This is a genomic window from Massilia niastensis DSM 21313 (assembly GCF_000382345.1).
Lineage (GTDB): Bacteria > Pseudomonadota > Gammaproteobacteria > Burkholderiales > Burkholderiaceae_D > Telluria > Telluria niastensis.
Window position 1 is genome coordinate 1 of sequence record NZ_KB908120.1, and the last position, 53,512, is coordinate 53,512.

General features: G+C 65.1%; 51 protein-coding genes, 3 tRNA genes and 2 pseudogenes. 25 read left to right on the forward strand and 31 right to left on the reverse strand.

Features of this window, described 5'->3' with window-relative positions:
* Positions 1-200, reverse strand: a 200-nt coding sequence (locus H162_RS31550; RefSeq protein ID WP_169444429.1) for a helix-turn-helix domain-containing protein, incomplete at its 3' end; no start/stop codon positions are given.
* 626 nt (positions 201-826) lie between these two features.
* Between H162_RS31550 and H162_RS31555 the strand changes: the two are divergent.
* A pseudogene (locus H162_RS31555) lies at positions 827-1,036 on the forward strand (transposase); the annotation flags it as partial.
* A 288-nt stretch (positions 1,037-1,324) separates the two neighbouring features.
* Here the strand turns inward: H162_RS31555 and H162_RS0121770 are convergent.
* From H162_RS0121770 to ybiB, 7 genes are all read right to left on the reverse strand, one after another.
* Positions 1,325-1,403 (reverse strand) — tRNA-Ile (locus tag H162_RS0121770).
* 103 nt (positions 1,404-1,506) lie between these two features.
* Complete coding sequence (gene rpoD, locus H162_RS0121775) at positions 1,507-3,762, reverse strand: RNA polymerase sigma factor RpoD (protein WP_026354928.1); 2,256 nt, start codon at positions 3,760-3,762, stop codon at positions 1,507-1,509.
* A gap of 228 nt (positions 3,763-3,990) precedes the next feature.
* Positions 3,991-5,787, reverse strand: a complete 1,797-nt coding sequence (gene dnaG, locus H162_RS0121780) for a DNA primase (protein WP_020655615.1) — start codon at positions 5,785-5,787, stop codon at positions 3,991-3,993.
* Between the two features lie 100 nt (positions 5,788-5,887).
* Positions 5,888-6,337 (reverse strand): GatB/YqeY domain-containing protein, encoded by a 450-nt coding sequence (locus H162_RS0121785; RefSeq protein WP_026354929.1) that lies wholly within the window; start codon positions 6,335-6,337, stop codon positions 5,888-5,890.
* A 129-nt stretch (positions 6,338-6,466) separates the two neighbouring features.
* Entirely contained in the window at positions 6,467-6,679 is a 213-nt protein-coding gene (gene rpsU / locus H162_RS0121790; protein WP_005665410.1) for a 30S ribosomal protein S21, read from the reverse strand.
* Positions 6,680-6,775: 96 nt separating this feature from the next.
* The gene (locus H162_RS0121795) at positions 6,776-7,993 is read right to left on the reverse strand and encodes a BaiN/RdsA family NAD(P)/FAD-dependent oxidoreductase (RefSeq protein WP_026354930.1); all 1,218 of its coding nucleotides are present in this window, start codon (positions 7,991-7,993) and stop codon (positions 6,776-6,778) included.
* Between the two features lie 77 nt (positions 7,994-8,070).
* Positions 8,071-9,048, reverse strand: coding sequence for a DNA-binding protein YbiB (ybiB, locus tag H162_RS0121800; RefSeq protein ID WP_020655619.1), 978 nt, complete (start codon positions 9,046-9,048; stop codon positions 8,071-8,073).
* Between the two features lie 150 nt (positions 9,049-9,198).
* Between ybiB and H162_RS0121805 the strand changes: the two genes are divergently transcribed.
* From H162_RS0121805 to H162_RS0121815, 3 genes are all read left to right on the forward strand, one after another.
* Entirely contained in the window at positions 9,199-10,260 is a 1,062-nt protein-coding gene (locus H162_RS0121805; protein ID WP_020655620.1) for a 3-deoxy-7-phosphoheptulonate synthase, read from the forward strand.
* Between the two features lie 91 nt (positions 10,261-10,351).
* On the forward strand, positions 10,352-11,392 hold the full coding sequence (gene tsaD / locus H162_RS0121810; protein ID WP_020655621.1) for a tRNA (adenosine(37)-N6)-threonylcarbamoyltransferase complex transferase subunit TsaD: 1,041 nt from the start codon (positions 10,352-10,354) through the stop codon (positions 11,390-11,392).
* Between the two features lie 107 nt (positions 11,393-11,499).
* Positions 11,500-12,345 carry an endonuclease/exonuclease/phosphatase family protein gene (locus H162_RS0121815; protein WP_026354932.1) on the forward strand — a complete coding sequence of 282 codons (846 nt, stop codon included), beginning with the start codon at positions 11,500-11,502 and terminating at the stop codon, positions 12,343-12,345.
* 10 nt (positions 12,346-12,355) lie between these two features.
* On the opposite strand, the gene H162_RS0121820 is transcribed toward H162_RS0121815, so the two are convergent.
* From H162_RS0121820 to H162_RS0121830, 3 genes are all read right to left on the reverse strand, one after another.
* Positions 12,356-13,003, reverse strand: coding sequence for a DsbA family oxidoreductase (locus tag H162_RS0121820; protein ID WP_020655623.1), 648 nt, complete (start codon positions 13,001-13,003; stop codon positions 12,356-12,358).
* Positions 13,004-13,106: 103 nt separating this feature from the next.
* Complete coding sequence (gene plsY / locus H162_RS0121825) at positions 13,107-13,730, reverse strand: glycerol-3-phosphate 1-O-acyltransferase PlsY (RefSeq protein ID WP_020655624.1); 624 nt, start codon at positions 13,728-13,730, stop codon at positions 13,107-13,109.
* A 72-nt stretch (positions 13,731-13,802) separates the two neighbouring features.
* Positions 13,803-14,294 (reverse strand): aminoacyl-tRNA deacylase, encoded by a 492-nt coding sequence (locus H162_RS0121830; protein WP_020655625.1) that lies wholly within the window; start codon positions 14,292-14,294, stop codon positions 13,803-13,805.
* Between the two features lie 38 nt (positions 14,295-14,332).
* On the opposite strand from H162_RS0121830, the gene H162_RS31560 reads away from it, so the two are divergent.
* The gene (locus H162_RS31560) at positions 14,333-15,322 is read left to right on the forward strand and encodes an endonuclease/exonuclease/phosphatase family protein (RefSeq protein ID WP_020655626.1); all 990 of its coding nucleotides are present in this window, start codon (positions 14,333-14,335) and stop codon (positions 15,320-15,322) included.
* 319 nt (positions 15,323-15,641) lie between these two features.
* Here H162_RS31560 and H162_RS0121845 read toward each other — a convergent pair whose 3' ends face one another.
* The 4 genes from H162_RS0121845 to H162_RS0121860 form a co-directional block, all read right to left on the reverse strand.
* Positions 15,642-15,893 (reverse strand): hypothetical protein, encoded by a 252-nt coding sequence (locus tag H162_RS0121845; protein WP_020655627.1) that lies wholly within the window; start codon positions 15,891-15,893, stop codon positions 15,642-15,644.
* A gap of 86 nt (positions 15,894-15,979) precedes the next feature.
* Positions 15,980-16,885: a site-specific tyrosine recombinase XerD gene (xerD, locus tag H162_RS0121850; RefSeq protein WP_020655628.1), complete on the reverse strand. Its 906-nt coding sequence runs from the start codon at positions 16,883-16,885 to the stop codon at positions 15,980-15,982.
* Positions 16,858-17,382, reverse strand: coding sequence for a methylated-DNA--[protein]-cysteine S-methyltransferase (locus tag H162_RS0121855; protein ID WP_026354933.1), 525 nt, complete (start codon positions 17,380-17,382; stop codon positions 16,858-16,860). The genes xerD and H162_RS0121855 overlap by 28 nt, the downstream gene beginning before the upstream one ends.
* Before the next feature lie 397 nt (positions 17,383-17,779).
* The gene (locus H162_RS0121860) at positions 17,780-18,781 is read right to left on the reverse strand and encodes a TRAP transporter substrate-binding protein (RefSeq protein WP_020655630.1); all 1,002 of its coding nucleotides are present in this window, start codon (positions 18,779-18,781) and stop codon (positions 17,780-17,782) included.
* A gap of 186 nt (positions 18,782-18,967) precedes the next feature.
* On the opposite strand from H162_RS0121860, the gene H162_RS0121865 reads away from it, so the two are divergent.
* From H162_RS0121865 to H162_RS0121875, 3 genes are all read left to right on the forward strand, one after another.
* On the forward strand, positions 18,968-20,962 hold the full coding sequence (locus H162_RS0121865) for a sensor histidine kinase (protein ID WP_020655631.1): 1,995 nt from the start codon (positions 18,968-18,970) through the stop codon (positions 20,960-20,962).
* Positions 20,963-21,045: 83 nt separating this feature from the next.
* Positions 21,046-21,627 (forward strand): response regulator transcription factor, encoded by a 582-nt coding sequence (locus tag H162_RS0121870; RefSeq protein ID WP_020655632.1) that lies wholly within the window; start codon positions 21,046-21,048, stop codon positions 21,625-21,627.
* A gap of 239 nt (positions 21,628-21,866) precedes the next feature.
* Positions 21,867-22,196 carry a DUF3052 family protein gene (locus tag H162_RS0121875; RefSeq protein ID WP_229452184.1) on the forward strand — a complete coding sequence of 110 codons (330 nt, stop codon included), beginning with the start codon at positions 21,867-21,869 and terminating at the stop codon, positions 22,194-22,196.
* Here H162_RS0121875 and queG read toward each other — a convergent pair whose 3' ends face one another.
* Positions 22,197-23,294, reverse strand: a complete 1,098-nt coding sequence (gene queG / locus H162_RS0121880) for a tRNA epoxyqueuosine(34) reductase QueG (protein WP_020655634.1) — start codon at positions 23,292-23,294, stop codon at positions 22,197-22,199. It lies immediately after the preceding gene.
* A 62-nt stretch (positions 23,295-23,356) separates the two neighbouring features.
* On the opposite strand from queG, the gene tsaE reads away from it, so the two are divergent.
* From tsaE to H162_RS0121895, 3 genes are read left to right on the forward strand one after another with little or no spacing between them, the layout of a single operon-like run.
* Entirely contained in the window at positions 23,357-23,842 is a 486-nt protein-coding gene (gene tsaE, locus H162_RS0121885; protein ID WP_020655635.1) for a tRNA (adenosine(37)-N6)-threonylcarbamoyltransferase complex ATPase subunit type 1 TsaE, read from the forward strand.
* A complete protein-coding gene (locus H162_RS0121890; protein ID WP_020655636.1) occupies positions 23,806-25,260 on the forward strand; it encodes an N-acetylmuramoyl-L-alanine amidase in 1,455 nt (484 codons plus the stop codon). Before tsaE ends, H162_RS0121890 begins: the two co-directional genes overlap by 37 nt.
* A gap of 2 nt (positions 25,261-25,262) precedes the next feature.
* On the forward strand, positions 25,263-26,048 hold the full coding sequence (locus H162_RS0121895; RefSeq protein WP_020655637.1) for a D-hexose-6-phosphate mutarotase: 786 nt from the start codon (positions 25,263-25,265) through the stop codon (positions 26,046-26,048).
* A gap of 57 nt (positions 26,049-26,105) precedes the next feature.
* Here H162_RS0121895 and H162_RS0121900 read toward each other — a convergent pair whose 3' ends face one another.
* Positions 26,106-27,131 carry a carbonic anhydrase gene (locus H162_RS0121900; RefSeq protein WP_020655638.1) on the reverse strand — a complete coding sequence of 342 codons (1,026 nt, stop codon included), beginning with the start codon at positions 27,129-27,131 and terminating at the stop codon, positions 26,106-26,108.
* Between the two features lie 111 nt (positions 27,132-27,242).
* A complete protein-coding gene (locus tag H162_RS0121905) occupies positions 27,243-27,887 on the reverse strand; it encodes a VTT domain-containing protein (protein ID WP_020655639.1) in 645 nt (214 codons plus the stop codon).
* A 182-nt stretch (positions 27,888-28,069) separates the two neighbouring features.
* Here H162_RS0121905 and H162_RS0121910 point away from each other — a divergent pair, with 182 nt between their 5' ends.
* The 6 genes from H162_RS0121910 (at position 28,070) to H162_RS0121935 (ending at position 32,895) form a co-directional block, all read left to right on the forward strand.
* Entirely contained in the window at positions 28,070-28,999 is a 930-nt protein-coding gene (locus H162_RS0121910) for a peptidylprolyl isomerase (protein WP_020655640.1), read from the forward strand.
* Positions 29,000-29,041: 42 nt separating this feature from the next.
* Entirely contained in the window at positions 29,042-30,949 is a 1,908-nt protein-coding gene (mutL, locus tag H162_RS0121915) for a DNA mismatch repair endonuclease MutL (RefSeq protein WP_020655641.1), read from the forward strand.
* Complete coding sequence (gene miaA, locus H162_RS0121920) at positions 30,946-31,908, forward strand: tRNA (adenosine(37)-N6)-dimethylallyltransferase MiaA (protein WP_020655642.1); 963 nt, start codon at positions 30,946-30,948, stop codon at positions 31,906-31,908. Before mutL ends, miaA begins: the two co-directional genes overlap by 4 nt.
* Positions 31,909-32,033: 125 nt before the next feature.
* Entirely contained in the window at positions 32,034-32,576 is a 543-nt protein-coding gene (locus tag H162_RS0121925; protein WP_229452185.1) for a septal ring lytic transglycosylase RlpA family protein, read from the forward strand.
* A gap of 106 nt (positions 32,577-32,682) precedes the next feature.
* Positions 32,683-32,759, forward strand: a tRNA-Met gene (locus tag H162_RS0121930).
* 59 nt (positions 32,760-32,818) lie between these two features.
* Positions 32,819-32,895: transfer RNA gene (locus H162_RS0121935), tRNA-Met, on the forward strand.
* A gap of 82 nt (positions 32,896-32,977) precedes the next feature.
* On the opposite strand, the gene H162_RS32845 is transcribed toward H162_RS0121935, so the two are convergent.
* The 7 genes from H162_RS32845 to H162_RS0121970 all read right to left on the reverse strand — a co-directional run bounded on the left by H162_RS32845 (position 32,978) and on the right by H162_RS0121970 (position 41,072).
* Complete coding sequence (locus H162_RS32845) at positions 32,978-35,467, reverse strand: sensor domain-containing protein (RefSeq protein WP_084677093.1); 2,490 nt, start codon at positions 35,465-35,467, stop codon at positions 32,978-32,980.
* 133 nt (positions 35,468-35,600) lie between these two features.
* Complete coding sequence (locus tag H162_RS34800) at positions 35,601-35,759, reverse strand: hypothetical protein (RefSeq protein WP_020655645.1); 159 nt, start codon at positions 35,757-35,759, stop codon at positions 35,601-35,603.
* Positions 35,760-35,880: 121 nt separating this feature from the next.
* Positions 35,881-36,204 carry a putative signal transducing protein gene (locus tag H162_RS0121950; RefSeq protein WP_040787905.1) on the reverse strand — a complete coding sequence of 108 codons (324 nt, stop codon included), beginning with the start codon at positions 36,202-36,204 and terminating at the stop codon, positions 35,881-35,883.
* A 43-nt stretch (positions 36,205-36,247) separates the two neighbouring features.
* Positions 36,248-37,528, reverse strand: coding sequence for a DUF445 domain-containing protein (locus tag H162_RS0121955; RefSeq protein WP_020655647.1), 1,281 nt, complete (start codon positions 37,526-37,528; stop codon positions 36,248-36,250).
* 39 nt (positions 37,529-37,567) lie between these two features.
* Positions 37,568-38,713 (reverse strand): CaiB/BaiF CoA transferase family protein, encoded by a 1,146-nt coding sequence (locus H162_RS0121960; RefSeq protein ID WP_020655648.1) that lies wholly within the window; start codon positions 38,711-38,713, stop codon positions 37,568-37,570.
* A gap of 24 nt (positions 38,714-38,737) precedes the next feature.
* Positions 38,738-39,880: an acyl-CoA dehydrogenase family protein gene (locus H162_RS0121965; protein ID WP_169444550.1), complete on the reverse strand. Its 1,143-nt coding sequence runs from the start codon at positions 39,878-39,880 to the stop codon at positions 38,738-38,740.
* Positions 39,881-39,890: 10 nt separating this feature from the next.
* Positions 39,891-41,072 (reverse strand): lipid-transfer protein, encoded by a 1,182-nt coding sequence (locus H162_RS0121970; RefSeq protein WP_020655650.1) that lies wholly within the window; start codon positions 41,070-41,072, stop codon positions 39,891-39,893.
* A 99-nt stretch (positions 41,073-41,171) separates the two neighbouring features.
* On the opposite strand from H162_RS0121970, the gene H162_RS0121975 reads away from it, so the two are divergent.
* Positions 41,172-41,807: a TetR/AcrR family transcriptional regulator gene (locus H162_RS0121975; RefSeq protein WP_020655651.1), complete on the forward strand. Its 636-nt coding sequence runs from the start codon at positions 41,172-41,174 to the stop codon at positions 41,805-41,807.
* Positions 41,808-41,878: 71 nt separating this feature from the next.
* Positions 41,879-43,573 (forward strand): cation:proton antiporter domain-containing protein, encoded by a 1,695-nt coding sequence (locus H162_RS0121980; protein WP_020655652.1) that lies wholly within the window; start codon positions 41,879-41,881, stop codon positions 43,571-43,573.
* 60 nt (positions 43,574-43,633) lie between these two features.
* Here H162_RS0121980 and H162_RS0121985 read toward each other — a convergent pair whose 3' ends face one another.
* Positions 43,634-45,592, reverse strand: a complete 1,959-nt coding sequence (locus H162_RS0121985) for an AAA family ATPase (protein WP_026354937.1) — start codon at positions 45,590-45,592, stop codon at positions 43,634-43,636.
* Between the two features lie 614 nt (positions 45,593-46,206).
* Between H162_RS0121985 and H162_RS0121990 the strand changes: the two genes are divergently transcribed.
* On the forward strand, positions 46,207-46,494 hold the full coding sequence (locus H162_RS0121990; RefSeq protein ID WP_020655654.1) for a hypothetical protein: 288 nt from the start codon (positions 46,207-46,209) through the stop codon (positions 46,492-46,494).
* A 205-nt stretch (positions 46,495-46,699) separates the two neighbouring features.
* On the opposite strand, the gene H162_RS0121995 is transcribed toward H162_RS0121990, so the two are convergent.
* The 3 genes and pseudogenes from H162_RS0121995 to H162_RS35360 all read right to left on the reverse strand — a co-directional run.
* The gene (locus H162_RS0121995) at positions 46,700-47,257 is read right to left on the reverse strand and encodes a DUF1697 domain-containing protein (RefSeq protein ID WP_020655655.1); all 558 of its coding nucleotides are present in this window, start codon (positions 47,255-47,257) and stop codon (positions 46,700-46,702) included.
* A gap of 40 nt (positions 47,258-47,297) precedes the next feature.
* A complete protein-coding gene (locus H162_RS31570) occupies positions 47,298-47,723 on the reverse strand; it encodes a glutathione S-transferase C-terminal domain-containing protein (protein WP_229452187.1) in 426 nt (141 codons plus the stop codon).
* A pseudogene (locus tag H162_RS35360) lies at positions 47,724-47,876 on the reverse strand (thioredoxin domain-containing protein); the annotation flags it as partial.
* Between the two features lie 192 nt (positions 47,877-48,068).
* Between H162_RS35360 and H162_RS0122005 the strand changes: the two are divergent.
* Positions 48,069-48,413 (forward strand): hypothetical protein, encoded by a 345-nt coding sequence (locus tag H162_RS0122005; protein ID WP_026354938.1) that lies wholly within the window; start codon positions 48,069-48,071, stop codon positions 48,411-48,413.
* Positions 48,410-49,249: an HDOD domain-containing protein gene (locus tag H162_RS0122010; RefSeq protein WP_020655659.1), complete on the forward strand. Its 840-nt coding sequence runs from the start codon at positions 48,410-48,412 to the stop codon at positions 49,247-49,249. The genes H162_RS0122005 and H162_RS0122010 overlap by 4 nt, the downstream gene beginning before the upstream one ends.
* Positions 49,250-49,344: 95 nt before the next feature.
* Here H162_RS0122010 and H162_RS0122015 read toward each other — a convergent pair whose 3' ends face one another.
* A complete protein-coding gene (locus tag H162_RS0122015) occupies positions 49,345-49,758 on the reverse strand; it encodes a hypothetical protein (RefSeq protein ID WP_026354939.1) in 414 nt (137 codons plus the stop codon).
* Positions 49,759-50,374: 616 nt separating this feature from the next.
* Here H162_RS0122015 and miaB point away from each other — a divergent pair.
* Genes miaB through ybeY form a run of 3 tightly spaced genes read left to right on the forward strand, consistent with a single transcriptional unit; the run spans position 50,375 to position 53,257 of the window.
* The gene (gene miaB, locus H162_RS0122020; protein WP_026354940.1) at positions 50,375-51,736 is read left to right on the forward strand and encodes a tRNA (N6-isopentenyl adenosine(37)-C2)-methylthiotransferase MiaB; all 1,362 of its coding nucleotides are present in this window, start codon (positions 50,375-50,377) and stop codon (positions 51,734-51,736) included.
* Positions 51,733-52,809, forward strand: a complete 1,077-nt coding sequence (locus H162_RS0122025) for a PhoH family protein (protein ID WP_020655662.1) — start codon at positions 51,733-51,735, stop codon at positions 52,807-52,809. Before miaB ends, H162_RS0122025 begins: the two co-directional genes overlap by 4 nt.
* Positions 52,790-53,257 carry an rRNA maturation RNase YbeY gene (ybeY, locus tag H162_RS0122030; protein WP_020655663.1) on the forward strand — a complete coding sequence of 156 codons (468 nt, stop codon included), beginning with the start codon at positions 52,790-52,792 and terminating at the stop codon, positions 53,255-53,257. Before H162_RS0122025 ends, ybeY begins: the two co-directional genes overlap by 20 nt.
* Positions 53,258-53,285: 28 nt before the next feature.
* Here ybeY and H162_RS0122035 read toward each other — a convergent pair.
* A partial coding sequence (locus tag H162_RS0122035; protein WP_040787835.1) for a transposase occupies positions 53,286-53,512 on the reverse strand: 227 nt, incomplete at its 5' end.

Below are 53,512 nucleotides of genomic sequence, written 5' to 3' on the forward strand. Positions count from 1 at the left end.
CCAAGCTTGTTCCAACGCTGGCGCCATTGCTCGACACTGTTCAAATGCACCGAGAACTCGTCAGCAGTCTCTTGCAGGGTCAGTCCCTGACTCAACCGCAAGATGCCTTGGGCGCGCATACGAGCCCGTGGATGAGGATGGAAAATCCCCATGTCCCGCAGCGTCCGACGCTCGGCATCGGACAACATTAACAGTTTCATCGCAGTGACTCCTGCAGCAGTCTCCGATCTGAGTTTAACTCAAAATTTTCGGAGACTACTTAGGACTGAATCGCCGCTCTTAATAGGCATTCTTGCGCGCCCGGCCCGAATCGCGGCCGGTCCTCGCCACTTGGAGTTTGGTGATTTACTTACACTCGTACGTCCGCCGTCATCGCCAATGAGCAGGAATCGTCAGCCCGAGCACTCGCGAAATGTTCTCGAGTGCGGCCACAATTTCACGATGTCGGTTCTTATCATAGGCTCCTCCAGAATCCCGCTGCGATAGAATATTTTTCAACTCAGGAAGATTATGCATTCCCAAAACGTAGAGATTTCTCCACGTCAACTCACCAAATAATTTGTATATGACTTCGGTACCGTCTCGATCGCTAGCTAATCGCTTCGGCCCTAATAACTTTACTAAAGCCTCTTCGGCCTCGTCTTTCGTTTCAAAGGTGTATAAATGTTGCAAGAGAGCACCAACTGCGAGAGGTTAATTCGATGACCCGGCACGAAGAATCCCCTTCCCGCCGAGCAGATTGTCTAGAATATTGTACGTCCGACCGGCTTTTTTGCACAAATTAGCCCGTACAGCGGCTAGGCTAGGGCTCGGGTAAACTGACAGCATGAGTGCCCCAGCAAACCAAAAATACTTAACGACCAACTGGAAAGATTACAACGTTGCGCTGAAAGCGCGTGGCTCGCTGCTGATCTGGCTGGACAAGGAGATTTGCTGGCACGGCAGTGCCAGCGGCAAGCGGGGTCGCAGCCCGAAATACAGCGAGTCGGCGATCCAGCTCTGCCTGACCATCAAGGGCCAGTTCAATCTGGCGCTGGGCTTGATCGACTTGGCGAACTTGCGCCGTGCCCCGTGGCCGACAAAACGTGGGTTCACGGACACCTTCCGCTAGGTGTTTAAAGATTGTGGTAAATGCCGGCCAACGCCAGTAGGCACCAGCTGATGGCCCTTCGGAGCATCGTCGCAAGACGAATCGTCGCGTCGCGAGACACGTAGTTGAAGGGATTTACTTACACAGCCGTTACATAGCTCAGCACGTTACCCAGAAAGGGAATCAAGGGTCGCAAGCAGCATCACGCAAGCCACTGATCCTTCAAGGAAATTTTGGTAGGCCTCCCCGGAGTCGAACCGGGCACCAACGGATTATGAGTCCGCTGCTCTAACCAGGCATGAGCTAGAGGCCCAAAAACTGTCACAGTGGAGAGAAAAACTCGCCACCCCGTCCACGGTCAAACCGTAGAGCGAAGTGGCGAGAGGATATTGCTTTTACAGCAGGCTCGTCAAGCTTTAGCTGCTGCCTTCGAGGAAACTCTTCAACTTGTCCGAGCGCGACGGGTGACGCAGCTTGCGCAGCGCCTTCGCTTCGATCTGGCGGATGCGCTCGCGGGTCACGTCGAACTGCTTGCCCACTTCTTCCAGGGTGTGGTCGGTCGACATCTCGATCCCGAAGCGCATGCGCAGCACCTTGGCTTCGCGCGGGGTCAGCGAATCCAGCACATCCTTCACCACACCGCGCATCGAGGCGTGCAGCGCCGCATCCGACGGCGCCAGCGTGTTGTTGTCCTCGATGAAGTCGCCCAGATGCGAATCGTCGTCGTCGCCGATCGGCGTTTCCATCGAAATCGGCTCTTTCGCGATCTTCATGATCTTCCGGATTTTGTCTTCCGGCATTTCCATCTTGATCGCAAGCGTCGCCGGATCGGGCTCGGCGCCGGTCTCCTGCAGGATCTGGCGCGAGATCCGGTTCATCTTGTTGATCGTTTCGATCATGTGCACCGGAATACGGATCGTGCGCGCCTGGTCCGCGATCGAACGGGTGATGGCCTGGCGGATCCACCACGTCGCATAGGTCGAGAACTTGTAGCCGCGGCGGTATTCGAACTTGTCCACCGCCTTCATCAGGCCGATGTTGCCTTCCTGGATCAGGTCGAGGAATTGCAGGCCGCGGTTGGTGTACTTCTTGGCGATCGAAATCACCAGGCGCAGGTTGGCCTCGGTCATTTCGCGCTTGGCCTTGCGCGCCTTCATTTCACCCGCCGCCATCTGGCGGTTGATGTTGCGCAGGTCCGGCAGCGGCAGCACGACGCGCGCCTGCAGGTCGATCAGGCGCTGTTGCAGTTCCTTGATCGTCGGAATGTTGCGGCCCAGGATGGCGCTGTAGGCGTGGCCGGCGTTCACTTCGCCGTCCACCCATTCCAGGTTGGTTTCGTTGCCCGGGAAGACCTTGATGAAGTGGGCGCGCGGCATGCCGCAGCGGTTCACCGCCACATCCAGGATCTGCTTCTCGATATGGCGCACTTCGTCGACCTGGCCGCGCAGCGTGTCGCACAGCTTCTCGACGACCTTGGCGGTGAAGCGGATGCCCAGCAGCTCGTCGGAGATCGCTTCCTGCGCCTTGACGTAGGATTTCGAGTTGTAGCCTTCCTTCTCGAACGCCTTGCGCATCTTGTCGAATTGCTGGGCGATCACCTCGAACTTCCCGAGGGCGGACACCTTCAGCGCTTCCAGCTGTTCGGCCGAGTAACCCGCCGCGCCAGGGGTGGCGGCCGCTTCCTCTTCCTCTTCTTCCTCTTCTTCCTCTTCCTCTTCTTCCTCATCCTCGTCGGAATCGGAGCTCGACGCGACCGCGGTCGTCGAGGCCTGTTCGTCGCCGTCCGGGTCGACCAGGCCGTCGACGATCTCGTCGATCTTGATCTCGTCGCGGTCGATCTTGCTGGCGGCGTCGATGATCTCGGCAATGGTCACCGGGCAGGCGGAGATCGCCTGGATCATGTCGCGCAGGCCATCCTCGATGCGCTTGGCGATCTCGATCTCGCCTTCGCGGGTCAGCAGTTCGACCGAGCCCATCTCGCGCATGTACATGCGCACAGGATCGGTGGTGCGGCCGAAGTCGGAGTCGACGGTCGACAGCGCCGCCTCGGCGGCGGCTTCCGCTTCGTCGTCGCTCGTGACGGTAGCGACATTGTCGGACAGCAGCAGGGTTTCGGCATCGGGCGCGTGCTCGTAGACGGCGATGCCCATGTCGTTGAAGGTGCCGATGATGCCTTCAATCGCTTCCGGATCAACAATGTTGTCCGGCAAGTGGTCGTTGATCTCGGAGTACGTAAGGAAGCCGCGCTCCTTGCCCGACTTGATCAGGGCCTTGAGCTTCTGGCGGCGAATCTCGAGCTCTTCCTCGCTCGCTTCGGTGTCGGACGAGAATGCGTCTTTCAGCAGCGCCTTTTCCTTGGCCTTGCGGTCCTTGGCCTTGGCCTTGTCCGCAGCCTTCAGTTCGGCGCGCTCGACCGCGTTCAACGCGGCGATTTCGTCATTCTCGGGCGTGAATTCCTTAGGCTTGCGACCACGGCGTCCCGGCACCTTGACGGACGGCAGGACATAGCCGGACGTGTCGATCGCGGCCAGTGCTGCCGCATCGGTTGTCTGGCTGACAGGCGCCGGGTTCGCGGTACGAACCTCTGCCTTGTCTTGCGATTTGTCTGCCTTGGCGGCAGACGCTCTGGTGGTTTTCGCAGCCACTTTGGTTTCGGGTTTCTTGGTTGGCACAGGCGCTTTCGATGTCACAACGACTAACTTTACGATGGTTAAAGATAAAGTTTTGTTACCTTACATCACCCTGCAGGCAACGATCAGTTGCCTCGCTAACTGAAACTCTACGCCGCGATTGAGACGAAAAATCGTTTCAACAGTTGCAATAGTTAGCGTTTTATTATAGCACGCACCCCCACTTTTTCCAGTCGCGAACACCGCCCTTCCCAAGGCAAGTTCCAGTGTTCATCGGGGCGCCATGTCGGCGGCAGCTTCGCGGGCCAAGAGGTCCTGCTGGGCAGTAATTTCGCGATAGCGAGTACTGACCTGATCTGGGGTCAGTCCTGAAGAAAACAACTGGTTAAGTTCTTGTTTTAACGAGTCCATCTTGATCTGGCGGATAGCACTGAGCAACCAGATGCGGTCCGCGTCGACCTCCGATTCGGGTTCCGAAGCGATCTCGGCAATCAGCCGGTCGTATCCGGAGGTCACTTCCTTGAGCTGCTGGGACAGCGCGGCGAAGGTGCCGCCCTCGCCCAGGGCCCGGGCGGTGTCGACCAGGTAGCGCAGGCCCTCGGCCGCTTCCTGGCCGAAATGGTCGAACGACATCAATGCCGTGTCATCGAGCAATAGCGCCAGGTTTGGATGGGCCACCAGGATGCGCAGCATCTGGCGTTCCAGCCCGACCGGTTCCGGCCGGCCCTGGCGCGGCGGCGCGCGGCGCGCCACCGATACCGGCTTGGACAGCTCGAACAGGCCCTCGATCTCGGCCGGCGTCGATGCGGTCAGGTTGGCCAGGCCGCGCACGATCTGCAGGCGCAGCGCCGACGGCGTCATGGCCTGCAGCAAGGGCTTGGCCTCGAACTGGGCGTGCGCACGGCCTTCCGGCGTGTCGAGATCGTGCTCGGCGGTCACTTCGCGCAGCAGGAACTGCGACAGCGGCATGGCGTCGTTGATTTCCTGCTCGAAAGCCTCGGCGCCGCGCTCGCGCACGAAGCTGTCCGGATCGTGTTCCTGCGGCAAGAACAGGAACTTGATGGTCTTGTCGTCGCTCACCTGCGGCAGGCAGGCTTCCAGCGCGCGGCGGGCGGCGCGGCGGCCGGCCTTGTCGCCGTCGAAGCTGAAGATCACGTTGTCGGTCTGGCGCAGCAGCTTTTGCACGTGGGTGCTGGTGCAGGCGGTGCCGAGCGTGGCGACGGCTTGCGGGAAACCGAGCTGTGCCAGCGCGACCACGTCCATGTAGCCTTCCGTCACCAGCACGTAGCCGGCGTCGCGGATCGCCTGGCGCGCCTCGAACAGCCCGTACAGTTCCAGGCCTTTCTGGAACAGCGGGGTTTCCGGCGAGTTCAGGTATTTCGGTTCGCCGCCGTCGAGCACGCGTCCGCCGAAGCCGATCACCTGGCCTTTGGTGTTGCGGATCGGGAACATCACGCGCTCGCGGAAACGGTCGTAGCGCTTGCGGTTGTTGCCGTCCTCGTCGACCTTGTCGATCACCAGGCCGGATTCGACCAGCGCCAGCGCCTCGTAATCGGGAAACACGGAGCGCAGGTTGTCCCAGCCGGACGGCGCGTAGCCCATGCCGAAGCGGGCGGCGACCTCGCCGGTCAGGCCGCGGTTTTTCAGGTAGGCGATCGCGTTCGGCGCTTCGCGCAGCTGGGTCCGATAAAACGTGCAGGCCTGGTTCAGCGCGTCGGTCATGGCCAGCGACTGGGCCTGCTGGGCCGCGCGCTGGGCCGGCGGGATCTTGTCGTCGGCGTCCGGCACGATCATGCCCACGTTCTGGGCCAGGTCCTTGACGGCATCGACGAAACCCATGCCCGAGTATTCGATCAGGAAACCGATCGCGGTGCCATGCGCGCCGCAGCCGAAGCAGTGGTAGAACTGCTTGGTCGGGCTGACGGTGAAGCTGGGAGACTTTTCGTTGTGGAAGGGGCACAGCCCCATGTAGTTGGCGCCGCCCTTTTTCAGCTGGACGTAACGGCCGACCACGTCGACGATATCAACGCGGTTGAGCAAATCGGTGATGAAAGTTTGCGGAATCACTTGAGGTTACACAGTGTTTGTCTAGACTCAGACTATACCGCAGCGCTCGCTGCAAATTGATATGCAACAAGATGCGGGCCCGATCGAGCCCGCAATGGCATCAGGCGCCGGTCAATGCTTTCTTGACCAGTGCGGACACCACCGTCATGTCGGCGCGGCCAGCCAGCTTCGGCTTGAGCACGCCCATGACCTTGCCCATATCCTGGGGACCGGCGGCGCCGGTGGCGGCCACGGCGGCAGCCACCTCGGCGGCGACTTCCTCGTCCGACAGGCCGGCCGGCATGTAGGCCGACAGCACCGCCAGTTCGGCCTTCTCGATGTCGGCCAGGTCGGCGCGGCCGCCTGCCTCGAACTGCGAGATCGAATCCTTGCGCTGCTTGATCATCTTCTCGACCACGGCCAGCACCTGGGTGTCGTTCAGCTCGATCTGCTCGTCGACTTCCTTGCGCTTGATATCGGCGATGATCAGGCGAATGGTCGCCAGACGGCCGCTTTCCTTGGCGCGCATGGCTGCTTTCATGTCGTCGGTAATTTGTTGCTTCAAGCTCATGGGATCTCCGTGATCGATAGGTATAAACGACAAAACCCGCCGCGGTCACAACCGGTGCGGGCTTGGCGAACGTCAGCGACTCGCCGGGACAGTCAATGCCGTCACCGGGTCAGGGCCGGCTGGACTGTCTTAGTACAGTTTCTTCGGCAGTTGCTGGCTGCGGATGCGCTTGTAGTGGCGCTTCACGGCAGCGGCCAGCTTGCGCTTGCGCTCTGCAGTCGGTTTTTCGTAGAACTCGCGGGCGCGCAGTTCCGTCAACAGACCGGTCTTTTCGATAGTGCGCTTGAAGCGACGCATAGCGACTTCGAACGGCTCGTTTTCTTTAAGGCGGATAGTGGTCATGTAAAAATCAAACCGTTGGATTTAGGGAAGAACGAAATTCTAGCAGCATTTGCCGTTCAGTGAAAGCTTTTATTAACTTGTGCCTGAATCGCCACGTCACGATTCGGCCAGCGCCAAACCGGCTGCCACACCCGATGCCCAGGCCCACTGGAAGTTGTAGCCGCCCAGCCAGCCGGTCACGTCGACCGTCTCGCCGATGAAGTACAGGCCCGGCACCTTGTTGGCCATCATGGTCTGCTGCGACAGCTCGCGCGTGTCGACGCCGCCCAGGGTCACCTCGGCCTTGCGGTAGCCTTCCGAGCCGGTCGGCACGATGGCCCAGCGGTTGATGGCGTCGCCCAGCTTGCGCAGTTTGGCGTCGGCCATGTCGGCCAGGCGCGCATCCGGGGCGAAGCCGTTCGCCAGCAGCAGGCCTTCGGCCAGGCGCGCCGGCAGCCATTGCGCCAGCACGTTGCCCAACTGCTTCTTTTCCGTTTTCTTGGCGCCGATCAGCACTTCGGCCACGTCCATTTCCGGCAGCAGGTCGAGCACGATCGGCGTGCCCGGCTGCCAGTAGCTGGAAATCTGCAGGATCGCCGGGCCCGACAGGCCGCGGTGAGTAAACAACAGGTCTTCGCGGAAGTGGCCGCGCTGCGCGCCCTTCCCTTTGCCGGCGCCGGTGCTGACCTCGACCTCGAGCGCGATGCCGGCCAGCGGCGCGAACGCCTCCCAGCTGGGGCCGTCGAAGGTCAGCGGCACCAGGCCGGGACGGGTCTCGACGATCTTCAGGCCGAACTGGGTGGCGATGCGATAGCCGAGGTCGCTTGCACCGATCTTCGGGATCGACAGGCCGCCGGTGGCGATCACCACGCTGTCGGCAAGAATTTCGCCGCTATCCGTGGCGATGCTGAAACCGCTCTCCGTTTTCTGCACGCCGGCAACCTTGCACGGCATGCGCCAGTGGACGCCGCCCACTTCGCATTCGGCGCGCAGCATCTGGATGACCTGCTCGGACGAGTCGTTGCAGAACAGCTGGCCCTTGTGCTTCTCGTGGTGGGCGATCCGGTATTTCTTGACCAGCGCGAGGAAGTCCTGCGCCGTGTAGCGCGACAGCGCGCTCTTGCAGAAATGCGGATTCTGCGACAGGAAGTTCTGCGGCCCGGCGTTGATGTTCGTGAAATTGCAGCGCCCGCCGCCCGAGATGCGGATCTTCTCGGCCAGCTTGGCGGCATGGTCGAGCAGCACCACGCGCTTGCCGCCCTTGCCCGCCACGGCCGCGCACATCATCCCGGCCGCGCCCGCGCCGATTACCGCCACATCGTATTGTTTTGCCATGCCTGCCGCTTCCCGCGTTAACCCAAACCTGCCATTGTAAGCCCAGCGGGGGCATCAGGTCATGGCTTTACGCGCCCCTAGACCGGCACGTGGCCGCGGCTGCGGATGGCGCGCGACACTTCCACGCAATGCGCCACCTGGGCCGCGATCGAGGGCGGCACCGGCACCTCGTCCTTGAGCGCGCGGGCGATCCAGGCGGCGGTGGTGGCCGCGTCGCGGCCGTCCGGCACCTCGGACAGGTCGTCGGTCGGGGCGTCGCGCTCGACCAGCACGGTGCGCTCGCCCTCGTGGAACCAGTCGATCTTCTGGGCGCGGTGCGGGTTGGCCACCGTCTCGCCCTCGGTGCCGCGCATCAGGAAGGCGTCGCCGCGTACCGCGCCCGCCTTGTCGATGAAGAATTCGCCCAGGGTTTCCAGGTACTCGGGGTGGGTGTAGGACACCAGGCGCAGCGCCGGGCCGTCGAACGGCTGCAGGATCTTGACCAGGGTGTGCGTGGAGTTGCGCACGCCCAGCACGCGGCGCAGCGACAGCAGGTGGGCCAGTTCGGGCGCCAGGCGCTCGATCGGCAGGAAGGCGGGACGGCCCTGGCCGGCGGCGTCGAGCAGGTCGGAGGACGAACCGGCTTCGGCCAGGCCCAGCTCGGCCAGGATCTCGGCCGTCGTCACGCGCCCCGGATCGTTGCGCACGCCGTGCACCAGCACCGGCACGCCTTCGCGCGCCAGCAGCAGCGCCAGCAGCGGCGTCAGGTTGGCCAGCTTGCGCGCGCCGTTATAAGTGGGAATCAGGACCGGCGCGAACGGGCCCGGCGGCGCCGGCAGCGGCGCGAACGAGGCTTCGGCGGCGTCCATGAAGCCGGCCAGCTCCTCGACCGACTCGCCCTTGATGCGCATGGCCAGCATGATGGCGCCCAGTTCCAGGTCGGAAACCCGGCCCTCCAGCATGGCGCTGTACAGTGCGCGCGCGTCGTCGCGCGACATGCTGCGCGCCCCCTTGACGCCGCGGCCGATCTCCTTGATGAAGGGGGCCGCGACAAAGCGTTCGATGTCGGTAGTCATGGCAAAAGGATACACGGGAACGGCTTTCGCCTCTACAGGCAGAGCAATCCGCGCGCAGGGCCGCGCTGTCTTTTTGCGGTTCAGTTTGTGCACGTGCAGCAATTTCCGTCTACACTGGTCAACCCCCTCCAGAAAAAACCGACTCGCACCATGATCATCACGCCCGCTATCGAAAACACCAATGTCAGCTCCTTCGCGCAGATGCCCACGCCGGTCGAGCTGCATGCGGCGCTGCCGCTGACCGACCGTGCCGTCACCACCGTGATGCAGGGCCGCGAAACGCTGCGCAACATCCTCGATCGTAAAGACAAGCGCCTGTTCGTCGTGGTCGGCCCCTGCTCGATCCACGATCCGGTGGCGGGCCTGGACTATGCGCGCCGCCTGAAGAAACTGCAGGCCGAGGTGGCCGACACCATGGTGCTGGTGATGCGCGTGTATTTCGAGAAGCCGCGCACGACCACCGGCTGGAAGGGCTATATCAACGATCCGTTCATGGACGATTCGTTCCGCGTCGACGTCGGCATGGAACGCGCGCGCCAGTTCCTGCTCGACGTGTGCGAACTGGGCCTGCCCACCGCGACCGAAGCGCTGGACCCGATCTCGCCGCAGTACCTGGGCGACCTGATCGCCTGGACCGCGATCGGCGCGCGCACCACCGAGTCGCAGACCCACCGCGAGATGTCGTCCGGCCTGTCGACCCCGGTCGGCTTCAAGAACGGCACCGACGGCGACGTCAGCATCGCGGTCAACGCCGTGCTGTCCTCGGCCAATCCGCACGCCTTCCTCGGCATTAACGGCCAGGGCTCGGTATCGATCGTGCGCACCAGCGGCAACGCCTACGGCCACGTGGTGCTGCGCGGCGGCGGCGGCCGCCCGAACTACGATTCGGTGTCGGTGGCGATCGCCGAGCAGGCGCTCAAGAAAGCCGGCCTGCCGTCCAACCTGGTGGTGGATTGCTCGCACGCGAACAGCTACAAGAAGCCGGAACTGCAGCCGCTGGTGATGTCGGACGTGATCCAGCAGATCCGCCACGGCAACCGCTCGCTGCTGGGCGTGATGATCGAGTCGAACATCGTCAGCGGCAGCCAGCCGATCCCGGCCGACCTGTCCGAACTCAAGTACGGCTGCTCGGTGACCGACGGCTGCATCGGCTGGGAAGAGACCGAGGAGATGCTGCGCAGCGCGCACCAGGAGCTGCTGCGCCGGCCATGAGCGGCCCTGCATGAACCCAGCGTGGACGGCACAGCCGTCCACGCTGCGCTACAATTCGATATTCCGCTTCCTCCTCCGCTTTTCTCTCCCCATGATCGTTCTCGGCGTCGAATCCTCCTGCGATGAAACCGGCCTTGCTCTGTATGACACCGAGCGCGGCCTGCTGTCCCATGCCCTGCATTCGCAGGTGGCCATGCACGAGGAGTATGGCGGCGTGGTGCCCGAGCTGGCCTCGCGCGACCACATCCGCCGCGCCCTGCCGCTGCTGGAAGAAACGATCAGGCGCGCCGGTATCCCGATGTCGGCCATCGACGCCATCGCCTATACGCAAGGCCCGGGCCTGGCCGGCGCGCTGCTGGTCGGCTCGAGCGTGGCCTGCAGCCTGGCGCTGGCGCTCGACAAGCCGGTGCTCGGCGTGCACCACCTCGAAGGCCACCTGCTGTCGCCGCTGCTGGCGAGCGAGCGTCCGGAATTCCCCTTCATCGCCCTGCTGGTCTCGGGCGGCCATACCCAGCTGATGCGGGTGGACGGCGTCGGCCGCTACACCCTGCTGGGCGAAACCCTGGACGACGCGGCCGGCGAAGCCTTCGACAAGTCGGCCAAGCTGCTCGGCCTGGGCTACCCCGGCGGCCCGGCGATCTCGCGCCTGGCCGAATTCGGCGACCCGAGCGCCTACACGCTGCCGCGCCCGATGCTGCACTCGAAGGACTTCAACTTCAGCTTCTCGGGCCTGAAGACGGCGGTGCTCACCGTCGTCAAGAACCATGAAGAAAAGGTGATCGCGAACATCTGCGAGCAGGACAAGGCGAACATCGCGCGCGGTTTCGTCGATGCGATCGTCGACGTGCTCACCGCCAAATGCGTGAGCGCGCTGAAGCATACGGGCCTGAAGCGCCTGGTGATCGCCGGCGGCGTTGGGGCCAACCGGCAACTGCGCGCCGCCCTTGATGCGGCCGCTGTAAAACGAAAATTCAAGGTCTATTATCCGGAACTCGAATTCTGCACCGACAACGGCGCCATGATCGCCTTTGCCGGCGCCATGCGGCTGGAACGCAACCCTGCCCTGGCGCAGCGCGACTACGCATTCAACGTGCGTCCGCGCTGGCCCCTGGACGAGCTGGAAGCCGCGTAGAATCAGGCTTGCGGGGTGAACTTGCAAGCCTGACATCGATCCTACGGTGTGACCGTCGGTTGCCAATAAGTGGCAATATCCGGCGGTCAAGTTTTCGGAGGTGAAAGATGCGCGTGGTAAGTTGGAATATTCGCTGGGGTTGTGGCAAGGATGGGAGGATCCGCATTCATGCGATTATCGATGTCCTGCGCCGCCTCAATCCTGATGTTGTGTGCTTGCAGGAAGTGGCCGCCAACCACCCTGAACTGGAAGGCAGCGCCACTGCGAACCAGTTCAAGCAGCTCGGCGGCGCCTTCGGCGGCTTCCACCTGATGGAGCATGCTCCGAGCGAAATCTACAAGAACAACGTACCCCGCCTGTTCGGCAACCTGATTCTCTCGAAGTACCGCATCTCGCAGGTGCACCGCCACCTGCTGCCCTGGCCGGCCGATCCGGAATATCCGGCCGGCATGCCGCGCGGCCTGCTGGAAACCGTGATCGATGCCCCCGGCGGCAAGCTGCGCCTGATGACCACCCACCTGGAATATTATTCGCCGCCGCAGCGCATGGCGCAGGTGCAGCGCATCCGCGAACTGCACGCCGAAGCCTGCGCGCGGGCGCGCATCTTCCACCCCGATCCGAACCTCGACGCGCCGTTCCAGCTGGGCTTGCGTCCCGGCTCGGCGATCCTGTGCGGCGATTTCAATTTCACGCCGAATGCGCCCGATTACCAGGCGCTGCTGGCGCCGCCCGGGAACGGCGCCCTGCCGCTGCTCGATGCCTGGCGCGTCAGGCACGGCGACGGCGCGCGCGCGCCGACCGCGGGGCTGCACGGCTATCCGTGGCCCGAACGGCCGGACTGCTACGATTATTTCTTCATCACCGATGACCTGGCCGGGCGCGTCGCCGCGCTCGACGTGCTGTCGGAGACGGCTGCGTCCGACCACCAGCCGGTGGTGCTCGAGCTGAACTGAGCTGAACTGATTACGCGCGGCCCGCGATCTCGCGCAGCGCCTGCTCGAACACCTCGGGCGGCTGGCCGCCGGAAATCAGGTGGCGCTGGTTGATGATGATCGCCGGTACCGAATGGATGCCGGCGCGCTGGAAGAACTGCTCGCGCTCGCGCACCTCGTCGGCATACTCGTCGGAACCAAGGATGCGCGCCGCCGTCGTGCGGTCCAGGCCGACGCGCTCGACCACGCGCAGCAGCACGTCATGGTTGCTCGGATCTTCGCAGTCGGTGAAATAGGAGGCGAACAGCGCTTCCTTGAGCTCGCGCTGGCGCCCCTCTCCTTCCGCCCAGGACAGCAGGCGGTGCGCGTCGAAGGTGTTGTAGATGCGGCCGCGGCGTTCCATGTCGAAGGTGAAGCCGACCTCGGCGCCGCGCTGGCGGATCGTCTCGCGGCTGCTCGCCTGCTGCTCGGCCGTGGCGCCATACTTCTGGGTGATGTGCTCGACGATGTCCTGGCCGTCCGGTCCCATGTCGGGATTCAGTTCGAAGGGCTGGAAGTGGAGGTCGACGGTCGCCACGTCGCTGACGCGCTCCAGCGCCGTTTCCAGCGATTTCAGGCCGATCGCGCACCATGGGCACGAGACATCCGACACAAAATCGATCCTGAGTTGCTTGCTCACTGCGCACCACCTTTCCTGTCCCGCGGCACGGGGCGTGCCGGATTGGCGCATATGGTAACGCTTGCGGGAAATTCATGCGGGAGCGCACGCTCCCGCACCGGGCTCAGCGCCCCTTCTTGGCGCCGGCGGCCTTGCTGCCGATCTTGGATTCCTTGCCGGCCAGCAGATTCGAGATGTTCGAGCTGTGGCGCCACAGCAGCAGCGCGCACATGGCGAACACGGCGAACAGGATCTCGTCGGCGCCGAACAGCAGGCCGTAGTAGAACGGCGCGAACACCGAGGCGATCAGCGCCGCCAGCGAGGAGTAGCGGAAGGCGTAGGCCACCACCAGCCAGGTCACCAGGGTCGCCAGGCCGAGCCAGACGTTCAGGCCCAGCAGCACGCCGAGCGCGGTGGCCACGCCCTTGCCGCCGACGAAGCGGAAGAACACCGGCCACAGGTGGCCGATGAACACGGCGATCGCCACCAGCGCGATGCCGCCGTCGTCCAGGCCGTATTGCGGGCCGAAGTGCACCGCCAGCCACACCGCCAGCCAGCCCTTGAGGCAGTCGCCGGCCAGGGTGGCGATGGCGGCTTTCTTGCTGCCGCTGCGCAGCACGTTGGTGGCGCCCGGGTTCTTCGAACCGTAGGTGCGCGGGTCGGACAGGCCCATGACGCGGCTCACCACGACCGCAAAGGAAATCGAGCCGACCAGGTAGGCGGCAAGGGTGGCAATCAAAGTGTTCATGTCGTCTCGTCTGTTATGGTCCGGCAAAAAACCGGTCCGTGAATATACACCATCGGCGCCAGGCGGCGAAAGTCACTCGGCCAGGGCGCACTGCACCGCCCGCGCCTTCAGCACCTCGACCAGCACGCCGGGTGCGATCCCGACCAGGTAGCCGCGGCGGCCGCCGTTGATGTAGATCCTGTCGAGCGCCAGGATGCTTTCCTCGACGAAGATCGGCATCGCCTTGCGGGTGCCGAAAGGCGAGGTGCCGCCGACCATGTAGCCTGAATGGCGTTGCGCCACGTCCGGCTTGCAGGGCTCGACCGACTTGCAGGGAATGGCGCGCGCCAGGTTCTTGGTCGAGACCTTGCAGTCGCCGTGCATCAGCACGATCAGCGGGCGCGCCGATTCATCCTGCATGACGAGGGTCTTGACCACGTCGTGTTCAGGCACGCCGAGTGCGCGCGAGGAAACGGCGGTGCCGCCGTGCTCTTCGTATTCGTAGGGATGTTCCGAGAAAACGACGCCGTGCTTGCGCAGGAATTGCGTTGCGGGGGTCTCGGAAACGTGCTCTTTCTTGGCCATGCGTGGTACGCTAAATACGAACATAAGGGGTTTCTATTATGCAGGAAGAAATTCGCTTTGCCACCTTCAACGCCTTCAACCTGGCCCCGCCGGGCGCCCGCCTGTACGACAACCTCGTGCCCACCACGCCCGAGGAGTACGAGGCCAAGCTCGACTGGACCGCGCACCAGATCGACCTGCTCAATGCCGACGTGATCGGCTTCCAGGAGATCTTCTCGCAGGCGGCCTTGAGGGAAGCACTGTCGCGCACGCGCCGCTACCGCGAGGCGGTCCACCTGGGCTTCGACCCGGATCCCAACGCCACGCGCCTGACGCCGAGCGTGGCGCTGGTGTCGCGCCTGCCGCTGGCCGAACCGGGGCGGGCGCTGACCATGTTCCCGGACAATGTGGCGCTGCCGCCCGGCAGCCGCGACCCGGACCGCTTCACGCGCGCCCCGCTGCATGCCGGCATCGTGGCCGCGCCCGGCGTGGTCATCGACGTGATCGTGGTGCACCTGAAGTCGCGCCGCCCTGATTACCGCGCCGGCGACAGCGGCGAGGATCCGCACCTGTACGCCCTCGCCTGCCTGCGTTCGCTGATCCGGCGCGGCACCGAGGCCACGGCGCTGCGCGTGCTGCTGACCGACATGGCGCGCACCACCGGCCGTCCGCGCATCGTGATGGGCGACTTCAACGACGTCGCCGATTCGGTCACCACCGAGATCGTGCTGGGCGAAGGCACGCCGCCCGCCGAGCGCATGTACGACGCCTGCAGCGTGCAGCGCAACCAGGACCACCAGCGCCACGTCGGCTTCTCGATCCTGCACGACAGCCGCCACTCGACCATCGACCACATCATGGTGTCGCCCGAGTTCAACCCGGCCCTGCCGGAAGCCATCGGCGAAGTGCTCGACGTGGTCTACCTGACCGATCACCTGAACCTGGCCCTGCCCGAGGCCTCGGACCATGGCCAGGTGCTGGCGCGCCTGCGGCTGTTCCCGCGCGCGGGCATGCCCAGGGAGATGAGCCCCGAAGCCGGGCCGGCATAGCAGCCCTGGTATTCGTCACAGCCGTGGCGGCGCAGGAAGGCCGGGCGCCGCGCGCAAGCATGCAAGCGGCGCACCCGCGCCTGCGGTTCGTCGCGCAGTTCTGCACTTCAGGTCACTCAAGCGGCGGCCTGTCGCATTCAGATGGATCAGACCGCCGCGCGCGCCTATAGTTCAACCATGCGCACGGAGCTCCATCTCCGCGTCAGGTGGAGCCCACGCGCAACCGGATACCGGGGCTATCGCTCCTCTCCTTCATGCACGTGCAGGCGCCGGCCCGAAAGCCGGCGCCGCGCCGCATGCACTGCATGGCTTTCTTCAGTCAGGCGGCATGTTGCGACGCCGATGCCCCGCGCGGCGGCGTATCGCCCGGCGCTTCATCCAGCGGCCGGTCGCCGGCCGCGGCATCGCTTCCTGACAGTTGGTCCTCGGGCGCATCGCCGTCCGACGCCCCCTCGCCGCCCTCCTCGGGCGAACGCTTGACTTCGTTCTTGCGCCGCGCCTTTTCTTCCGCCTTGCGCTTTTTCTCGAGCTCGCGCTGTCGCTTTTCGTACTGGAAATTATTTCGTGCCATATTCACCTCGACGCCAATGACCACTAAGGATGGGAGTTGCGGTGCTACAGGCGCATTATGGCTTAGCCCGGCCAATGTGGCTTGCACTAACCACGTGGATGATGCTGGGCATGCAGGTGCTTGAGTCGCTCGCGCGCGACATGGGTATAGATTTGCGTGGTCGAGATGTCGGCGTGCCCCAGCAGCAGCTGGACCACGCGCAGGTCGGCGCCGTGGTTCAGGAGATGGGTGGCGAAGGCGTGGCGCAAGGTGTGCGGCGACAGCGGCGCATTGATGCCCGCCCTGGCGGCATGCTTCTTGATGAGGATCCAGAACATCTGGCGCGTCATCGGGCCGCCGCGGCCGGTCACGAACAGCGCGTCGTCGACCTGCCCGTTCAGGATGATGCCGCGCGCATCCTTCAGGTAGCGCTCGAGCCAGATGCGCGCCTCGCCACCGAAGGGCACCAGGCGCGTCTTGCTGCCCTTGCCGGTGATGCGCAGCACGCCATCGTTCAGGCTCACCTCGACCAGCTTGAGCGCCACCAGTTCCGAGACCCGCAAGCCGCTTGCATACATCAGCTCGAGCATGGTGCGCTCGCGCAGGCCCAGCGGCGTGGCGACGTCCGGCGCGGCCAGCAAGGCCTCGACCTGGCTTTCGCTCAAGGTATGGACGAAGCGCGTCGGCTGGCGCGCCGAGGCCATCTTCAGGCAGGGGTCGAGGGCGATCTTCTGCTGGCGCAGCGCCAGCTGGTAGAAGCGCTTGAGCACCGACAGGCGCCGGTTGGCCGAGCTGGGGCGCGATTCCGGATGGCGGTCGGCGAAATAGCCGGCGAGGTCCTCGGGCTGGACTTCCAGCAGGCTGGGGCAGCCGGGGCGCTTCGCCGCCAGCCAGCCGGCGAACAGGCGCAGGTCGCGCCGGTAGGCGTCGAGCGAATTCTTTGCCAGTCCCTGTTCCAGCCAGAGCGTGTCGCAGAACTCGTCGATCAGGGCCAGATTGACTGCTGTTGCCATGGAGATGCCGTTGCGCCCTCGTGCCGCAGCAGCCAGCGCTTCACCGAGAGGTGGAAACCGTTCTCGTCGTCCTGGTTCGAAAAACCGCCCAGGCCGCCCGCCGCCGTGACCCGGTGGCAGGGAATGATCAGGGGGAACCAGTTGGCGCCGCAGGCCTGGCCCACCGCGCGCGGCGCCGAGCCGATCAGCTTGGCCAGTTGGCCATAGGTGCGCACGCTGCCGCGCGGGATCGCGCCGATCGCTTCCCAGACCTTGTGCTGAAAGGCGGTGCCGGCGTCCAGCAGCGGCAGGTCGAAGGGGAAATCGGGATCTTCCAGGTAGCGCTCGACCTGGCGGGCGGCCTGGTCGGCCACGGGATTGTCGGATTCCTTCTCGCCGAAGTGGGGCTGCAGGTACACCAGTTCGCGCACCTTGCCGTCGATGGTGCGGATGCCGATCGCGCCGAACGGGGCCGGCACGATGGCGTTGAACAATTCGCTTCCCTGGACTGTCTTCATGACTGAATCTTAACCGCTGGCAAGAAACCCGACTACTGCTTTGGAGAGTATGAACGAAAAAAAAAGCGCACCCTCGGGTGCGCCTCAATTCGGGTCACGTTTCCGGCCGTTTAGCTGTGCTAACGGCTTCTGTAAAACGTGGTGTCTCCTCGAAATATCTCCGGTATGGATTACCGTGCTTTTATCTATCTCCCCAAAACCGTGTGTTCTGTTCCTGCTTTCGCACCATGTCAGTGCGAGAAGGCCCCATCATAACGCAAGAATTTCGGCAGGAGCGTATCTTTTTGTCCACAGTATGAGAAAAATTCTTTTAGTTATAAGGAAAACGCAGCATGTTTGAGCCCCGGGTCCGCGGGCGCTCCCGGACGCCCGCTTCCCGCACGGCGCATGACCGGGTCTAGCGCCGGACTTCCTGGCTGATCGCCCGCATGATGTCCTTGCCGATCCTCGTTTCCATCTGGCCATATACCGGCAAAAGAGCACGCCGCCACTCGGTCTGCTGCTGGGGCGTGAGCTGGTGGATGGTGGTCGTGCCCGCACCCCGGATCGATTCCAGGGCCGCATCGTTGGTGCGCTGGGCAATCGTCTTCTGGTAGGCGGTGGCCTCGCGCATCGCGCGCTCCAGGGTAGCGCGGATATTGGCCGGCAAACCGTCCCAGAACTTCTTGTTGACGATCACCGCATAGCCCAGGTAGCCGTGGTTCGACACGGTCAGGTGCGTCTGGGTCTCGTGCATCCCCTGGGTGTACATGTTCGACGGCGTATTCTCGCTGCCCTCGACCACGCCGTCGCGCAGGGCGGACGCGGCTTCGGAGAACGCCAGCACCTGGGGCCGCGCGCCCAGCGCGCGCATCTGCGCATCGAGCACCTTCGAGGCCTGGATGCGCATGCGCAGTCCCTTGAAATCCTTCGGTGCGAGCAGCGGCCGGTTGGCCGACATGACCTTGAAGCCATTGTCCCAGTAAGCCAGGCCGGTGATGCCCTTCGGCTCCAGCTTGCGCAGCAGGTTCTTGCCGATGCGCCCTTCGGTCACTGCGTACAGGGCCGCCTTGGACGGGAAGATATACGGCAGGTCGAAGGCTTCGAACTCGCGCACGCCGAGCGGCGAGAACTTGGCCAGCGACGGCGCCAGCATCTGCACCGCGCCCAGCTGCAGGGCCTCGAGTTCCTCGCGGTCCTTGTACAGGCTGCTGTTCGGGTAGACTTCGACCTTGACCTTTCCATCGGTCATCTGTTCGGCCAGCTCCTTGAAGCGTTCGGCCGCCCTGCCCTTCGGGGTGTCGGGCGCGACCACGTGGCTGAATTTGATGACGATCGGACGGGCCGCGTCAGGATCCTGCGCCCAGGCGCCGGCGCTCGCGGCTGCGGCAAGCAGCACGAGCATGGCTTTGATCTGCATGGCGGTACGGTTCCTCTGCTCAGACATAAGTATGATGGATGGGTAGGCGGCCTTCCGACGGGCGGCGTTTCGCCGGCGACCATCGCCGGGTGGCTCTCTCCTATGGCAGTCTGGACGCCTTTGCAAGGCTTCGCCATCGTGGATGTCCACAATAACTCGACAGTGTAACGAAAGTAAGAGGCAGGCATGAAAATCCCGTTCGCACCGCAATCCGCCGAACAGCGCTCGCGTCCCTGGCGCTGGCTGGTGCCGGTGCTGCTGGTGCTGCTGTTCCTCGCGGTGCTGATCTGGCTGCCCTGGCAGGCGCGCCAGATGGAAAGCAACGAACGCCAGGAACAGCTGATCGCCGATACGCTGTGGGTCGAGCAGACCCTGCGCTTCGAACTGGCGCGCAGCGAGGAAGCGCTGGTCGCGCTCGGCGCCGACCTGGTGGTGCAGCCGCCCGCGCCGGCCGTGCTGCAGATGCGGATGGCGCAGATGGCCAAGAACGGGCCCGAACTGATGCGCGTGGTGTGGTACGACGCCGACGGCAAGGTGATGGCCATCCATGGCAGCGACCTGCCGGCCCGGGGCCTGGCCGAGGCCACGCTGAACGCCGCCGAAGTGGCGCGCGCGACCCGGCGCGGCCGCTACAGCGAGCCGTATGGCGCGACCCAGGCCAGCCACGGCATGATCGACTTCTACCTGCCGCTGTACGACAGGGGCGAGTTCGCCGGCAGCCTGGTGGCGAGCTACAGCCTGCAGGTGCTGCTCGACGAAACCGTGCCGTGGTGGTTCGCGCAGGACAACGCGCTGTCCCTGATCGACGGCGACGACCGCGTGGTGGCGCAGCGCGCCGCCGGCGGACCGGGGCGCGGCGTCTACACCCACCGGCGCGAGCTCGACCTGCCGGGCGCGCTGATGGTGCTGTCCACCGACAGCGTCAAGAGCGCCCCCAACCTGCTGCCCAACCTGCTGGTGGGCTCGGTCATCGTGCTGGCGCTCGGCCTGGTGCTGAGCCTGGGCGCGCTGTGGCGCCACATCTCGCGCACCCTGGCCGCCGAAAGCGCGCTGCGCCAGCAGATGGCGTTTCGCACGGCGATGGAAAACTCGCTGCTGACCGGGCTGCGCGCGCGCGACCTCGAGGGCCGCGTCACCTATGTGAATCGCGCCTTCTGCCAGATCGTCGGCCTGCCGCCCGAGGAAGTGGTGGGCATGAAGCCGCCCATGCCCTACTGGGCGCCGGAAGCGATGGCCGACTACGAGGAGCGCTTCCGCGGCGTCCTGTCCGGGAATGTCACGCCGCAGTTCGAGACCGTGTTCCAGCGCTCGGACGGGGCGCGCGTGCCGGTGCTGGTGTTCGAGGCGCCGCTGGTCGACGTCTACGGCAAGCAGACCGGCTGGATGAGCTCGATCCTCGACATCACCGACCGCAAGCGCGTCGAGGAACTCAACCGCCAGCAGGAAGAAAAGCTGCAGGCCAGCGCGCGCCTGGCGACGATGGGCGAGATCTCGTCGATGCTGGCGCACGAACTGAACCAGCCGCTGGCGGCGATCTCCAGCTACACCGCCGGCGCGCTCAACATGCTCGACCGCGCCTCGCAGTCGGGCGAGGAGGTCAAGCCCGCCCTGCTGCGCCATGCGCTGGAACAGGCGCGCCAGCAGGCCCAGCGCGCCGGCAAGATCATCCGCAGCGTGCACGAATTCGTGAAGAAGCGCGAGCCGGAGCGCCAGGAAGTGACGATCCGCAGCGTGATCGACGGAGTGCGCGCGCTGATCGAGCTGCAGACGCGCCAGGCCGGCGTGGTGCTGCAGGTGCAGCTGCCGCCCGACCTGCCGCCGGTGCTGGCCGACCGGGTGCTGCTCGAGCAGGTGCTGCTGAACCTGACCCGCAACGCGATCGAGGCGATGCACGATACCCGTCCCTACGACCGCATCCTGCGCATCGCCTGCGAGCGCAAGGACGGCCAGGTGTCGGTGTCGGTGATCGACCGCGGCCACGGCATCCCGCCCGAAGTCGCGGAGCGCCTGTTCTCGCCGTTCTTTTCGACCAAGGCGGAAGGCATGGGCATGGGGCTGTCGATCTGCCGCACCGCGATCGAGTTCCATGGCGGGACCCTGACCCATGCGCCCAACCCTTCCGGCGGCACGATCTTCACCTTCTCGCTGCCGGAGCAAGCGGCGACCCCGGCGCTGGGCTAAAATTCAGCCGTGGCGCATCGTGCGCCAGCACAGAACAGGCCGGGAACGCCGTTGGAGCGGATTCCGCCAGTACGGAGACAAACATGCTGCACATCGTCGACGACGAAGAAGTCATTCGCGACGCACTCGCCTGGCTGGCGCAGTCGCGCGGCCTGCAGGCGCGCGGCTACGCCAGCGGCCAGGAATTCCTCGATGCCGTGGCAACGCCCGATGCCGACGGCGACTGCATCCTGCTCGACGTGCGCATGCCCGGCATGAACGGCATCGCGGTGTTCGACCAGCTGATCCAGCGCGGCCTGCTGCCACGCCTGCCCGTGATCTTCCTGACCGGCCACGGCGACGTGCCGATGGCGGTCGATTCCCTCAAGCGCGGCGCCTTCGACTTCTTCGAGAAGCCGTTCAACGACAACATGCTGATGGACCGGGTCGACGAGGCCTTGTGCGCGTCGCGCAAGGCGGCGGAATCGGCGGGGGTGCAGGCGCGCCTGGCGACGCTGTCGGCGCGCGAGCGCGAAGTGCTCGACCTGATCCTGGCCGGCATGATGAACAAGGTCGTGGCCGACAAGCTGGGGATCAGCATGCGGACGGTCGAGGTGCACCGGGCGCATATCTTCGACAAGATGCAGGTCAAGACGGCGGTCGAGCTGGCGGGCTTGTTGAAATAAGCGCATGCCTGCTAGCAATTAGCGGCAACCATTCCTGCAAGCCGCGCACTCCGCCAGGCGCCCAGCCAACCCTCCCACCCGCCGTAGCGCACAGCAAGCGTCCCTGCAATTTCGAGGAAGCCTTGTAAAATGGACTAGAACGCGTCGCGGCCTCGCGCGCCGCGATGCACCTCTCTTTAGGAAAAGCAATGAACGAAAAGACAGTTGCAGACAAAATGTTCCTGAGGACAGCCAAGTCGATGCTCATCCTCAATGGCCAGGTCAATCCCGGTGTGGCCTCGCAGATGCCTGCCGAGCTGGTCAAGGAAGGCGACGGCCCGTTCGACGTGATCCTGATGTTCTGCATGCACCGCAAGGATCTCGAGCAATTCATGCCGATCGCAAAGGAAAAGCTGGGCGACAAGGGATCCCTGTGGATCGCCTATCTCAAGCAGACCGCCTCCAAGGCCACCGACATCAACCGCGATTCGATCAACGCCTATGCCAAGGAAAACGGCATCACCGGCGTGGCGATGATCTCGATCGACGGCGACTGGTCGGCCTTGCGCCTGAAACGCATCGAGCTCTGATCAGGCCAGGTGGCGCGCCAGCGCCCAGGCCACGTGCTCGCGGACCAGCTCCGATGGATGCCCGGCCCTGGCCCGCAGCGCCGCCACGATGGCCGCGTCGCCCTTGCGCTGCGCGGCCGCATTGCCCAGTCCCACCGCCAGGTTGCGCAGCCAGCGCTCATGCCCGATGCGGCGGATCGGACTGCCCTCCATCCGGCGGTTGAATTCTTCCTCTTCCCACGCGAACAGTGCGATCATGCCGGCCTCGCCGAGGCCATTGCGCTCGTCGAAGTCGGGCAGGCGCGCGCGCTGCGCGAACTTGTTCCACGGGCAAGCCAGCTGGCAGTCGTCGCAGCCATAGATGCGGTTGCCGACCAGGGGCCGCAACTCTTCCGGGATGCTGCCCTTGAGCTCGATGGTGAGATAGGAAATGCAGCGCCGCGCATCGAGCCGGCCGGGGCCAAGGATGGCCTGGGTCGGGCAGACGTCGATGCAGGCCTGGCACTGGCCGCAATGCGCGCCGGTGGGCGGATCGACCGGCAGCGCCAGGTCCACTAAAATCTCGCCGATGAAGAAGGTGGAGCCGGCCGCGCGCGACAGCAGCAGGGTGTGCTTGCCGCGCCAGCCCAGGCCCGCTTTTTCCGCCAGCGGCAGTTCCATCACCGGCGCCGAATCGGTGAACACGCGGTAGCCGTAGGGCCCCACCGCGTCCTTGAGCTTTTCCGCCAGCTGCTGCAGCCGGTTGCGCAAGACCTTGTGGTAGTCGCGGCCGCGTGCGTACACCGACACCACGGCCGCCTGCGGATCGTGCTGGCGCGCCACCTCAGTCGCGCGCCAGTCGCCATCGCGGCCGGACGGCAGGTAGTCCATGCGCGCGACGATCGCGCGCACCGTGCCCGGCACCAGTTCGGCGGGACGGGCACGCTTCATGCCATGGCTTGCCATATAATCCATCTCGCCATGGCAGCCCGCGTCCAGCCAGGCCTGCAGGCCCGCTTCGGCATGCGCCAGGTCGACATCGGCGATGCGCACGTCGGCAAAACCCAGTTCCGCGCCCCATGTCTTGATGGCGCGCGCGAGTTCGGGCAGGTCTTGCAGGTCGGGTGGGGAATTCGGCATGGCGGGGCGGTACAGACAAACGCGGTGAGGAGCAACACCGCATAAACACGACATTCTATTCGATGCAGCCTTTCAAAGCATACCTGGCCGACGAATCGGCAACGGACGCCCTCGGCGCGGCCCTGGCCCGTGCGCTCCAGCCCGGCCTGGTGATCTACCTGCACGGCGACCTGGGCGCCGGCAAGACCGCGCTCACGCGCGCCCTGCTGCGCGCCGCCGGCTACACCGGCACGGTCAAGAGTCCGACCTATACCTTGTCCGAACCTTATCGTGTGATGCTGGATGGCAAACCTGTCAACATCATCCACTACGACCTGTACCGCATGGCCAGCCCCGAGGAATTCCTGGATGCGGGCTTCCGCGAGGACTTCGACGGCAGGAATGTCTGCATCGTCGAGTGGCCCGAAAAAGGCGATCCCGTGTTGCCCCCACCCGACGTGCGGATAAGCCTCGATGTCAGCGGCCCCGGCCGTGAGGTAGAATTGCAGCCGTTGTCCGACTTGGGCCTGCTATGCCTCGACCGTCTCGCATTCGTACCGCCCCGCTGATTCCCGGGTCGCCGCGCCGCCGTATCCTGCTCAAGGCCGGCGGCACGCTGCTGCTGTCCGTCCTGTCCCCGCTGTCCGCGCGCGCCGCGCAGATCCTCGCCGTGCGGGTCTGGCCCGCGCCCGACTACACGCGGGTGACGCTGGAAAACGACACCAACCTCAAGACCGAGCATTTCCTGGTGCCCGATCCGCCGCGCCTGGTGGTCGACATCGAGGGCCTGGCGCTGAACAGCACCCTGAAAAGCCTGGTCGCCAAGGTCGAACCGAACGACCCCTACATCAAGCAGGTGCGCGTGGGCCAGAACCGGCCGAACGTGGTGCGCCTGGTGTTCGACCTCAAGGAAGAGATCAAGCCGCAGGTGTTCACCCTGGCCCCGGTGGCCGGCTACCAGCACCGCCTGATCTTCGACCTGTATCCGGTCAAGCCGGCCGACCCGATCGCGGCGATGATCCAGAAAGGCGAATGGAGCGACGCGCCGGTCCCGGTGGCGCCCGACGTGCCGGTGCTGGGCGATCCGGTGGCGGGCGCGCCGCCCGTGCAGGTGCCGGCGGCGCCCGTGGTCACCACGCCGCCGGGCCAGCCGGGTGCGGCGCAGGACCCGATCGCCAGGCTCGAATCGGCGATGTCGGGACTGAACGGCGCCACGCCGGCGCCGCCGCCGCCGCCGCCGGCCAAGGGCCCGATCAAGGCGCCGGGCCAGAAGATCGCGCGCATGGTGACGATCGCGCTCGATCCGGGACACGGCGGCGAGGACCCGGGCGCGATCGGCGCCAAGGGCAGCCGCGAGAAGGACATCGTGCTGTCGGTGGCCAAGCGCCTCAAGACCAGGCTGGAACAGATGCCGAACACGCGCGTGATGCTGACCCGCGACGGCGACTACTTCGTGCCGCTCGGTACCCGCGTGCAGAAGGCGCGCCAGGTGCAGGCCGACCTGTTCGTGTCGATCCACGCGGACGCCTGGGTATCGCCGACCGCGCGCGGCTCCTCGGTGTTCGTGCTGTCGGAAAAAGGCGCCAGCTCGAGCGCGGCGCGCTGGCTGGCGAACGACCAGAACAAGGCCGACCTGATCGGCGGCGCCAACTATGCGACCGCCGACAAGCAGCTCGCCAGCGTGCTGTTCGACCTGTCGACCACGGCCCAGATCAGCGACAGCCTCAAGCTCGGCAAGGCCGTGCTGGGCGAGATCGGCGGCATCAACCGCCTGCACAAGGCGGCGGTCGAGCAGGCCGGCTTCGCGGTGCTGAAGGCGCCGGACATTCCCTCGATCCTGGTGGAGACGGCCTTCATCTCGAATCCGGACGAGGAAGCGAAGCTGAACGACAACGGCTACCAGGACAAGCTGGCCGACGCGATCACCAAGGGCATCCGGCGCTACTTCGCCGACAATCCACCGATGGCCAAGAGCCGCCAGACCTGAACATGGAACAGACCACCTTCGGGCAACTGCCCGCGATCCGCGTCAAGGCGCCAGGCGGCGCCGAAGCCGTCGTCACCCTGTACGGCGCCCACCTGGTGTCGTGGAAGGACGCGCAAGGCCGCGAGCGCATGTTCTGCAGCGCGAAATCGAGCCTGGACGGCAGCCGCGCGATCCGCGGCGGCGTGCCGGTGATCTTTCCCCAGTTCGCCGAACGCGGCGCGGGCATGCGCCACGGCTTCGCGCGGGTGAGCACCTGGCGGCTGGAAGACAGCGGCGTCGACGGCGATGCGGCGTGGGCGGTGTTCGGCCTGGACCAATCGGATCTGCCCGAAAAGCTGGCGGCCGCGTGGCCCCACCGCTTCGCGCTGGCGCTGCGCGTGACGGTGCGCGGCAACCAGCTGGAGATGGCGCTCGCGGTGCGCAACACGGGCGCGGAGTCCTTCCCGTTCGCGGCGGCGCTGCATACCTATCACCTGGTGCCGGAACTGGCGCAGGTGCGCATCGATGGGGTCGAGACGGGAACGCTGTCGATCGAGGACAAGCTGGACAAGGTGTACCAGCGGGTCAAAGGCGCCGTGACGCTGGCGACCGGCGAGCGCACGGTGCGCTTCGAGCAGGAAGGCTTCACGGACGCCGTCGTGTGGAATCCGGGGGCGCTTGACGCGGCGGCGCTGGCGGATATGGACGACGGGGAGTACAGGCGGTTCGTGTGCATCGAGCCGGCCCTGCTCGACCCGCACACGCTGGCGCCGGGCGCGGTGTGGGAAGGCCGCTACCGTATCGCCTGATCCCGCGGCACGCACTGCGCAAACAGGAAAGCCCGGCACGCCGGGCTTTTCTCGTTCCTAGTTCGACTCCTTGATCATCCGCCCATTACTGGCCTGCACCGGCCGCGCATTCAGCGGATACAGGCGCGAGAACAGGGCCATCTGCTGCGGCGACGCCTGCATCGGCTGCTTCATCACGATCCACAGCACATCCTCGGTGCACGGCGGCTCGGTCAGCGAGCCCATATAGGTGAAGTAGTCGCGCCGCTCCGGCAGGATCTCGTTCACGTCCAGCACGATCGCCGGCGCCACCGTCTGGTGCTTCTCCAGCGGCAGGTTGTTCCACACGGTCTGGATCATCGGATTGGCCTTGCCGCGCTCGAGCAGCACCGCCAGCACCGCCAGCTTGCCGTCATAGCTCTTGTGCACCATGTGCACCACCATCTCCGTGCCCTTGCCGTTGATGCGCTCTTCCGAGGGACGGTGGAAGTGGAACTGCTGCAGCTCGTAGGTCGTATTCCCGACCGTGATGAAATTGCCGCCAGCGACGGTCACCTGGATGGTGTGGCCGTTGTCGACCTCGTTGAACGAACTCGGATGGTAGTCGAAGGCGATCTGCTCCAGGTCGACCTTCATGCCGTCGCGCAGGTCGATCGGCGACTGGCGGTTGCCGGTCGAGCACTTGTTCCATGACGAATTGATATTCGCCCAGTTGGCCGGGCCGAATTCGCCCTCATAGGTCCAGTGGGTGCCGTTCTTCGGCGCCGCGGCGACGGCGGCGACGACGGCGGCTTCCTTGCGGCGCCTGGCTTCGGCGGCCTTGCGGGCGCGGGCGGCGGCTTCGGCGCGCGCCGCCTGCTTGGCGCGCAATTCGGCCAGCTTCTCGGCGATGCGCACCGACAGGTCGATCTCGGCCTCTTCCTCGGCCCTCTGGGCGGCGGCAGGCGAGCTCGCGGCAGCCTTCAGGTTCGGCTTGATCGACGGCCTGGCGGGCGCCGTGGTGGCTTCCTCGGGCGCCGGCTTGCTGGTCTTGGAAGGGGCTTCGCTTGCACTTGCCGCCGTAGTGACCAGGCTGAGGGCGAGCAGTGCGATCAGGTTACGCATGGGGTTCCAGATAGTGGGCTTACCCCATGCTTATCGGCCCCGGCGCGGGTAAACTTGAGTGCGCCGCGGCAAGCACGGCGCGAGAATGTGCGTGGCTGGCCAGGATGGCAATCAGCGCGCCAGCATGCGGCGGCCAAATTTGTACAGGCCGGCAAGGGCCAGCGGCCCCATCGCCGCGCTCACGCCCACCAGCACGATCTCGGTGAGGTGCTCGCGGACGATCTGTATGTTGCCGAACAAGTAGCCGCCGGTGACGAGGCTGGCCACCCACAGCACCGCGCCCGTCACGTTGAAGAGCTGGAAGCGGGCATGCGTCATGTCCGACACGCCGGCCACGAAGGGCGCGAAGGTGCGTACCACCGGCACGAAGCGCGCCAGGATGATGGTCTTGCCGCCATGCTTCTCGAAGAAATTGTGGGTGCGGTGCAAGGCATCCTTGTTGAGCCACCGGTAGTTGTGGGTAAACATCCGGTGCCCCACCGCCTCGCCGATGAAGTAATTCAGGGTATTGCCCGTGACCGCCGCCATGATGAGCAGCGTCATCAGCAGCGGATAGCTCATCTGGCCGGTGGCGCAGAATGCGCCGGCGATGAACAGCAGGGTGTCTCCAGGGAAGAAAAACAGGACCACGAGGCCGGTTTCACAGAATATGATCGCAAACAGCACGATGTAGACGTACATACCGTACTGGGCGAGCAGCGTACCCAGCGTCTTGTCGACATGCAGAATCATGTCGACGAATTGCATCAGATCCATATTATTCCTAAGAGGGTGCGCCGCATCATACCATCAGTCACTCATCGCCAATGACAGGGGGCGTCCGTCGCAGCGCACTATTTTTTCTTGTTCACGGATGTTTCCAAATCGACTAGATTCCAGTTTACAATCCCCTCCACCATCACAACAAGGCGGCCCGGCCGCACCGAGGAGAAGACAGGATGCAGTTGATGACGTCGACCATGCTTCGTTCCACCCTGGGCACGGCCCTGCTCGCCCTGCTGGCCGCCGGCGGCGCGCAGGCCAGGACCGCGAAGGAATTGCCGCCCAAGCCTTCGGTGGCGGACGTGGTCAAGGCGTCCAAGCCGTCCGAATGGCGTCCGCTGGATCCCGACAACACGCTCTACATGGAACTCCCCGCGGGACGCGTGATCATCGAACTGGCCCCGGCCTTCGCGCCCAGCACGGCCGCCAACATCCGCGCCCTGGTGCGCGAGCGCTACTTCGACGGCCTGGCGATCATCCGCGCCCAGGATGGCTTCGTGGTCCAGTGGGGCGACCCGGACGAGGAAAAACCACGGCCGTTCAAGGCGCAGCAGACCGTCAAGGCCGAGTTCACCGTGCCGGTCAAGGGGACCGGCGCCTTCACCCGCCTGGCCGACCGCGACGTCTATGCGCCCCAGGTCGGCCACGCGAACGGCTTCCCGGCCGCGCGCGACCCGGCCAAGGGCGAAACCTGGCTGCCGCACTGCTATGGCATGGTCGGCGTGGCGCGCGACAACGATGCCGACACCGGCAACGGTTCCCAGCTGTACACCGTGATCGGCCACGCCCCGCGCCACCTGGACCGCAACATCACCGTCGTCGGCCGCGTCGTCTCGGGCATGCCCCTGCTCACCGTGATGCCGCGCGGCACCGGCGCCTCGGGCTTCTACGAGAAGGCCGAGCAGCGCACCCCGATCGCCAGCGTGCGCCTGGCGGCCGACCTGCCGGAAGCCGAGCGCAGCAAGTTCGAGGTGATGCGCACCGACAGCGCTTCCTACCAGGCCGTGATCGAGGCGCAGCGCAACCGCGGCGGCCCGTGGACCAAGGTCGCGGCCGGCCGCATCGACCTGTGCAACGCCCCGATTCCGGTGCGCGAACAGAAATAAGACGTCCGGTCCGCCGCATGGCGACGGGATATAATCCGAAGGATGAACGCGCCCGTCCCCACCTACCGTCCCATCCAGCAGCTCCCTGACCAGCTCATCTCGCAGATCGCCGCAGGCGAAGTGGTCGAGCGGCCCTCGGCCGTCGTCAAGGAACTGCTGGAGAACGCGCTCGACGCCGGGTCGACCCAGATCACCGTGCGCCTCGAGGAAGGCGGCGTCAAGCGCATCGCCATCACCGACAATGGCCGCGGCATCCCACCGGAAGAGCTGCCGCTGGCGCTGTCGCGCCACGCGACCTCGAAGATCGCTTCCCTGACCGACCTCGAGAACGTCTCCACCCTCGGCTTCCGTGGCGAGGCGCTGGCCTCGATCGCCTCGGTGGCGGCGGTGCGCATCACCTCGCGCACGCCCGGTTCGCCGCACGCCTACGAGATCGTCGGCTCGCACCTTGGCGCCGTCGCGCCGTCCAGCGGCGCGTTCGGCACCACGATCGACGTCCAGGACCTGTACTTCAACACGCCCGCGCGCCGCAAGTTCCTGAAATCCGAGCAGACCGAATACGGCCATTGCGCCGAAGTCGTGCGCCGCATCGCGCTGGCGCGCCCGGACGTCTCGTTCAGCCTGACGCACAACGGCCGCACCATCGACCACTGGAACGTCAGCGAGGCGGCGCGCCGCAGCGCCCAGATCCTCGGCACCGACTTCGCCGAGGCGCGCCTGGAGCTGGACCAGGCGGCCGGCCCCTTGCGCCTGCACGGCTACGTCGGCCTGCCGACCGCCTCGAAGGCGCGCGCCGACGGCCAGTTCTTCTACGTGAACGGACGCTTCGTGCGCGACAAGCTGCTGGTGCACGCGGTGCGCGCCGCCTACCAGGACGTGCTGCACGGGGACCGCTTCCCGTCCTATGTGCTGTCGCTGGACCTCGACCCGGCCCTGGTCGACGTCAACGTCCACCCGTCCAAGATCGAGGTGCGCTTCCGCGACAGCCGCGCGGTGCACCAGTTCGTGTTCCACGCGGTGCAGCGCGCGCTGGCCCAGACCTCGGCCACCGCCCACGGCAGCGTGCCGGCGCCGATCACGGCCGCCGAAGTACGGCCCAGCGGCGCCCCGGCATGGCAGCCGCGCCCGCACGAGCAGACCTCGTTCGGCGCCCAGCTGGCGCCGAGTTTCTCGCCTTCTCCGTTCGCGCCGGGCAGCCGCTGGGACGATCCGCAGCAGGGCGGCGTGGCCCAGCGCACCGCGGCCTACGGCGCGCTGTTCGCAAGCGGCGGGTCCGACCAGGCCGCCGCACCGGCGCCGTCGGCCGCCGCCGCGGTGCCGCTGGCGGCGTCCGACCGCCCGCTGTCGAACGACGACTTCCCGCTCGGCTTCGCGCTGGCCCAGTTGCACGGCATCTACATCCTGGCCCAGAACACCAAGGGCCTGGTGCTGGTCGACATGCACGCGGCCCACGAGCGCATCCTGTACGAGCAGCTGAAGAACGCGCTCGACGCCCAGGTCCAGGGCCAGGAGATGCAGGTGCAGTCGCTGCTGATCCCGGTGACCTTCTACGCCGACGCCATCGAGGTGGCGACCGCCACCGACCACCAGGACACGCTCAAGGCGCTCGGCTTCGACATCGCCGCGCTGTCGCCGACCACGGTGGCGGTGCGCACCGTGCCGACCCTGCTGAAGAACGCCGATGCCCAGACCCTGGCGCGCGACGTGCTGCGCGACGTGCGCGAATTCGGCGGCTCGCGCGTACTGATCGAGCGCCGCAACGAACTGCTGGGCACCCTCGCCTGCCACACGGCGGTGCGCGCCAACCGCATCCTGAGCGTGCCCGAGATGAACGCGCTGCTGCGCCAGATGGAGAGCACCGAGCGCGCCGACCAGTGCAACCACGGGCGCCCGACCTGGGTGCAGCTCGAGATCTCGGCCCTCGACAAACTGTTCCTGCGCGGTCAATGATGGCGGATACGAATGTGAAGAAGCCACTGGCGGTGGCCATCATGGGCCCGACCGCGTCCGGCAAGACCGCGGCGGCGCTGGCGATCGCGCGCAAGCGTCCGGTCGAGATCATCTCGGTCGACTCGGCCCTGGTCTACCGCGGCATGGACATCGGCACCGCCAAGCCCAGCGCCGAGGAACTGGCGAGCGCGCCGCACCACCTGATCGACATCATCGAACCGACCGAGGCCTATTCGGTCGCCCAGTTCCGCGACGATACAATCCGGCTGGTGGGCGAGATCAGCGCGCGCGGCCGCCTGCCTTTGCTGGTCGGCGGCACCATGATGTATTTCAAGGGCCTGACCGACGGCCTGGACGACCTGCCGACCGCCGACCCCGCGCTGCGCGTCGCGATCGAGGCGGAGGCGGCGCGCATCGGCTGGCCCGGCATGCACGCGAAGCTGCGCGAGCTGGATCCGGTGACGGCCGACCGGCTGGCGCCGAACGACGCCCAGCGCATCAACCGCGCGCTGGAGATCATCGAACTGTCCGGCAAGCCGATGTCGGAACTGCTGGCGCGCCGCGCCAAGCCCGAGCTGCCGTTCGAGCTGGTCTCGTTCGCGCTGGAGCCCTCGGAGCGCAGCGTGCTGCACCAGCGCATCGCGCTGCGTTTCGACCAGATGCTGGGCGAGCGCGACGACCAGGGCCTGGTGGCCGAAGTGGCGCGCCTGCGCGCCCGTGGCGACCTGACGCCCTCGCTGCCGTCGATGCGCTGCGTCGGCTACCGCCAGGCATGGGAATACCTGGACGGCCGGATCGACCGCGCGGGCCTGCGCGAGACGGGCATCATCGCCACCCGCCAGCTGGCCAAGCGCCAGGTCACCTGGCTGCGCGCGATGCCGGACCGGATCGTCATCGACTGCCTCGGCGCGGACCCGACCGGAGCCTTGCTGCGCCGCCTGTCCGAGCTGGACAAGTGACAGGGACATCCCCGCGAACGTGGGGCTCGCGCCACAGGCTTTTCCAATCGAATGTTGCCTGTGGTAACCTGCCGACACATAGACAGCACAGCAAGACGGTGGCAGGCATGCCGCCCGAACCCGGCATGACGACTCCCTTCCTCCGCTATTCCTGCGTCGCGGCCATGGCCGCCCTCCTCGCCGCCTGTTCGAGCACGCCCGTCAACAAGTCCTCGAAGTACTACCTGGACGACGGCCCGATGAAGGGTATTACCCAGGAAATGGTCGACACCCTGCCGGAACCGGTGCCCAGGCGCGAGCCCCTGCACAAGGGCGCGGCCCGTCCCTACGAAGTGCTGGGCAGGAAATACATGCCGATGACCAGGCTGGAGCCGTTCAGGCAGCGCGGCCTGGGTTCGTGGTACGGCACCCGCTACCACGGCAAGAAGGGCTCGATCGGCGAGCCCTACGACATGCTGCAGCTGACCGCGGCCCACCCGATCCTGCCGCTGCCGTCCTACGCGCGCGTGACCAACCTCGAGAACGGCAAGAGCGTGGTGGTGCGCCTGAACGACCGCGGCCCCTTCCTGCACGATCGCATCATCGACTTGTCCTACGCGGCGGCAATGCGCCTGGGCTACGCCAAGCGCGGCAGCGCCAAGCTCGAAGTCGAACTCCTGCTTCCCTGATTTTCGGGTAATATTGTCGTTTCCCCTAGAAGCTGCACTTTTTTGTGGTGCGGACAGTTCCAGCCTTGACAGGGAAGAAGGCAGCCGGGATAATGCCTGCCGTTGCGGTGATATAGCTCAGCTGGTTAGAGCACAGCACTCATAATGCTGGGGTCGGTGGTTCAAGTCCACCTATCACCACCAAAGATTTCGAGCGAATGGCTTGGCTCATGCGAGTCAAGCCATTTTGCTTTCCCTGTTCTGGTGATATAGCTCAGCTGGTTAGAGCACAGCACTCATAATGCTGGGGTCGGTGGTTCAAGTCCACCTATCACCACCACATGCGCAAGCCGCCGTCCCGCAAGGGCGGCGGCTTGTTTGTTTTCGGCGCCCGCACGATCACCCCTCGATCCCACGCGCCCCTAGTGCGCCCGCCCCTCCGGCCTGCTGGCAAAATGAAAATTCGCCGCCTGCAGCTGGGATATGAACTCCTGCGCCGGCAAGGGATGGGCAATGAATTCGCCCTGCGCCTCATCGCAGCCGAGCTTTGCCAGCGCATCCCATATCTCCCGGTTGGCCGTCCCTTCCGCAATCACCGTCATGCCGAGATTGTGCGCCAGGTCGATGGTGGACTTGACGATCACCTCCGCACCCTTGTCGTCGATCATGTGCATCGTGAAGCCGTGGTCGATCTTGATGACGTTGATCGGCAGTTTCGTCAGGTAGTTCAGCGACGAGTAGCCGGTTCCAAAGTCGTCCACGAACAGGCGGAATCCCATCTTGCTCAAGCGGTGGAGTTCCTCGATCGATGCGGCCGGGTCGACCATCAGGCTGCTCTCGGTGATCTCCAGCCCCAGCCATGCCGCTTCCACGCCCCAGGTAAGGAGCAGGTATTTCAGGTTGGACGCCAGATCCGGTTCGTTCAGGTCGCGTGCCGACAGATTGACCGCCAGCGGGATATGGAAGCCTTGCCGCTGCCATGCATAGAATTGCTTGGCAGCGGCCTGCAGCATGAAGTCCGTCAAGGGATGGATCATTTCCGTCGGTTCGATCAGGGGAATGAAGCGGTCGGGGCCGATCAGTCCGTATTTGGGATGCTGCCACCGCACCAGCGCTTCGGCGCCGATGATCTCCCCCGAGCGGATATTCGCCTTCGGCTGGCAATACAGCTCCAGCTGGCCGGCGCTGATCGCATGCCGGAATTCTCCCATCAGGGCGAGTCGCTGCGGATTGTAGGGATCCAGCGCCGGCTCGTAGAAGGCGTAGACCTGTCCCGATTGCCTGGCCTCGTAGAGCGCCACGTCCGCCTTGCGCAGGATGGTATCCGGGTCGGTGCCATGCCCGGGCGCCAGCGCGATGCCGATGTGGGCGCCCAGTCCGTAGCTGATATCGGCAATCGAAAACGGCTCTTCCAGCACCGCCACGAGATTCCGGATCCTGGCGGCCGCATCGGATGCGGTGGCATCGGGCAGCATGATCGCGAATTGCGCGGTGCCGGTGCGCGCCACCAGGTCTTTCGGTTTCACTGCCTGGCGGATGCGCATGCCGACTTCCTTCAACAGGATGTCGCCATTCGCGTGCCCCAGCGTGAAGTTAATGTCGCGCAGCCGGCTCATGCTCACCAGGAGCAAGGCCAGCGGCTGGCATACCGCAGGGGCAACGCCGAGCCGGGCCTCGAGTTCCTGCCGCAGCAGGGAACGATTCGGCAAGCCCGTCACCTCGTCATGGAATGCAAGGCGCCGTATCCGTTCTTCCGCCTGCCGTTTCTCGGTGACATCCTGCGCGATGCCCACCATGCGCACCGGCTTCCCTTCGGCGTCGAAGCTCGCCTGGCCCATCGAGTGCACGATCAACTCCTGGCCGTCCGTGGGACGCAGCACCCGGTACTCGACGTCATAGCGCCCTTCGGGATCGGCAAATGCCCTGGCGCGCGCCTGCCGGATGAGGTCATGGTCGTCGGGGTGGACGCGCTCGAACAGCGTGGCCGAGCTGATTTCCGCGGCCCCGGACGGGAGCCCGAACAACTGCAGGGTTTCCGCGGACGTCGTCATGCAGCGATCGTTCGCGACATCCAGGGTCCAGGTGCCGCACTTGGCAATTTCCTGGGCCTTGGTCAGGTCTGCCTTGGTCTGCAACAACTGCTCTTCGACCAGCTTCTGTTCGGTCACATCGAGGCAGGTGCCGATGAATTGCCGGCGTCCGCTCCGGTCCAGCACCACCGCGCCTTGGGCCTGGATGACATGGGTGCTGCCATCAGGCCATACGACCCGATGGGCGCAATTTTCGAGCTTGCCGTCGGACAGGGCTTGCGCCACATGCTCCGACACCGTCTGGCGATCTTCGGGATGCACCAGGTGCATGAATTCTTCATAGGTGGGCGCCGCGGACTGCGGTTCCAGGCCGAAATTGCGGAATTCCTGGTCGGACCAGCGCAGGCTGTTTTCAGGGGGAGTCATGACCCAGCTGCCGAGCTTGGCGATCCTCTGGGTCTGGCTGATATCCCGCTCGGCGCGCCGCAGTTCCGTCACGTCCTGGAACAAGGCCAGCGCCGCCTCCTTGCCATCGAAGGGAATCTGGCACTGGAACACCTCGACGTCCAGCTGTATCCGGTCCTTGCTCAGCTGCCGCCAATTGCCCGCGTGATGGAAATCCCCATCGCGCGCCTCGCCCAGCCCGCTGGCGGCGGCGTCCCTGTCCTCCGCCAGGTAGAGGTCCATGACAGACATGCCCAGCCACTCGGACGCGGGGTAGCCATACACCTGCACGGCAGAGTCGTTGACCTTGAGAATCTTCAGGGAACCTGGATCGTAGACGATCATCGGCAAAGGATTGGTATCGAAGAGCTTTTGATTCCAGACTTCACATTGTCGAGCAACATCGCCTGCGCCTGCGCTTGAGTCGGCATCCATCATTCCCTCACACGAAGTTAAGAGCTCGCTAAGCGCATACTATGCTTTTTTTGGCAGACGCCAATAGCGAAGAAGCATCAGCCAAAAGACAACGGCCCAGCTCACGCGAGCTGGGCCGTTCCGGATCGATGGCCGGTCAGTGCTTCTTGCCGCCGCCCGACACCTTGTTCTCGGTGGCCCAGGCGCGGCGCTTGGCTTCCTTCTCCGGCACGCCGCGTTTCTCGTAGCCTTGCTCGATGTGCTTGGCCTGGCGCTTCTGCTTGTCGGTGTACGACGATTTATCACCTTGCGGCATGATGATCTCCTTTCATACAAGGGACGGCCAGCAACATTGCCGGCCCGATAAAGCGCAGGCTACCCCTGTCGTCCTCGCCATTTCGTGCGCTATCCCACGCAAGAGGATGATCTACTCAGCCTTACGCCCAGTATTCGCCGGGTGCGTGCTCGTCGAGCGCATAGTCGCCGCGCGCCAGCGCCGCCAGCACCGCGTGCGCCTGCTGCAGGTGCTCCGTTTCCACCAGCAGCCGCACCCCGCCCAGCGCCGGCGCCAGCAGCAGGTCGGTCTGCATCAGGTGAGCGTCGGCCAGTACGGCGGGCACGCCGGCCGCCACCAGGCAGCCCTGGGCCAGGGTCGCATCCAGCGGCACCATGTAGCGCGCCACCACGAACAGGTCGCGCCCCGGAATCGGTTCGACATCGGGATGGGCGGCCAGCCAGGCATTCAATGCAAGCTGTTGCATGGTGCTCTCCAGAGTGTCGGTCCTTGCATGATACGCCAGCTGTTCAAGCGCCGGCCCCGCCCAGCAGCGCGGGCAGCTGCGACAGCAGGTACAGGGTCACGCCGATCATGCCGCCCACGATGGTGCCGTTGATGCGGATGTATTGCAGGTCCTTGCCGATGTTGAGCTCGATCTGCTCGGACATCTCGTCATCATCCCAGTTCTTCACCGTGTCGGCGATGTGCCGCGTCAGGAAGCCCGCGAACTCCGGCGCCGCGCCGCGCGCGGCCGATTCCAGGTTCTCGCTCAGCGAGGCGCGCAGCTTCGGGTCCTCGGACAGCACCCGGCCGACCCAGGCGCCCATCGCGATGATGCGCTGGCGCAGCGTGGAGTGCTCGCTGTGCAGGTCGCGCCTGAGCCAGTCCTTGAGGTCGTCCCACAGCGATTTCAGGTAGCTGTTCAGGGTTTCGTCCTCGAGCAGGTAGCGCTTGATGTCCTCGGCCTTGTCGAGGAAGCTGGGGTCGCCCTTCAGCCGCTCGATGAACTCCGCCACGAAATCGTCGAAGCGGGCGCGCAGCGGATGCGCGGGGTCGGTCGCCACCTTGTTCAGGATGCCCGCCGCCAGCCGCACCGCCAGGTCGGCGCCCTTGCGTCCGATCAGCTCGGACGGCAGCATGCGCTCGATGAAGGCGTAATCCTCCTTCAGCCAGTCGACGATGCCCTGGGCGATGGTGGACTGGGTCTCGGCGTTGTCGAGCAGCTTCGCCAGCTGGTGGATGCCTTCGTTGAGCAGTTCCTGGTGCCGCCCCTCGCGCGTCAGGCTCTCCAGGATGGTCCCGGCCGACTTCGACAGGTCGACGCTGCGCACCATCGAGTGCACCGCGCGGCTGATGAAGTTCTGCACCGCCTCGTCCTCGATGAAATCGATGATCCACGCCGAGGCCCGCACCAGGTGCCCGCCCAGCAGCTCGGTGTTGGCCGGCTTCACCAGCCAGTCGGCCACCTTCTGCACCGGGTCGTGGCGCCGGATCAGGCCGACGATGGATTCGGTATCGAGAAATTTCTCGCGCACAAACAAGGCGAGGTTGTCGGCGATTTTTTCCTTGTTGTTCGGAATGATCGCGGTATGGCGCGAGACGATGGGAATCGGCACCAGCTTGAACAGCGCCACCACGGCGAACCAGTCGGCCAGCGCACCTACCATGGCGGCCTCGGAAAAGGCCCGCAGCAGGCCGGTCCACCAGTTCTGCTCCAGCACCAGGGTCAGCACGAACAGCGAGGCCGCGCCCACGAAGAACGCAAGGGCGAGCAGCTTCGACTGGCGCAGTTCGTTCTGCTTGTTCATGCGGCGGCGCCTCCTGCTGATGAGATGACGCCACCTATGCTATATGACTTCCTGCGCCTGGAGCGTTCCGATTGCATCCGCCTCGAAGCCCCAGTCGGCCAGGATGGCGGCGCCGTCATCGGCTGCGGCCGGCCGCGGCGTGGCCGCCGGGGTGCGGCTGAAGCGCGGCGCCGGCGCCGGCTGGGTCACGCCGTCGACCTCGACGAAGGTGGCGCGCGCGGCGTTGTGCGGGTGCAGGGGCGCCTCCGCCATGTCCAGCACCGGCGCGAAGCAGGCGTCGCTGCCTTCGAGCAGGCGGCACCATTCGTCGCGCGTGCGGCTGGCGAACAGGCCGGCCAACTGCGCCTTCAGTTCCGGCCACTGCTTCCGGTTCCACTGCCTGGGCAGGGCCGCTTCCTCCGCCCCGCCCAGTTCCAGCAGGCGCGCGTAGAACTGCGGCTCGATGGCCCCGAGCGCGACGAATTTTCCGTCCGCGCAGGCGTAGGTATCGTAGAACGGCGCCCCGCCGTCGAGCAGGTTGGCTTCGCGCCGGTCGTTCCAGGTGCCGTGCGCGCGCAGGCCGTACATCATTGCTCCCAGCAGGGCCGCGCCGTCGGTCATGGCGGCGTCCACCACCTGGCCCTTGCCGGAGCCGCGCGCTTCCAGCACCGCGCACAGCACGCCGAAGGCCAGCAGCATCCCGCCGCCGCCGAAGTCGCCCACCAGGTTCAGGGGCGGGCTGGGCGGCGCATCCTTCCGGCCCATCGCGTGCAGCATGCCGGACAGCGCCACGTAGTTGATGTCGTGCCCCGCCGCACGGGCCAGCGGTCCGTCCTGGCCCCAGCCGGTGACGCGGCCCATCACCAGGCGCGGATTGCGCGCCATCAGCGCCTCCGGCCCCAGCCCGAGGCGCTCCATGACGCCGGGACGGAAGCCTTCCAGCAGCACGTCGGCCCGCTCGGCCAGCCGCAGCACGGTTTCCCGCCCGGCCGGCTGCTTCAAGTCCAGCGCCAGGGTGCGCCGGCCGCGCGCCAGCACGTCGTACCTGGTGCCCAGCATCGGGTACGGATTGTCCGCTCCCGGCGCCGTCTTGCGGTCGATGCGGATGACGTCCGCGCCCATGTCGGCCAGCATCATGGCCGCGAACGGGCACGGCCCGATGCCGACCATCTCGATCACCCGCACTCCCGCCAGCGGTCCCGTCATGTCCGACTCCTTTCCGGCATCGCGCTAGAGCGAGCGCGCGATGATCTCTTTCATGATCTCGTTGGCGCCGCCATAGATGCGCTGCACCCGCGCGTCCACGTACATCTGCGCGATCGGATACTCCAGCATGTAGCCGTAGCCGCCGAACAGCTGCACGCACTGGTCGACCACCTTGCACTGCAGGTCCGAGATCCAGTACTTGGCCATCGAGGCCTGCACGGTGTCCATGCGCCCCGCCAGCATGTCCTCGACGCAGCGGTCGATGAACACGCGCGCCACCGTGGCCTCGGTCTTGATCTCGGCCAGCACGAAACGCGTGTTCTGCATCTCGATCAGGGCCTGTCCGAAGGCCTTGCGCTCGCGCGTGTGCTCCACGGTCAGCTGCAGCGCGCGCTCGATCGAGGCCACGCCGCAGACGCCGAGGATGGTGCGCTCGTACGGCAGCTCCGTCATCAACTGGAAGAAACCGCGTCCTTCCTCGCCGCCCAGCACGTTCGACAGCGGCACGTGGGCGTCCTCGAAGAACAGTTCGCAGGTGTCCTGTCCCTTCTGCCCCACCTTCTCGAGGATGCGGCCGACGCGAAAGCCCGGATTGTCCCTGGTTTCCAGCAGCAGCAGCGAGACGCCCCTGGCCCCGGCCGCGGGGTCGGTCTTGGCGACCACCAGCACCAGGTCGGCCAGGTAGCCGTTCGAGATGAAGGTCTTGGAACCGCTGACGCGGTAGCCCTCATCCGTCCGGCGCGCCGTGGTGCGGATGCCCTTCAGGTCCGAGCCGGCGCCCGGCTCGGTCATCGCGATCGCGGCGATCATCTCGCCGCTGGCCAGGCGCGGCAGGTAGCGGCGTTTCTGCTCCTCGGTGCCCTGGTTCAGCAGGTAGTGCGCGACGATGGCGTGCACGTGGATGCCGAAGGCGGTGTCGCCGCCATAGGCCAGCTCCTCGAACACCACCGCCATGTGGGCGAAATTGCCGCCGCTGCCGCCGTATTCCTCGGGAATGTCGGCCAGCAGCAGGCCCAGCTCCCCCGCCTTGCGCCACAGCGCGCGGTCGACGTGCTGCTGCTCGCGCCAGGCATCCTGGTGCGGCGCGATCTCGCCGGCCACGAAGCGGCGCACGCTGTCGCGGAAGGCGGCCAGTTCCTCGTTCATCCAGGGTGAAATCATGTCCATGGAAGCTCCCTCAATTGCGGTACAGGGTGACGACGCAGGCGCCGCCCAGGCCCAGGTTGTGCTGCAGGGCGACGCGCGCCCCCTCGACCTGGCGCGCGCCGGCGCTGCCGCGCAGCTGGTGGACCAGCTCGAAGCATTGCGCCAGCCCGGTCGCGCCCAGCGGATGGCCCTTCGACAGCAGGCCGCCGGACGGGTTGGTGACGACCTGGCCGCCGTAGGTGTTGCCGCCCTCGCGGATGAACTTGTCCGCCCCGCCCTCCGGGCACAGGCCCAGCGCCTCGTAGGTGATCAGCTCATTGTGCGCGAAGCAGTCGTGCAGCTCCACCACATCCAGGTCGCCGGGTTCGATGCCGGACTGCTCGTAGACCTGGCGCGCGGCGGCGCGGCTCATGTCGTAGCCGACCAGGCGCATCATGTCGTTGGCGTCGAAGGTGCCGGGGCGGTCGGTGGTCATGGCCTGGCCGGCGATGTGGACGTCGGCGCGCAGCTTGTGGCGCTGCGCGAAGTCTTCCGACACCAGCAGCGCGGCGGCCGCGCCGCAGGTCGGCGGGCAGGCCATCAGGCGCGTCATCACGCCCGGCCAGATGGCGGGCGCGTCGAGCACGTCCTGGGTGCTGACTTCCTTGCGGAACAGGGCCAGCGGGTTGTTCACGGCGTGGCGGCTGGCCTTGGCGCGGATGCGGGCGAAGGCGGCCAAAGGGGTGCCGTACTTTTCCATGTGCGCCAGGCCGGCGCCGCCGAAGTAGCGCAGCGCCAGCGGGATCTCGGGCTTGCCGACCAGCCGGTCCGTGACCTCGTCGAAGGCGTCGAAGGGCGTCGGGCGGTCGGTGAAGACCGAGCCCAGCGCGCCCGGGTTCATCTGCTCGAAACCGAGCGCCAGCACGCACTCGGCGGCGCCGCTGGCGACCGCCTGGCGCGCCAGGTACAGCGCGGTCGAACCGGTCGAGCAGTTGTTGTTGACGTTGACGATCGGGATGCCGGTCATGCCGAGCTGGTACAAGGCCTTCTGGCCGCTGGTCGAATCGCCGTAGACATAACCGGCATAGGCCTGCTCGACCTGGCCGTAGGCCAGCCCGGCATCCTCCAGCGCCGCGCGCGCCGCCTGCGCGCCCATCTCGTGGTAAGGGCTGCTGGCGCCCGGCTTGGCGAACGGGATCATGCCCACGCCGGTGACATAGACTGTGCGGCTCATTGTTGTCTCCTTGTGATGGATTAGGTCGCTCGACCTATTATTTCCTGATTATAGGTCAGCCGACCTGTTTTGTTCCATGCGCATGCGATAATTGCACGCATGACCACGACTCTCGACAGCGCCCTGCGTAACAAGTCCTCCAGCACCACGGAAAAAGGGCTGGGGCGCGCCCACGACATCCTGCAGGCGGCGCGCGGCCTGCTGGCGGCCGAGGGCTATGCCGGGCTGTCGATGCGCCGGGTCGCGCAGGAAGCGGGCATGAGCCTGTCGAACGTCCAGCACTACTACGGCAGCAAGGACCTGCTGCTCGAAGCGCTGCTGCTCTACACGATGGACGTGTTCCAGGCCAAGATGGATGCGATCGCCATGACGATGGCCGGCCGCCCGCCGGTCGAGCGCTTCCTGACCACGGCCGACATGTTCCTGGAAGAGATCACCGACCCGGTCACGCACGCGATCTTCTTCGAGATCTGGGCGCTGGCCTCGCGCCACCCCTTCGCCTCCAGCCTGATGGGCAAGATGCTGGGACGCGAGCGCAAGGCCATCTTCCACCTGATCCGCGGCCTGAACCCGGCCATCGACGACGACGAATACATGCAGCGCGCGATCCTGATGGTGGCGCAGATCGAGGGCCTGATGCTGTTCCGGCTCGACCGCAAGGCGCGGCCCGCGCAGTACGAAGCGGTGCGCGCCTCGGTGCGCAAGGTCCTGTTGACGCTGGCGACCGTTCCGTAAATTTCCGGGGGCGCAGCCGCATCGCTCGCTTATACTCGTGGGGATATCAACCCGATAAGGAGCCCCCACGGATGCACCATGAACTCAGTCTGATCACCACCATCGCCGCCGCACTCGGCTTCGGCTTGATCTTCGGCATGCTGGCCGTACGCTTCAAGCTTCCAGCCCTGGTCGGCTATCTCGCCGCCGGCGTCCTGATCGGCCCGGCCACGCCGGGCTTCGTCGCCGACGTCGCCCTTGCTTCCCAGTTGGCCGAGATCGGTGTCATGCTGCTGATGTTCGGTGTGGGCCTGCACTTCTCCCTGCGCGACCTGCTCGATGTGCGCGGCATCGCCCTGCCCGGCGCGCTGCTGCAGATCGGCGTCGCCACCGCGATGGGCATCGGCCTGACGCATTTCTGGGGCTGGAGCCTGGGCGCGGGCCTGGTGTTCGGCCTGGCGCTGTCGGTGGCCAGCACCGTGGTGCTGCTGCGCGCGCTCGAGTCGCGCGGCATCCTCGATTCGATGAACGGGCGGATCGCGGTCGGCTGGCTGGTGGTCGAGGACCTGGTCACGGTGCTGGTGCTGGTGCTGCTGCCGGCGCTCGCCGGACCGCTCGGCGGCAAGGGCGATGCCGGCGCCGACCTGTGGCCGGCGCTCGGCAAGACCCTGCTGCAGGTCGGCGCCTTCGTGGCCTTCATGCTGATCGTGGGCCGCAAGCTGTTCCCGTGGTTCCTGTGGCGCGTGGCGAAGACCGCCTCGCGCGAGCTGTTCACCCTGGCCGTGATCGCGGCGGCGGTCGGCATCGCCTACGGTTCCTCGGCGATGTTCGGCGTCTCGTTCGCGCTCGGCGCCTTCTTTGCCGGCATGGTGCTGCGCGAGTCGGAACTGAGCCACCGGGCGGCCGAGGAATCGCTGCCGCTGCGCGATGCGTTCTCGGTGGTGTTCTTCGTCTCGGTCGGCATGCTGTTCGATCCGATGGTGCTGGTCGAGTACCCGCTGCACGTGCTGGCCGTGGTCGCGATCATCCTGTTCGGCAAGTCGCTGGCGGCCTTCGTGCTGGTGCTGGGGCTGCGCTACCCGCTGAATACGGCCCTGACCGTGTCGGCCAGCCTGGCCCAGATCGGCGAATTCTCGTTCATCCTGGCCGCCCTCGGCATGCAGCTGGAACTGCTGCCCAAGCTGGGCCAGAACCTGATCCTGGCCGGCGCCATCATCTCGATCGCGCTCAACCCGCTGATCTTCACCCTGATCGAGCCGGTGCAGCGCTGGCTGCGCTCGAATTCCCACCTGGCGCGCAAGCTGGAGCGCCCGGCCGACCCGCTGGCGGAACTGCCGATGGAAACCGCGCGCGAAAAGCTCAGCGGCCAGGTGGTGCTGGTCGGCTACGGCCGGGTCGGACGCCGCATCGCCGACGACCTGGCCGCGCGCGGCGTGCACTACGTGGTGGCGGAACAGAACCGCGAAGTGGTCGAGCAGCTGCGCCAGCGCGGCGTGCCGGCGGTGGCCGGCAACGCGGCCGAGCCGGTGGTGCTGATCCAGGCGCATATCGCGCGCGCCGCCATGCTGGTCATCGCCACGCCCGACACCTTCGATGTGCGCCGGATGGTCGAGATCGCGAAGATGCTCAACCCGTCGGTGCGCTGCGTGGTGCGCACGCATAACGAACGCGAGGCGGAACTGCTGCGCGCGGAGACCGGCGGCAAGGTCTTCGTGGGCGAGCAGGAACTGGCCAGCAGCATGACGCGCCACGTGCTCGACACCCTGCGCCAGCACGCGGTGCACTAAGAAACAAACAACCCGCCCTGCTTGCGCAGGGCGGGTTGCGGGAAACACAAGGGATCCGGATCAGGCGGCGGCTTCCTCGGCGCACAGCTTGAGGTTGGCGTGGCGCTGGCCGTGCAGCGGAGCCATGAACAGCTCGCTGTGCTCTTCGAGCAGCGCGAACACGGCATCCTTCGACAGCACATACTGGTCCAGCAGCGTGACCTTGAGCGTTTCCATCACCTGCTTGTAGTCGCGGATCGCGTTCAGGGTGTAGCTGTACAGCTCGTCGGCCTTTTCCTCCACCAGGCGCAGGGTGTGCTCGCCGCTGGCATCGTTCTGCAGCTGGCTGTAGTCGATCTTCGAACGCGAATACATCGACAGGCGGTTCACCATCAGGTTCAGCATCTTGGTGATCTTCTCGATGTCGTTCTGGCTGCCCACCGAAATACCGCGTGCGCCGTAGAACAGTTCCTCAGCAGCAACACCACCGTACAGCCCGACCACGTCGCGCTCCAGCTCTTCGAGGGTGCGCAGCGACATGTCTTCGCCCGACTGCAGCACATAGCCCAGCGCGCCGATCTTCGACACCGCCTCGGTGCTGATCTTCAGCAGGTGCGACTTTTCCTTCACTTCGGCCAGGCTCATGCCTTGACGCAGCCAGGGGTCGATCTGCATGAAGAAGTGACCCAGTTCATGCAGGGCGATGCGCTCGCGCTGCAGCAGCTTCTCGGCGGTCGTGGCGCGGTCGGTCAGGCCGATGGTGGCGCGCTCGTAGGCGCGGAACAGCAGGTCGGTATTGATGATCGTTTTTTCCTGGATCGAGAGCATGCTGGCGCGCTCGACCACGGTTTCCAGCAGCGCCGGGCTCAGGTTCTGGGTGATCTCGGCCACCTGGTCCAGGTCGAGGTCGTCGTAGTCGACCAGGCCGTCCTTCTTGCGCGCCAGGAAGCTGCGCAGCAGTTCGCGGCGTTCCGTCTTGTTCGGCAGGCGGAAGTTGATCTTCACCGAGAAGCGGCGCAGCATCGCTTCGTCCATCTCGGTCGAGGAATCGTCGAAGTTCGAGGCCACGACCCAGATCACGCCCTGGCCCTTGTCGCTCTTCACGCCGTCCAGCAGGCCCAGCATGGTATTGGCGGTATCGTCTTCCCACTTCTTTTCGCTGCGGCCGCGCGGCATGAACAGGCTCTGCGCCTCATCCAGGAAGATGATGCACTTGCCCTTCGTGCAAGCCTTGCGGTACAGGGCGTTCAGCGCCTTCGAACCGCCGCCGACATAGCCCGATTCCAGGGCCGAACCCGAGGCCGAGATCATCGGCATGTTCAGGCGCTTGGCCAGGTAGCCGACCAGCTTGGTCTTGCCGGTACCGGCAGGACCGGTCAGCATCACGTTGAACGGCTTGTCGATGTTGTGCGACTGGTACTCGTCGCGGTTGCGGATCATGTCTTCCAGGTGCAGGACTTCCTGCTTGATGTCTTCCATGCCGATCAGGTCGTCCATGCTGCCCTTGAGCTTGTCCGGCGTGATGACGGAGGCGCTCATGCCCATGCCCGGGATGCCGAACTTGATCAGGTACAGGACCAGCATGATCACGGCGATGTCGAGCGCATGGCGCTTCAGGAAGGCGAAGGTGCGGTCGAGCATGCTCGCGCCCTCGTCCATCACGGCCTTGTGGCTGGCCAGGTACTCGTCCTTGGCGATCGAGTACGGAATCGCATTCTTCAGCAGGACTTCGCGCTCGAGCGACAGGTGCGAGGTGCTCGGCACCTTCACCACGTGCAGCGCTTCCGCGTCCTTGAACTTGTAGACATAGCGCGGCGAATCCGACAGCGGCTGCGCGATCAGCAGATATTCCAGGCGCGCCTTCTGCTGCGCCAGCTGGGTGATCTCGGCGATGTTCTGCGAATGGATGACAGGATTCGACGCTTGCGGCGCGTCCGCTTTATAGATCGCCAACGCCACCATCAAGCCCAGCAGGAGAGCTGTGGCGATACGGACGTAAACGTTCTTGAATGCAATCTGAATTCGGGCAAAGTTGGGCATCTCGGTACTCTACAAGTAAGGGTCGTACGACAGTGCTGCTTACGGGTGCCGTTCTCGGTCTTGGGTACCGCGTCATGCGGCTGCGGCCAACGGCGTGGCCACGGGGCGGGAATCACTGCGGTGATGGTTATTGGGTCCGCCCCCGGGTCCAAACGTGCTAGTTTGGTATTTTTTTGATGCCCGAAGGCAATGGGATAAGGAGACTATACCTGTAAAAAAAACCGAGGTGTATACCCTGCGGAGAAAAAAACTGGGAACACAACGTTTCTGAACACTTTGGAAATGAAAATCATTGTCCAATTTATAAAAAGTTTTATTTGATTATCAAAACAAGGGCGACTTGTTGTCATTGACTTATTATCAAACAAGATAATCATTGCCATATTCTCAACTGCCTCCCACCGCGTTTTCAACACCGCCACTTATTGCTGAGTTGCGCGCAACGTGCGCATATCTTACACCAACCTGCTGACTTCTTTCTGCAACTCATCCGTTCAATTGAGCGCGTCCATTACTATAAATTTGCTATTCTGATTTCCGGATTCGGAAGGCTGCGGGCGCCCGTCATTCGCGCCCGCGGACCGTGGCAAGACCAGTCAGAAAAAGGAACGGCTATGAAAAGATATGCACTAGCGGCAGTGCTGGCGCTGAGCCTCTTCAGTACAGCGCAGGCTGCCGTGATCGATCTCGTGTCGACCAGTTCAACGACGGGCCAGGCGGCCCAGGCCATACGTACCGCCCAGCCGGTACGCAATCTCTCCGTGACCAGCCGCAGCGAAGTCGTTGCGCCCCCGTCCAACATGTCCGAACTCCCCGAACCCGAGGTTTTCGCCATGATGCTGGTGGGCTTGATCCTGATCGGTTACCGTGCAAGTCGGGACAGCAGCGAGAAATTCAAGTAGAGATACCGAATCTTCACAGGACGCCGGCGGCGTCCGGCTGGCGCCACCCCTAAGTACTTGACCGGAATAAGAGTGACAATGGCAATCAGAACCGGATGCGGTGCAAGGCGGCGAGTGCGCCGCAGTGCGAGCACTGCAAGCAGGAGGCGACGCAGCACCGCGCCGGTGATGGCAGCCAGAAACACATTTATTCCTGGGCGAGTATTTAAGACAGGTGGGCGCTACCGCTGCACAGGCCGTGCAGCTTCAGGAGCGTATTCCAGTTACGGGACGTCGTGCCATCTCCCAGTTGCTTGCCGAGCGCCGCCGCAGCGGCGCTATCCAGCACCCCTTCCGGACACCACACATAGGCCGCGCGCCGGCCGAGGGCCAGCGCCTCGCGGCCCCACTCCTTCGCACACAGCGACTCGACCAGCTGGCGCGGCGCCTCTCCGTGCAGGATGAAAGCAAACAGCCGCGCATGGTCATTGGCGAGCGGCAGCAAGGGGTTGTCGGCCACGATGTCGGCCAGTTCGTCGTGCGCCAGCACGAATACCCGCGCCGCCACGCCCAGGCGCAGCACGAGTGCTTCTTCGATGGTATGGGCGGCCTGGACAGGATCGGTAGCGTCGGCGTCGAACACCACGTTCCCGCTGTTGAGTACGCTGCGCACGCCGGTATAGCCGAGTTCGCTCACCAGCTGGCGCAGGTCGGCCATCGCAATCCGCTTGGCACGACCGACATTGATGCCGCGCAGTAAGGCGATGTAGCGCTTGCTGTTCATCCGCGCATGGTACCTCGACTTGGGGATCGCGGCGCGCGCTTCATTGCAGGCCTTCGCGGCGCATCGCCTCCGCCACCACGGGCAGCGCCCCGATCCTGGCATGGTAGGCCTGCAGGCTCGGCCAGTCCGCGAGCGAGAGTTTCGCGAATCCGACCCAGTTCAGGATGGCGAACAGGTAGGCATCGGCGACCGTGAACGGCGCCCCCATCAGGTTGCGCTCGCCGTCGACCCTGGCGGCCAGGAAGCCCAGCGGAGCGGCCAGGGCGGCCCAGGCGGCTTCCCTGCCCTGTTCGGTGACGCCGGGCGTGAACAGCGGCGAGAAGCGCTTGTGCACCTCGCTCGCCAGGTAGCTGAGCCACTCCACCAGCTGGTAGCGCGCGAAGCTGCCGGCCGCGGGCGCCAGGCCCGACTCCGGCGCCTGGTCGGCCACGTACAGCAGCAGCGCGGCGTTTTCGGTCAGGACCATCCCATGGTCCAGCTCCAGGGCCGGCACGGCGCCTTTCGGATTGATCTGGCGGTAGTCCTGGCCGCCGGCGGTCAGCTTGGTGCGCAGGCTGACCCTTTCGGTCTGGAAAGGCGATCCGGTGGCGAGCAGGGCGATATGCGGGGCAGGGAGCAGGCGCCGGGGCTGAAATACAGTTTCATGGGTCTCCTTTGGGTAGTTCCGATTTTATGAATAGGCAAGAATACAATATTTCATTTCCACCACCATCCGGCGCGCGCTGCGGCAAGAACGCGACAGTCTTGCTGGCTGTCACCTGCGATGCATAAGCGGGTGCTAAGATCGGCAGGTAATTGACTGGAGGAAACGATGAGCGATGCTTATGAGCTCTTGCCCTTGGCCCAGCTGAAACCGGGCATGGTGTTGTCGAGCGAGTTGCTAGACCGCAACGGCATGGTTCTGCTGGCCGGCGGGGCCGTGCTGGCGGAGAGCACGATCGCGTCGCTGGCGCGGCATGGCATCGACACGGTGGCGGTGCTGCGCACGCCGTCGCGCCAGGCGCCGGTCGACCTGGCCGCCGTCCAGGCCAGGCTGGACCATGTGTTCCGCAAGAACGAACGCGACAACCATGGCGACTGGGCCACCGGCCTGCTGCGCCGCTACATCGAGGATTACCGGCTTGGCCGCCATCCGCAGCAGGAGGTGGCGCCATGAGCGCGCCGGCCGCCATCGACCTGGCCGCGGGCCTCGACGACCTGCCCTCGCTGCCCGCCGTGGTGATGGAGCTGCTGGGCAGCATCGAGGAAGACATCGACATTTCGGTGCTTGCCAGGAAGCTCGCGAACGACCAGGCCCTGACCGCGAAGACCCTGCGGCTGGCCAATTCCTCCGCCTTCGGGCTGCAGGTCAAGGCAACCACGATCCAGCAGGCAATGACCTTCCTCGGCTTCCAGACCACGCGCAAGCTGATCGCCGCGGCCGCGATGACGGGCTGCTTCCCGAGCGGACGCTGTCCCGGATTCAGCGACAAGGCGTTCTGGCGCCATTCGATCGCGAGCGCAGCCTGCGCGCGGATCCTGGCGCGCCGGGTGCGCTTCAACCAGGACGTCGCCTTCACGGCCGGCCTGCTGCACGACATCGGCCGCCTGGTGCTGGTGACCCGTTATCCGGAGCACTACCAGGTCGTGCTGGCCGAACGCAAGCGCAGCGACTGCGGCCTGCTGGCCGCCGAGCGCGCGGTGCTGGGCCTCGACCATGTGGCGGCAGGCGTGGCGCTGGCGGAGCAATGGAATTTTTCGGACACGATGCGCCAGGCGATCGCGTTTCACCATGAACCGGAACAGGCCGGCGCGGGCTTCCTGGCCACGATCGTCCACGTGGCCGATGCCGTCGCGCATGCGCTCGACCTGGCGGGCGATCCGGACCAGCTGGCGCCAGTGGTCTCGAGCGTGGCCTGGACGGCGCTCGGGCTGGCGGAAGAAGCATGGCTGCAGGTGTTCCGCGAGACCGAACTGCAGTTCGAGGAAATGACGGCCATCCTGCTGGCCTGAACAAGAAAAAACCGGTGCGGCGCCCCACTTATGATGTGGCGCCGCACCCCACTGGTGCGGAAGGCATGACAGGTGAGGCTGTCATGCCTGCGGCATCAGTGCGCATAGTTTCCGGTCGAGGACGGCGTGGCTTCGTTCTGTGGCTGACCTTGTTGCGGCTGGCCCTGCTGCTGTGCTGCCGCGGCGGCGGCGGCGGCGGCCTGGGCTGCCTTTTCTTCGGGCTTCGGACGGCCCTGGGCATCGGACAGGCGGTATTTGGTCCTGCGGTCGCCCATCAGGTCGCGCAGGTCGCGGATGCTCATTCCGGTGACTTCGTGCATGCGGATCAGCAGCGAGGCGCCGACCGGCAGGCGGTGGTGACGGATCTTGCTGATGACTGGCGGCGCAACTTCGAGCATGCGCGACAGCGCGGCGTCATTCTTCAGCTGCATTTTACCGAGCAGGATGTCCAGCAGATGATTCGGGTTGTAACTCTCCTGCGAAGACAGAGCATGATGCTGTTGTGCCATGATGATTACCTCACGAGTTTGGTTAAAATAGTTCCTTTACGAACTTTTGTTAAAGACTGCTTTTCATCAACATCAGTTCCTGGAACCTTGTTCGGGATTACACAGCGCGAGTCTGAAAAATCCCTTAAGCAAAAGTTTCGGCTCGCACTTGCTCCCACGTCCACTCCCACTTGCGTACTTGTCTTTCCAACAAATTATCAGACTCATACGTCGTGAAAGTACAGAACCGGCGCATGTGACCCATTGTCTGAAATCAAGCTAACGTTGGGAAAGCTTGTCATACATGCATTTCAGCACATGAGGGCAATTTGTGGCGCACGCAAGAGATTTCTTTCACCTATTTCGCACACTCTAATGTGAGTGGAAGCCATTGATTTACAAGAAGAAATACTTCATACCATTTTTTACTTACTGACATCACCTGATGGTGTTGCAGAGAATCCATATTTAACAATCTGAACAGCTTGATAAGAACTTTAGGTTAAGAAACTTACCGTTCCTCAAGGAATTAAAACCAGGGGCCACACGCGCCGCTCTCCGGGCCCAGTCCGATTTACGGTAAACTGGGCGCCCGCCTTGCCAGAGCAGCAGCTCCCTCTTTTCACGACAGCATTCCATGCAAAAAAAAGTATTTATCAAGACATTCGGTTGCCAGATGAACGAGTACGACTCGGACAAGATGGTGGATGTGCTCGGCTCGTCCGATGGCTTGGTGCGCACCGACAAGCCCGAGGATGCCGATGTGATCCTGCTGAATACCTGCTCGGTGCGCGAAAAGGCGCAGGAAAAAGTGTTTTCCGACCTGGGCCGCCTGCGTGAACTCAAGCGCGACAAGCCCGAACTGGTGATCGGCGTGGGCGGCTGCGTGGCCTCGCAGGAAGGCGCGGCGATCGTCAAGCGCGCGCCCTTCGTCGACGTGGTGTTCGGTCCGCAGACCCTGCACCGCCTGCCGCAGCTGATCCGCGAGCGGCGCCAGACCGGCGCGGCCCAGATCGACATCAGCTTCCCGGAAATCGAAAAGTTCGACCACCTGCCCCCGGCCAAGGTCGAGGGTCCGGTGGCCTATGTCTCGATCATGGAAGGCTGCAGCAAGTACTGCAGCTATTGCGTGGTGCCGTACACGCGCGGCGAGGAAGTCTCGCGCCGCTTCGAGGACGTGCTCACCGAAGTGGCCGGCCTGGCGGCGCAGGGCGTGAAGGAGATCATGCTGCTCGGCCAGAACGTGAATGCCTTCCGCGGCGCCATGGAAAATGGCGGGGTGGCCGACTTCGCGCTGCTGCTCGAATACATCGCCGAGATCCCCGGCATCGAGCGCCTGCGCTTCGTCACCAGCCATCCGAAGGAATTCACCCAGCGCCTGATCGACGCCTACGCGAAGATTCCGCAGCTGGTCAATCACCTGTACCTGCCGGTCCAGCACGGCTCCGACCGCATCCTCGGCGCCATGAAGCGCGGCTACACGGCGCTCGAATACAAGTCGATCATCCGGCGCATCCGCGCGGTGCGCCCGGATATCGCGATCTCGTCCGACTTCATCGTCGGCTTCCCCGGCGAAACCGATGCCGACTTCGAAGCGATGATGAAGCTGGTCGAGGACGTCGGCTTCGACAACAGCTTCAGCTTCATCTTCAGCAAGCGCCCGGGCACCCCGGCCGCCAACCTCGAGGACGACACCCCGCACGAGGTCAAGCTGGCCCGCCTGCAGCGCCTGCAGGCCCTGATCGACGCCAACACGCGCAAGTACAGCGCGGCGATGGTCGGCACGGTCCAGCGCGTCCTGGTCGAAGGGATGTCGAAAAAATATCCGGAACAGCTGCAGGGCCGTACCGAAAGCAACCGCGTGGTCAACTTCCTGCCTGATCCGGCGGGCCGCGACCTGGCCGGCCAGCTGGTCGACGTGCGCATCGTGGCCAGCCACGACTACTTCCTGCGCGGCGAACTCGTCGCTAACCTCCATACGATTGCCAAAGCCAGTTGAAAACCCAGCCTACCCAGCCCTCGTACTTCATCCCCGAGCCGCTCGACAACACGCGGCTCGCCCACCTGTGCGGTCCGCTTGACGAAAACCTGCGCCAGATCTCGGCCGCGCTCGACGTCACCGTCTTCCGGCGCGGCGAGAAATTCATCGTCAGCGGCGCCAACGCCGAGCGCGCCGTCGAACTGCTGGAGCGCTTCTACGCCGTCGCCAACAAGGTCGTCCCGATCGAGGAAGTCCAGCTGGCCCTGGTGGAGCAGCGCGCCGGCCTGAAGCCGCGCATCGGCCAGGACGCCCTGGCCGACCAGACCGCCGAGGCGGCCGCGGACGAGGACGAGGAAGGATCGCAGGCCACCGAAAGCCCGATCCTCAAGACCCGCCGCAGCGACCTGCGCGGCCGCACCCCGCACCAGATCCAGTACCTGCACGCGGTGCTCGAGCACGACATCAGCTTCGGCATCGGCCCGGCCGGCACCGGCAAGACCTACCTGGCCGTGGCCTGCGCCGTCGACGCGCTGGAGCGCGACGCCGTCAAGCGCATCATCCTGACCCGCCCGGCGGTCGAGGCCGGCGAACGGCTGGGCTTCCTGCCCGGCGACCTGACCCAGAAGGTCGACCCTTACCTGCGCCCGCTGTACGACGCCCTGTACGACCTGCTGGGCTTCGACCGCACCCAGAAGCTGTTCGAGAAGCAGGTGATCGAGATCGCGCCGCTGGCCTACATGCGCGGCCGCACCCTGAACCACGCCTTCGTGATCCTCGACGAGGCGCAGAACACGACGGTCGAGCAGATGAAGATGTTCCTGACCCGGATCGGCTTCGGCAGCAAGGCGGTGGTGACCGGCGACGTGACCCAGGTCGACCTGCACAAGACGCAGCGCTCCGGCCTGGTCGACGCCATGCACGTGCTCAGGGACGTGCGCGGGATCGCCTTCACCCAGTTCTCGAGCGCGGACGTGGTGCGCCACCCATTGGTTGCGCGTATTATCGATGCGTACGAGACCAACGCCTCGGTCCAGGACCTGGGCGCCCTTCCCAAACCCACACCGGTGAAACATGCAAGAAAAAAAACATAAGCTCGAGCTCGAAGTCCAGTTCGCCGATCCGCGCCTCGAAAGCCTGATCACCGAACAGGACCTGCGCCGCTGGGTGGACCTGTCGCTGCTCGGCCCCGCCGAGCTGACCATCCGCTTCGTCGACGCCGAGGAAGGCCGGACGCTGAACCGCGAATACCGCGGCAAGGACTACGCCACCAACGTGCTGACCTTCGCCTACAACGAAGGCGAGGAACTGGGCGACGAGGAACCGGTCCAGGCCGACATCGTGCTGTGCACCGACGTGCTGCAGCGCGAGGCCGACGAGCAGAAGAAGACCGTCGAGGAGCACGTGGCCCACCTGGTGGTGCACGGCGTGCTGCATGCCCAGGGCTTCGACCACGAGCATGACGAGGAAGCCGAGGAGATGGAACAGCTGGAGCGCGACATCATGGAAGCGCTGGGCTATCCGGACCCGTATTCGGACTGACCGTAGATACCGTCTTCACCGTCAAGCCCTACATCGCAAATTCTGGGTCGTAGGGCTTGCCGGAGTGGACAACGCCGAAGCACAGGTGCGCCAGTTTGCGCATTGCTGCACCGATCGCCGCCATCTTGGACTTGCCTTTGGCAAGCAGCCGGTCGTTCAGGGCTTTGATGTGTGGGTTGCAGCGCCTGGCCACAACAGCAGGCATGTACAGAAGCTTGCGCAGATGCGCCGGGCCCGCCTTGGACATGCGAGGAC

Coding starts and splice junctions, on each gene's coding strand:
- H162_RS0121785 (WP_026354929.1), bottom strand. CDS start 6,337: ATGAGCTTGAAGCAACAAATTACCGACGACATGAAAGCAGCCATGCGC.
- rpsU (WP_005665410.1), bottom strand. CDS start 6,679: ATGACCACTATCCGCCTTAAAGAAAACGAGCCGTTCGAAGTCGCTATG.
- H162_RS0121795 (WP_026354930.1), bottom strand. CDS start 7,993: ATGGCAAAACAATACGATGTGGCGGTAATCGGCGCGGGCGCGGCCGGG.
- ybiB (WP_020655619.1), bottom strand. CDS start 9,048: ATGACTACCGACATCGAACGCTTTGTCGCGGCCCCCTTCATCAAGGAG.
- H162_RS0121805 (WP_020655620.1), top strand. CDS start 9,199: ATGATCATCACGCCCGCTATCGAAAACACCAATGTCAGCTCCTTCGCG.
- tsaD (WP_020655621.1), top strand. CDS start 10,352: ATGATCGTTCTCGGCGTCGAATCCTCCTGCGATGAAACCGGCCTTGCT.
- H162_RS0121815 (WP_026354932.1), top strand. CDS start 11,500: ATGCGCGTGGTAAGTTGGAATATTCGCTGGGGTTGTGGCAAGGATGGG.
- plsY (WP_020655624.1), bottom strand. CDS start 13,730: ATGAACACTTTGATTGCCACCCTTGCCGCCTACCTGGTCGGCTCGATT.
- H162_RS0121830 (WP_020655625.1), bottom strand. CDS start 14,294: ATGGCCAAGAAAGAGCACGTTTCCGAGACCCCCGCAACGCAATTCCTG.
- H162_RS31560 (WP_020655626.1), top strand. CDS start 14,333: ATGCAGGAAGAAATTCGCTTTGCCACCTTCAACGCCTTCAACCTGGCC.
- H162_RS0121845 (WP_020655627.1), bottom strand. CDS start 15,893: ATGGCACGAAATAATTTCCAGTACGAAAAGCGACAGCGCGAGCTCGAG.
- xerD (WP_020655628.1), bottom strand. CDS start 16,885: ATGGCAACAGCAGTCAATCTGGCCCTGATCGACGAGTTCTGCGACACG.
- H162_RS0121855 (WP_026354933.1), bottom strand. CDS start 17,382: ATGAAGACAGTCCAGGGAAGCGAATTGTTCAACGCCATCGTGCCGGCC.
- H162_RS0121860 (WP_020655630.1), bottom strand. CDS start 18,781: ATGCAGATCAAAGCCATGCTCGTGCTGCTTGCCGCAGCCGCGAGCGCC.
- H162_RS0121865 (WP_020655631.1), top strand. CDS start 18,968: ATGAAAATCCCGTTCGCACCGCAATCCGCCGAACAGCGCTCGCGTCCC.
- H162_RS0121870 (WP_020655632.1), top strand. CDS start 21,046: ATGCTGCACATCGTCGACGACGAAGAAGTCATTCGCGACGCACTCGCC.
- H162_RS0121875 (WP_229452184.1), top strand. CDS start 21,867: ATGCTCATCCTCAATGGCCAGGTCAATCCCGGTGTGGCCTCGCAGATG.
- queG (WP_020655634.1), bottom strand. CDS start 23,294: ATGCCGAATTCCCCACCCGACCTGCAAGACCTGCCCGAACTCGCGCGC.
- tsaE (WP_020655635.1), top strand. CDS start 23,357: ATGCAGCCTTTCAAAGCATACCTGGCCGACGAATCGGCAACGGACGCC.
- H162_RS0121890 (WP_020655636.1), top strand. CDS start 23,806: ATGCCTCGACCGTCTCGCATTCGTACCGCCCCGCTGATTCCCGGGTCG.
- H162_RS0121895 (WP_020655637.1), top strand. CDS start 25,263: ATGGAACAGACCACCTTCGGGCAACTGCCCGCGATCCGCGTCAAGGCG.
- H162_RS0121900 (WP_020655638.1), bottom strand. CDS start 27,131: ATGCGTAACCTGATCGCACTGCTCGCCCTCAGCCTGGTCACTACGGCG.
- H162_RS0121905 (WP_020655639.1), bottom strand. CDS start 27,887: ATGGATCTGATGCAATTCGTCGACATGATTCTGCATGTCGACAAGACG.
- H162_RS0121910 (WP_020655640.1), top strand. CDS start 28,070: ATGCAGTTGATGACGTCGACCATGCTTCGTTCCACCCTGGGCACGGCC.
- mutL (WP_020655641.1), top strand. CDS start 29,042: ATGAACGCGCCCGTCCCCACCTACCGTCCCATCCAGCAGCTCCCTGAC.
- miaA (WP_020655642.1), top strand. CDS start 30,946: ATGATGGCGGATACGAATGTGAAGAAGCCACTGGCGGTGGCCATCATG.
- H162_RS0121925 (WP_229452185.1), top strand. CDS start 32,034: ATGACGACTCCCTTCCTCCGCTATTCCTGCGTCGCGGCCATGGCCGCC.
- H162_RS32845 (WP_084677093.1), bottom strand. CDS start 35,467: ATGATGGATGCCGACTCAAGCGCAGGCGCAGGCGATGTTGCTCGACAA.
- H162_RS34800 (WP_020655645.1), bottom strand. CDS start 35,759: ATGCCGCAAGGTGATAAATCGTCGTACACCGACAAGCAGAAGCGCCAG.
- H162_RS0121950 (WP_040787905.1), bottom strand. CDS start 36,204: ATGCAACAGCTTGCATTGAATGCCTGGCTGGCCGCCCATCCCGATGTC.
- H162_RS0121955 (WP_020655647.1), bottom strand. CDS start 37,528: ATGAACAAGCAGAACGAACTGCGCCAGTCGAAGCTGCTCGCCCTTGCG.
- H162_RS0121960 (WP_020655648.1), bottom strand. CDS start 38,713: ATGACGGGACCGCTGGCGGGAGTGCGGGTGATCGAGATGGTCGGCATC.
- H162_RS0121965 (WP_169444550.1), bottom strand. CDS start 39,880: ATGGACATGATTTCACCCTGGATGAACGAGGAACTGGCCGCCTTCCGC.
- H162_RS0121970 (WP_020655650.1), bottom strand. CDS start 41,072: ATGAGCCGCACAGTCTATGTCACCGGCGTGGGCATGATCCCGTTCGCC.
- H162_RS0121975 (WP_020655651.1), top strand. CDS start 41,172: ATGACCACGACTCTCGACAGCGCCCTGCGTAACAAGTCCTCCAGCACC.
- H162_RS0121980 (WP_020655652.1), top strand. CDS start 41,879: ATGCACCATGAACTCAGTCTGATCACCACCATCGCCGCCGCACTCGGC.
- H162_RS0121985 (WP_026354937.1), bottom strand. CDS start 45,592: ATGCCCAACTTTGCCCGAATTCAGATTGCATTCAAGAACGTTTACGTC.
- H162_RS0121990 (WP_020655654.1), top strand. CDS start 46,207: ATGAAAAGATATGCACTAGCGGCAGTGCTGGCGCTGAGCCTCTTCAGT.
- H162_RS0121995 (WP_020655655.1), bottom strand. CDS start 47,257: ATGAACAGCAAGCGCTACATCGCCTTACTGCGCGGCATCAATGTCGGT.
- H162_RS31570 (WP_229452187.1), bottom strand. CDS start 47,723: ATGGTCCTGACCGAAAACGCCGCGCTGCTGCTGTACGTGGCCGACCAG.
- H162_RS0122005 (WP_026354938.1), top strand. CDS start 48,069: ATGAGCGATGCTTATGAGCTCTTGCCCTTGGCCCAGCTGAAACCGGGC.
- H162_RS0122010 (WP_020655659.1), top strand. CDS start 48,410: ATGAGCGCGCCGGCCGCCATCGACCTGGCCGCGGGCCTCGACGACCTG.
- H162_RS0122015 (WP_026354939.1), bottom strand. CDS start 49,758: ATGGCACAACAGCATCATGCTCTGTCTTCGCAGGAGAGTTACAACCCG.
- miaB (WP_026354940.1), top strand. CDS start 50,375: ATGCAAAAAAAAGTATTTATCAAGACATTCGGTTGCCAGATGAACGAG.
- ybeY (WP_020655663.1), top strand. CDS start 52,790: ATGCAAGAAAAAAAACATAAGCTCGAGCTCGAAGTCCAGTTCGCCGAT.